The following is a 57,098-nucleotide window of genomic DNA, read 5'->3' on the forward strand; positions in this document are numbered from 1 at the left end:
TTTTTGAGGAAGCCATCCCAGCTGGGGTGGCTTTCTCTATTTCCGGGGCCATTTCGAGGGCTTTGCCGTCCAGGGTCGGAAGCGCCACCACGGCAATGTGCCCGTACGCTGATGACGTGGAATATCGAGCCGTCGAACAAGCGATCATGGCCAGGGGAGTGGAGTGGGACTTCGATCCCACCCTCGACCGGATCAGCGCGTTGCTGGAGCTCCTCGGCGACCCTCAGAAGGCTTTCCCTGTCATCCATATCGCGGGGACGAACGGCAAGACGAGCACCGCGCGGATGGCGGAGTCGCTTCTGAAGGAGCGCAATCTGCGCGTCGGCCGTTACACGAGCCCGCACCTGACCTCCATGCGCGAGCGCATCTCGGTCGACGGAGAGCCGCTGTCGGAGGAGCGCTTCACCGAGGTCTACAAGGACATCGAGCCGTACCTGGGGATGATCGACGCCAAGGCCGGCAGGCTGAGCTTCTTCGAGGTGCTGACCGCGATGGCTTTCGCGGCCTTCGCGGACACGCCCGTCGACGTGGCGGTCATCGAGACCGGCATGGGCGGGTCGTGGGACGCCACCAACGTCGCGGACGGCACGGTGGCCGTCATCACGCCGATCTCCCTCGACCACACGGACTATCTGGGCCCGGATGTCGAGACGATCTCCAAGGAGAAGGCCGGCATCATCAAGCCCGGGGCGACGGCCGTCCTGGCGCAGCAGCCTCTCGAGGCGGCGGAGGTGCTGATGCGCCGCGCGGCCGAGGTCGGCGCGGTCGTCGCGCGCGAGGGGCTGGAGTTCGGCGTCCTCCACCGCGAGCTCGGGATGGGCGGGCAGCTGCTCCAGCTCAGGGGCCTCAAGGGGGTCTACGAGGACGTCTTCCTTCCCCTGTACGGCGCGCACCAGGCGGGCAACGCCGCCGCGGCGCTGGCCGCCGTCGAGGCGCTCACGGCCGGCGACGACCCCCTTGGTGACGATCTCGTACGGCAGGCGTTCGCGCAGGCTTCCAGCCCGGGAAGACTGGAGATCGTCCGACGTGGGCCGACGGTGGTCCTGGACGCGGCGCACAACCCCGGCGGCATGGAGGCCACGGTTGACGCGCTGACCGAGTCTTTCGGCTTCACGCGGCTCATCGCCGTGGTGGCCGCGATGGGGGACAAGGACGTCGACGCGATCCTCGAGCTCCTGGAGCCCATCGTGGAAGAGGTCGTGGTGACACGGAACTCCTCACCGCGGTCCATGGACCCGGACGAGTTGGCGGAGCGCGCGGGCAGCGTGTTCGGCCAGGATCGGGTCCACCAGGCCGACCGGCTCGACGACGCCATCGACATCGCGATCGGGCTGGCCGACCAGGGCGACGAGTTCGGCTCCGGAGTGCTGATCACCGGTTCCGTGGTCACCGTGGGCGACGCCCGCATCCTGTTGAAGGCCGACAAGTGACCGCGGATCGCCCGGAAGCCGGGAGCGGCGTGTTCGAGGTGACTCCCGGCATGCGACGGCTCTGCGCGAGCGTGCTGGGCATGGAGGCCATCGTCATCGGCCTGACGACCCCGGTCGCGATCGCGATCAACCACGTCCGGCCGGCGCTCGCGGTGACGGTCGGGATCGGGCTGGCCGTCCTGTGCGTGATCGTGGTGGGGCTGCTCAAACGGCCGTCCGGGTACATCGCGGGAAGCGTCATCCAGGTCCTCGCGATCGCCACCGGATTCCTCGTTCCGGCGATGTTCTTCCTTGGAGTGATCTTCGCCGCGTTGTGGATAACGGCCATATTCGTCGCTCGCCGTGTCGAAGGGGCGACGAAGCGCTAAAGTCGGCAACCATGGCCGTCCCTCCCGTCCCGCAGGCCCGGACCGCCGTGGCGGTTCGCGCCGTCCGCGTCCCCCTGCTGCTCGACATCGTGATCGGGCTGCTCACCGCGGTCGCCCTGCCCCTCGCGGTCGTCGCCATCCCCAACACCATCTCGGTGGTGGCCGCCCTGCTGCCGCCCGGCGTCTCGCAGATCTCGATGATGCGGGCCCATGGCCTGGCGCTGCCGGCGATGCTGCTGACCGTCCCGCTGGCCGCGGTCGCCGTCCGCCGGTTCCGCGCCGCGCCGATCCTCGTGGCCGGGCTCACGCTGCTGGCCCTGGCCGACGTCGCCGGAGGCTACGCGGGATCGACCGCGCTGGTGGCGCTGCTGCGCGTGATCCACGGAATCGGCGCGGGAGTGCTGGTGCCGGCCACCCTCGTGGCCGTCTCCGAGCGGCCGCGCCGGGGCATCCTGCTGCCGATCTGGGCGGGCATGCTGGCGGTGAGCCTGCTGTCGGCCCAGGCGCTGGCGCTGTGGCCGCTGGACGAGGTGGACTCCTGGCAGGTCACCCTCCAGCCCTATCCGTTGCTCACCGGGATCGCCCTCGGGCTCGCCGCCGCCTATCTCGTCCTCTGGCTCGTCGCCGGAGACGGGGCGGCCGTGATCCGGGGGACCGGCGCGATGGGCGAAAAGCCGATGATCGACAACCCGGAGGGCGAGCCGTACGGGGATGACGTCGTAACCGTGAGCCCGGTGCCGCCGGCCTTGAGCCCGCCGACCGCTGCCGAGCGGGGGAGGCTCACACTGGCGGCCGTGCCGGCCGCGGGCATCGCCGTGCTGGCCGTCGGCACGACCTACGACTGGCCGCCGGCCCTGGTCATCGCCGTGGCGGGCCTCGCGGTGATCGCGATGCTGGCCCTCGGCGCGGTCGGCACATCCGAGCAGCCCGGCGGGCGCGCGGTGGCCTTCACCAACGTCGCGGTGGGTCTGGTGGTCCTGCCGACGGCCGCGCAGGCCACCTACGTGGAGCTGGGCGGCCTCGGCGGTCCGGGCCTCTCGGGGCTGTGGCTGCCGTTCCTGCTGGCCGCGGTGGCGGCTCTCGGCGCCGCCGTCGTGGCCGGGCTCGTCCCGGAGGCGATGACGGCGAAGCTCACGGGCGGGGGCCTGGCGGCCGTCGTGATCGGGCTGTGCGCGATCCGGTTGCTCGTGCCCGCGCCGTACGGCCCGCCGCTCGTGGTGCCGTTCGTGCTCCTGGCGGCGGGCTCGGCGGTGGCGCTGGTGGGCGCGCTCCGGGAGGCGGGTGTCGGCGCGGCGCTGCTCGGCCTGTCGCTGTGCTTTCCCGCCGTGCTCGCGGGCTTCCTCCTGGGAACGGGCATCCAGGTGAACCTTCTGCGGGGGGTCAGCCAGTCCGGAGACGCCACCAAGCAGGCGCTCGTCGACGGGTTCATCGGCGCCCTGCACGCGTGGGCGCTGGCCGGCGGATTCGCGGTGGTCGGGATCATCGTCTTCGCGGCGGTCCTCGCCCGCCGTGACGCCGGGACGTCCCCGTCCGGTGCGGCCGCCGCGTCAGGGCAGGCCCGAGCCGCGCGGGACGGGCATGTGGTGATCCCGGCCCCCACGCCGTCGCCCGAGGACGACGGCGGCGCGACCGGAGAGCCGCTGTCGGACCGGTAAGCTGCCGTTGCGCCGGAGCTCCCGGCCCCGGGCCGGCACCGGGTCATTCCGGCACCGGTTCCCAGGGATCGGGTTCCAGGGCCGGTTCCAGGGACCGGGTCATCCAGCACCGCGCGCCACCGCAGCACCATCACCTGAGCACCAAATCACCTGAGCATCGAAGCAAGGAGAGAACCCGTGTCCGAGCGCACGCTTGTCCTGATCAAGCCGGACGGTGTCCGGCGAGGCCTCATCGGCGACGTCATCGGCCGCATCGAGCGCAAGGGCCTCAAGGTCGTGGCGATGGACCTGCGCACGCTCGACGCCGAGACCGCCAAGGCGCACTACGCCGAGCACTCCGAGCGCCCGTTCTTCGGCGAGCTGGTGGAGTTCATCACCTCCGCCCCGCTGGTCGCGCTCGTCGTCGAGGGCCCCCGCGCGGTCGAGGCGTTCCGCGCCCTGGCCGGCCTCACCGACCCGGTGAAGTCGCCCCCCGGGACCATCCGGGGCGACCACGCCCTGGAGATCGGTGAGAACGTCGTGCACGGCTCTGACTCGCCCGAGTCCGCGGCCCGCGAGATCAAGATCTTCTTCCCGGACCGTTTCTAGCGCTTGCCACACGTACGGCCCCGGCCTAAACCGGGGCCTTTCGTGTTTTTCCAGGCGGTGACGCTTCTCTGGTCAGGGGTGCGCAGATTTTCCCCGTGCCTGATAGCTCGATGTGCCCAGTCATGAGCACATCGCGTTACGATTCGAGTGCGATGCGTTATCCCGCTAACCACCTGAAGGAAGGCTTCCTTCCGCATGGGCAGCAAGCTGACATTCCTGGGCCGTGACATGGCGGTTGACCTTGGCACGGCGAACACTCTGGTCTACGTGCGAGGGCGCGGAATCGTGCTGAACGAGCCATCCGTCGTCGCCCTCAACGTCACGACGGGCAAGATCGTGGCGGTCGGAATCGAAGCGAAGCGGATGATCGGGCGAACGCCCGGCAATATCGTGGCCATCCGCCCTCTCAGGGACGGGGTCATCGCGGACTTCGACGTCACAGAACGCATGCTGCGATATTTCCTCCAGAAGGTCCACAAGCGCCGGCACTTCGTACGGCCTCGCATCATCGTGGCGGTTCCCAGTGGGATCACGGGAGTCGAGCAGCGTGCCGTGAAGGAAGCGGGCTACCAGGCCGGCGCCCGGCGGGTCTACATCGTCGAGGAGCCCATGGCGGCCGCCATCGGCGCAGGCCTGCCGGTTCACGAGCCGACCGGCAACATGGTGGTGGACATCGGAGGCGGCACCACCGAGGTGGCGATCATCTCGATGGGCGGCATCGTGACGAGCCAGTCGATCCGCGTGGCCGGCGACGAGCTGGACCAGGCGGTCATGACCTTCGCCAAGAAAGAATACTCCCTGATGCTGGGGGAGCGCACAGCGGAGGAAGTGAAGATCGCCATTGGGTCGGCGCACACCACGGGGGAGGACTTCCACGCCGAGATCCGCGGCAGGGATCTCGTCACCGGCCTGCCGAAGACGATCGTCGTCTCGGCCGAGGAGATCCGCAGGGCCACGGCGGAGCCGGTCAATGTGATCGTCGACGCGGTGAAGTCCACGCTGGACAAGTGCCCGCCGGAGCTGTCCGGCGACCTCATGGACCGCGGCATCGCGCTGACGGGCGGGGGCGCGCTGCTCAAAGGCATGGTCGACCGGCTGAGGGATGAGACCGGCATGCCCGTCCATCTCGCGGACAACGCTCTCGACTCGGTCGCGCTGGGGTCCGGGAAGTGCGTGGAGGACTTCGAGGCGCTCCAGCAGGTTCTCGTGCAGGAGCCCCGCAGCTAAGGAGCCGTCATGAGAGACACCCGCCGCACCCGTCTCACACTCGGCATCCTCATCGGGACCGCGCTGATCCTGATCACCGTGGACCACCGTGCCGCGCACGGGTCGCTACTGGCGCCGGTGCGCGACGTGGCCTCCACGGTGTTCGGGAAGTTCGAAGGGGCGACCTCGGCCGTCACGGCGCCGATCGCCGGTTTCTTCAAGACCCTCCACGACGCTCCGGGGGCGGAGCGGGTCATCACCGACCTCCGCAAGGAGAACGCGAGCCTGAAGACCCAGCTGTCCGCGCAGCGCCTCGACAAGGCCCGGGTGGCGAAGCTCGACCGGATGCTCGGGCTGGCGGGGCTCGGCCGCTACCGCGTCGTCCCGGCCCAGGTCGTGGCCCGTCGCGCCACGCCTGGATTCGAGGACGCCGTCGAGATCGACGCGGGCACCAACGACGGGGTGCGGACCGACATGACGGTGCTGAGCGGTGAGGGCCTGATCGGCCGCGTCGTCTACGCGGGCCCCAGCACCTCGACCGTCGTCCTGCTCACCGATCCCGCGCTGTCCGCGGGCGCCCGACTCGAAGGCGGCAACGAGCTGGGTGTCGTCAGTGGTCTCGGGGAGGCCGGGGGCAGCGACAATCTGATCAAGTTCCGGCTGCTGGACGACGCCGTCCCCGTGGCGGTGGGCCGCCGGATCGTGTCCTTCGGCTCCCAGCGGAACACGCCGTACGTGGCGGGAGTGCCGATCGGCGTGATCGAGCGGGTGGAGCACACGCCGGGCGAGCTGACCCGGATCGCGTACGCCAGGCCGTTCGCCGACTTCTCCTCGATCGACGTCGTCGGGGTCGTGACCCAGGCGCCCAAGCGTGATCCGCGTGACTCCGTACTGCCACCGGTGCCCCAGCCGGCCAAGCCGCCCGCGCCGCGGCCCGCGAAGCCGTCGACGGAGGTCTGGCCGCCCGTCGAGGCCCGTCCGCTGGACCCGGGCAGGGGACCCGGCAGAGAGCTTGGCAGGGAGACGGGCAGAGGCGCGACGGACAGGGAACGGGAAAGGGCGCGGCACGAGCCGGGTCCGGAAGCCTCTCCCGCGGTCGCGCGCACCGCTCCTCCGGCGAACCCTCAGCGGCACGCGCGGGAGCATCCGACGGTGGCCGCGCGTGAGCATCCGCTCGCCGACGCCCGGCAGCCGAACGCGTCCCCCGACGCCCGGAAGAACGCGCGGGACAACCCCCGGCCCAACGCGGCCGCGAACGCGCGGCGAAACGCGGCCGCCGACGTCCGGAAGAACGCGCTCGCGAACGCCCGGGACGACACGGCGGACGGGAAGCACCGGCGGCAGGACAGGAGGGCCTGATCCCGATGCTTCGCAACCTGACCGCCGCGCTGCTCGTCTTCGCGGCTCTGGTGATCCAGGCCGGATTCGTGAACCGGCTGTCCCCCAGGATCGCGCCGGATCTGGTGCTGCTGGTCGTTCTCTCTCTGGCGGCACTGCGCGGGCCGCTTCCCGGAGCGGTGATCGGATTCTGTGGTGGCCTGGCCTACGACCTGCTGCCCCCCGCCGACCACCCGCTGGGGCAGTACGCGCTGGTGATGTGCGCCCTCGGCTGGCTGGCCGGGCGGCTCGGTGATCAGCTGCCGCTGCTGGCCGTGATGTCCTGTGCGGTAGTCGCGCCCGGCCTGGCGGCAGGACTCGGAGCGCTGCTCGGAGATCCCGGCGTGAGCTGGGCCGTCCTCCGCGCGGCCTGGCCGCCGATCGCGCTGTGCAACCTCCTCGCGGCGCCCGTGGTGCTGTGGGCGGTGTCCGCCCCGCATCGCAGGAGGCGCCCCGGTGAGACGGAGTCGATGAGGGGCTGGAGACGGGGGATGGCATGAATCGGTTGAGGGTGCGGCTGTTCGTCCTGCAATTGCTCGTCGTGGCGATGCTCGCTGTGCTGGGCGTGCGGCTCTGGCAGGTGCAGATGGTCCAGGGGGCGCAGTTCGTCGCGGTGGCGACCGAGACCCGCACCCGGGAGGTCCGCGTGCCGGCCCTCCGGGGCCCGATCCTCGACGCCTCCGGCCGCCCGCTGGTCCGCAACCGCACCAGCCTGGTGGTCTCGATCGACCGGTCCAGGTTCGAGCGGATGCCGGACGGCGGTGACGCTGTGCTGAAGCGGCTGTCGTCCGTGCTGGGGCTCAAGTTCGACCAGCTCAAACAGCGCATACGTCCATGCGGCCCGGGTATTTCGCGGCCCTGCTGGCCTGGCTCGCCGTACACGCCGACTCCGGTCGACGACCACGTGAACCCCCGTGTGGCGCTGCAGATCCTGGAGCGGCAGGAGGACTTCCCCGGCGTGACCGCCGAGATCCAGGCGGTGCGCTCCTACCCTGGCGGCAAGGACGCCGCGCAGCTTCTGGGTTACCTCCAGCCGGTCACGAAGGAGGAGCTGGAGCGGCGTGAGGGGCTGAAGGCCAGCTACTCGGGCGTCGACCTGGTGGGCCGCGACGGCCTGGAGTACTCCTATGACTCGGCTCTGCGCGGCAAGCCGGGGCTTCGCCGCGTGCAGGTGGACCGGATGGGCAAGGTCATCGCGGTGGAGCAGCAGGCAGCGCCGACACCGGGCGACACGCTGATCACGAGCATCGACGCGAACGTGCAGTCCATCGTGGAGAAGTCCCTGGACCAGGCGATGAGGGAGTCTCCGAACTCCGACAGCGCCGCCGGCGTCGTCCTCGACGTGAAGACCGGCCGGGTCATCGCGATGGCCAGCCGGCCGACCTATGACCCCGCGGTGTGGACGGGCGGCATCGCGGAGAAGGACTACCAGCGGCTGCTGTCCGGCAAGTCGGGCAAGCCGCTCGTGTCCCGGGTCATCAACGGCACCTACGCGCCCGGATCGACCTTCAAGATCAGCTCGGTCTCGGCGATGGTCGCGGACGGCTCCCCGCTGAACGGCACCTACGAGTGTCCGAGCGCGTACAACGTCGGCGGCCGGGCGTTCGGCAACGCCGGCGGCATGGCCCTGGGCTCCATATCCCTGCACACGGCGCTGGTGAAGTCGTGTGACACGGTCTTCTACCGGGCGGGGTACGAGGAGTGGCAGCGCGACGGCGGCAACACCCCCAAGGCCAAGATCAAGGAGCCGATGCCCAACATGGCCCGCGCCTACGGGTTCGGCGAGCTGACGGGCGTCGACCTGCCGGGCGAGTCTCCCGGCCTCATCCCCACCCGCGCCTGGAAGCGGAACCTGTGGAACGCCTCCAAGGACCACATGTGCAAGCGGGCCAAGACCGGCTATCCGGAGATGAAGGACGAGGGCCGCGCGGCGTTCGCCAAGCGGCTCGCCAACGAGAACTGCCTGGAGGGCTTCATCTACCACGCCTACGAGGCGGCCAACTTCTCCATCGGCCAGGGTGACGTGCAGGTCACCCCCCTTCAGCTCGCCAGGGCGTACGCCGCTCTGGTCGGCGACGGCAACGTGCGCAGCCCGCGTGTCGGCTGGGCGGTCGTCCGGCCTGACGGCAGCGTCGTCAAGGAGATCCCGGTGCCGGTGGTCCGCCACCTGCCGATCAGCGACGAGACGCGCGACTACATCCGTAAGGCGCTCAGCGAGGTGCCGTCCGACGGCACGGCGGCGGGCGCGTTCCGCGGGTTCCCGATGGACCAGGTGAAGATCGGCGGCAAGACCGGTACGGCCGAGGTCTGGGGCAAGGCGGACACCTCGTGGTTCGCGTCGTTCGCTCCGGCGGACAACCCGCGCTTCGTGGCCGTCGTGCTGGTGTCCCAGGGCGGCTTCGGCGCCGAGACGGCGGCGCCCGCCGTGCGGCGCATCTGGGAGGGCATCTACGGGATCGGCAAGAGCGAGGACGGCAAGCCGGTCAAGCCGGCGCTCCCCGACGGACGGCCGGCGAGCCGCCTGCCTGTGATCAAGCAGGACGGGACGGTCACCCAATGAGGCGGCGCCATGCCTGACGCGGTGCGGGTACGGAGACGGTCCCTCGCCAGGCGGGCGGTGGGCCAGGGGGCTCCGGTATGGCGGATGGACGGCCTGCTCCTCGCGGCGGTGATCGCGCTGAGCGTCATCGGCACGCTGCTGGTCTGGTCGTCCACCCGGACCTGGGTGTCCAACGAGCCGACGGGGCTGGTCAAGAAGCACGTTCTGAACCTGTGCATCGGCCTGGCGCTCTACAGCGTCGTGGCGGTGAGCGACTACCGCTGGCTGCGCAGGTACGCCCCCTTCCTGTACGGCGTGGCCATCATGGGGCTCCTGCTGGTCATCACCCCGATGGGATCGACCATCAACGGGCACCACTCGTGGATCATGCTCGGGGGCGGCTTCGCCGTACAGCCCGCTGAGCTGGCCAAACCGGCTCTGATCGTATTCATGGCGCGGCTGCTCGTGCGTTCCGCAGAGGGGAAGGACCGCCCCCGGGTCGTCGACCTGGCGCTCTGCCTCGCCGCGGCGGGGGTCGCGGCGTCGCTGGTCATGCTTGAGCCCGACCTCGGCACCACGATGGTGCTCGTGGTCATCACGGGCGGGATCATCGTCTTCGCCGGTGTGCGCAAGCGGTGGATCGTGGCGTCGGTGCTGCTGGCCGCGGCCGGCGGGCTGGCCGTGTGGTCCCTCGGGCTGATGAAGCCCTACCAGGTGGCCCGGTTCACCGCGCTGATCAACCCCGCCAGTGACCCGCGCGGCGTCGGATACAACAGCACGCAGGCGCTGGTGGCGATCGGATCGGGTGAGCTGTTCGGGAAGGGCCTGTTCCACGGCGGGCAGACCACCGGGCGTTTCGTGCCGGAGCAGCACACCGACTTCATCTTCACGGTGGCGGGCGAGGAGTTCGGCTTCGTGGGGACCGTCACGGTCGTGGCGCTGCTCGGGGTCGTGCTGCTGCGCGGCCTGCGCATCGCCCGGATGTGCGAGGATCGCTTCGGCGCACTGGTCGCCGCCGGGATCGTCACCTGGATGGCCTTCCAGACCCTGGTCAACGTCGGGATGACCATCGGCATCATGCCGATCACGGGCGTGCCCCTGCCGTTCGTCTCGTACGGTGGCACGGCGACGTTCGCCAACATGATCGCGGTCGGCATCCTCCAGGCGATCCATGTCCGGGAGCGCGCCCTCTCCGCATGAGAGCACGCATGAGAGCACGCATGAGAGCGCGCATGAGAGCGCGCCGCAGGGAACCGGGTCCCGGCTCTCACTGGCGTCAGGTCCGTCAAGCGAACACCATGGGAACGGAACTGGTTCGGGGGCTGAACGGACCATTACGGAGGAACGGTGACTCCGGACGATGAGGCGCGGGAGCGCGAGCGGGCCCTTGAGCTGCTGCGCACCGCCTTCCCGGACTATCGGATCGTGTACGGCGGCGGCCGCTGGGCCGCCGCGGCAGCGGGCGACCCGCCGACGGTGTGGTTCGCCCAGACCCCCAGCAGCCTCTGTGGCCAGCTCTTCCTGGCCCAGCTGCGCAACGGCGGCACCATCGCCCCTCTCCACGGGAAGGAGAGCAACTCGCAGTGCGCAGGGTGACCGTTTTGTGACGATCGCGACGCTAGCGTGACTGGGGTCACCACCTGGAGAGCCGATGACACAACCCTCACGCGGCGGCGATCGGTCCGCCATCCAGTGCGCCGCGATCATCCGCGAGCGGACGCTGGCCAGCTTCGGCGAACCGCCGACGGCGGCCGTCATCCACCAGATCGCCGAGGAGATCCACGTCTGCTGCCCGCAGGCGTCCCGGTTCAAGTGCCTGCGCCTCGCCCACGGATGGACGGTGGAGGAGGCGATCGAGCGCTTCCACGCGATGTGCGACCGAGAGCAGGTCAAGCGCCGCGGGCTCACGGAGCGCTCCTGGCGCGAATGGGAGGCCGGGGCGCGTCCCGACCGCGACTACACGGACCTGCTGTGCCGGCTGTTCGAGACCGGCCCGGTGCAGCTCGGCTTCGCCCGCGACTACACCCCGGAGGACCTCCGGCGGCCGCGCGCGGCCGGGCCGGACCCGATCTCCGCGGCCGCGATGGAGGCGAGCGAGCACGCAGAGCGGGTCGAGACGAGCGAGATCGGCGACAGCACGCTCGAACGGCTCCGCACCCAGGTGATCTGGGTGGCCAGGCGGTACGTCTGGGAGGCGCCGCTGCCGCTCTTCGTCGAGATGCGGGCGCTCCAGGAGCAGACCCGGCGGGCGCTGGAGCGGCGGATCCACCCGATCCAGTCGGGCGAGCTGTACTTCCTGACCGGGGCGCTGTGCGGGCTGATGGCCAACGCGAGCATGGACATGGGCCGCCGGGTCCCCGCCGATACGCTGGCCAGGGCCGCGTGGACCTACGGCAGGATCGCCGGGCACCAGTCGCTCATGGGCTGGGCGCGCGGCATGCAGGCGTCGGTGGCGCTGTGGGACAGGCGCTACGAGGACGCCGCGGGCTACGCCCAGGACGGTCTCACCCACCTGGCGCGGGGCCAGGGCGGAGCGCGCCTGCACATGCTCCGCGCCCGCGCCACCGCGATGCTCGGCCGTACGGCGGAGGCGGAGCGGGAGCTGGCACTGGCCCTGGAGGCCCGCGAGGCGGAACCGGGCGACGAGCTCCATGACGGCTTCGCCGGCGAGTTCGCGTTCCGGCCGGCCAAGCACGCCTACTACGCGGCCGTGACACGCCTGCATCTCGGCCAGTCGGCTCCGGCCATCCAGGAGGCGAGGACGGCCCTCGACCTGTACGCCACGGGCGACCCCCAGCACCGGTCGTACGGCTGCGAGGCGATGGCGGGCGCCCACCTCGCCGTCGCCCACCTCATGGAGGACGACCCCGACGGCGCGGAGGAGGCGCTGACCCCGCTGCTCGACCTCCCGCCCGAACGCCGCATCGACAGCCTCGCAGAGACGCTGGGATCGACCCGCAAGCTGCTCGGCGGCAGCTTCGCGAGCCGGCTTGAGGGGTTCTGCGCGGTCGGCCTGCCGCAGTCCGCCGCCCGCGCCCTGCCCGAGGGGAGCGGCTGATGTCGGTCTTCACCGTCGCGGGCACCCCGCCCGCGCTCGCCGAGGCGTGCCGCCAGGCCGGGCTCAGCGCCGCCGGAGCGCGGCTGCTGCGGAGCTTCGCCAACGTGGTGTACCACCTTCCGGGCGAGGGGGTGATCGTCCGCCTGGCGGAGGCCACCACCCCGGGCAAGTTCGAGCGGCTCGTCACCTCGCTCAAGGTCACCCGCTGGCTCGACGCGCAGGGCTTCCCCGTGACCCGGCCGCTGGACGTCCGGCAGCCGCTCGCCGTCGAAGGGTGCCTCGCGACCTTCTGGCACTACGAGAACGAGGGGCCGGACGCCGGCCGCGCTGAGGACCCGGCGGCGCTCGGCGTCATGCTGCGGTGGCTGCACACGCTGCCGCCCGTGCCGTTCGAGCTGCCGACCTACGACCCGTTCGGCCGCGTACGGCGGGCCGTGACGGCCAGCCGCGTCCTCAGCGACGAGGAGCGCGCCTGGCTGCTGGAACGGTGTTCCACGCTCATGGAGGCCTACTACGAGCAGGTCGAGTTCGCCCTGCCGTACGGGCTGGTGCACGGGGACGCGCACCGGGGCAACCTGATCCGCACGCCGGAGCGGCTCCTGCTGTGCGACTGGGACTCGGTGAGCGCCGGGCCGCGCGAGATCGACCTCGTCCCGACGCTGCAGGGTGCGCGGTTCGGGCTGTCGGACACGCAGCGGGCCGGATTCGCCGGAGCTTACGGCTACGACGTCAGGGACTGGGCGGGTTATGCGGTGCTCCGCGACATCCGGGAGCTCCAGACGCTGACGGCTGTGCTGCGCAATGCCCACCGCGATCCCGCAGGTCATGAGGAGCTCCGGCACCGGCTCTCCTCGCTCCGCGCGGGCGACGATCGGATCTGGCACGCTTTCTGAAGCGGCTACGCTGGGACCCATGTCTGTGTCCCGCAATCTCATGCCGACTTCTGAGATCGCAGCGTCCCGCAATCTCATGCCGACTTCTGAGATCGCAGTCGAGTCATTGTTCCCCCGCCTGGAACCGCTTCTGCCCAAGGTGCAGAAGCCGATCCAGTACGTCGGGGGTGAGCTGAACTCGACGATCAAGGACTGGGACGAGGCGACGGTCCGGTGGGCTCTCATGTACCCGGACGCCTACGAGGTCGGCCTGCCCAACCAGGGCGTGCAGATCCTCTACGAGATCCTCAACGAGTTGCCCGAGACGCTGGCCGAGCGAACCTACGCCGTCTGGCCAGACCTCGAGGCGCTGATGCGGTCCGAGGGCGTCCCGCAGTTCACGGTCGACGCCCACCGGCCGGTGCGCGCCTTCGACGTCCTCGGGGTCTCGTTCTCCACCGAGCTGGGTTACACCAACCTGCTGACCGCGCTCGACCTGGCGGGGATCCCGCTGGACGCGGTCGAGCGGACCGGTGAGGACCCGATCGTGCTGGCCGGCGGCCACGCCGCGTTCAACCCCGAGCCGATCGCCGACTTCCTCGACGCCGCCGTCCTCGGCGACGGAGAGCAGATCGCCATCGCGATCTCCGAGGTCGTCCGCGAGTGGAAGGGCGAGGGCCGCCCCGGCGGCCGCGACGAGCTGCTCATGCGGCTCGCCTCCACCGGAGGGGTGTACGTCCCCAAGTTCTACGACGTCGAGTACCACCCGGACGGCCGCATCAAGCGGGTCGTCCCCAACCGCCCGGGCGTTCCGTCGCGGGTCTTCAAGCACACGGTCATGGACCTGGACGAGTGGCCCTACCCGAAGAAGCCGCTCGTCCCGCTCGCCGAGACGGTCCACGAGCGGTTCAGCGTGGAGATCTTCCGCGGCTGCACCCGCGGCTGCCGCTTCTGCCAGGCCGGGATGATCACCCGTCCGGTGCGGGAGCGGTCGATCACCACCATCGGCGACATGGTCGAGGTGGGCCTCAAGGAGTCCGGCTTCAGCGAGGTCGGCCTGCTCTCGCTGTCGAGCGCCGACCACTCCGAGATCGCCGAGGTCGCCAAGGGCCTCGCCGACCGTTACGAGGGCACGCAGACCGGTCTCTCGCTGCCCTCCACGCGGGTCGACGCGTTCAACATCGACCTGGCCAATGAGTTCTCCCGCAACGGGCGCCGTTCCGGGCTGACCTTCGCACCCGAGGGCGGCTCCGAGCGGATGCGCAAGGTGATCAACAAGATGGTCACCGAGGAGGACCTGATCCGCACCGTCACCACGGCGTACAGCCAGGGCTGGCGGCAGGTGAAGCTCTATTTCATGTGCGGGCTGCCGACCGAGGAGGATGTGGACGTTCTCGGCATCGCCGACCTGGCCAAGAAGGTCATCAAGGCGGGCCGCGAGGCGACCGGCTCCCGGGACGTCCGCTGCACGGTCTCCATCGGCGGGTTCGTGCCCAAGCCGCACACGCCGTTCCAGTGGGCCGCCCAGTGCGACCACGAGACGGTGGACCGCCGGCTGCGCGAGCTCCGCGACGCCCTCCGCGGCGACAAGGAGTACGGCAGGGCCATCGGCTACCGCTACCACGACGGCAAGCCGTCGATCGTGGAGGGGCTGCTGTCGCGCGGCGACCGCCGCGTGGGCAGGGTCATCCGGGCGGTGTGGGAGGACGGTGGCCGCTTCGACGGCTGGAGCGAGCACTTCTCCTACGACCGGTGGATGGCCGCCGCCGAGCGGGCGCTCTCCGGCGAGCCTGTCGACGTCGACTGGTACACCACCCGCGAGCGGGAGGAGCACGAGGTGCTCCCCTGGGATCACCTCGACGCCGGCCTGGACCGGGAGTGGCTCTGGCAGGACTGGCAGGACGCGACGGGCGACGTGGAGGTCGAGGACTGCCGCTGGACTCCCTGCTACGACTGCGGCGTCTGCCCGACCATGGGGACGGAGATCCAGATCGGCCCCACGGGCAAGAAGCTGCTGCCGCTCACCGTGGTCTGACCGTAGCTCAACGATCATCTGACAGGCTCCCCCGGGCGGGGGGCCTATCCTGAAAGACACCGAACCGACCTCGGAAGGACGACGGAACTCTGAAACCCGTTCCCGATGGACCCGCCCCCGCGCCCGCGGTGCAGCGCCTCCGCGTGCGCTACGCCAAGCGGGGCCGCCTGCGCTTCACCAGCCACCGTGACATCTCCCGCGCCGTCGAAAGGGCGGTGCGGCGGGCTGACATCCCGGTGGCGTTCAGCGCGGGGTTCAGCCCCCACCCGAAGATCTCCTACGCCGGCGCCGCCCCGACCGGGGTGGCGAGCGAGGCCGAATATCTGGAGATCGGCGTGAGCCGGCACTGCGACCCGCAGCGGCTCCGCGCCGACCTCGACGCCTCGCTGCCGCCCGGCCTCGACGTGCTCGACGTGGTCGAGGCGCGCGCCGGGAGCCTGGCCGACCGGCTGGAGGGCTCGACGTGGGAGTTGCGGCTGCCCGGGGCCGATCCGGAGGAGGCCGCGGGTGCGGTGGAGAAGTTCCTGGCGGCCGGCCACGTCGAGGTCGAGCGGCTGACCAAGAAGGGAATGCGGCGCTTCGACGCCCGTCAGGCGGTCCGTTCGGTGGCCGTCACGGACGGGAACGAGAGAACGGCAGGTCAGGAGCCCGGGCCGCCGTGTGTCATACTTCGTATGGTTGTTCGGCACGAAACACCTGCCGTCCGGCCCGATGACGTACTCATGGGTCTGCGTCTCGTGGCAGGCTTCGCGCCGCCGTCACCTCCCGAGGTGACCAGGCTGGCGCAGGGGCCGCTCGACGCAACGACCGGTGAGCCCGCCGACCCGTTCGAGCTCGATCGGGCAGGCGGAGACCTATAAGACTTGCCGCCGCGGCACCGACAGGAGGCCCGGCGGACCGCGAGAGACGAGAGCCTCCGCGCGGCGCGGAAACGTGCCCGGGGGCTGACGGGAGAACGCCCGCATGCTCGAGAACGAGCCGACCGACAGGGCTGCGAGCCTTGACGGTGATACGACAACGCGCAATTCGGTGCACGGTTCCGACGTGAACGACGCCCCACGGGAGACGGGTGGCGTGACGACCACGCCGCGCCGCCGTTCGGCCAGCCGTCCGGCCGGGCCCCCGCCCGAGCCCGACGAGCCCGCGCCCGCCGCCGTGGTCCCCGCCCCGGCGGTCGCGGAGCCGCCGCCGCCGGTCCATGAGACCCCGGTGGTTCAGGAGACCCCGGTGGTTCAGGAGACCTCGGCGGCCGCCGAGCCGCCTGTGGCGGACAAGCCCAAGCGGGTCACCCGCCGCCGCGCTTCGGCCAAGACCGCGCCGGAGGCCGAGACGGCCCCCGTGCCCGATCTCACGCCGGACGCCGTGGCGGAGGTGGCGCCGGAGGCCGTCACGGACGACGCCGAGCCCTCGGCGCCCCCGGCGCCCCGGACCGTACGGCGGAGCCGCACCCGCAAGACCGTCCAGGAACCCGCGGACGAGGCCGTCGCCGAGGCCGGTCATGTGGCCGGTCACGTGCCGGGTCATGTGGCCCCCGAGGAGGAGGAGCCGGCCCCCGCGAGGCGTCGCCGTACGCGCAAGAAGGACGACGTCGCCCCGGAACGATCCAGGGCGATGAGCGCGGCCGAGGCCGAGGTCGCGACGGCGCTCCAGCTCGGGCTGCCCGCCGAGGAGCCCCTCGACGACGAGCCCGCCGGTGAGGACCTGATCGAGGACGAGGAGCTCGAAGACGCCACGGAGGAGGCCGCCGGGGAGGCATCGCAGCCGCGCGTGCTGGCCGATCCCTTCGGCCTGTCCGCGCCGCAGGCGGCCGTGCCGTCGGTGACGTTCCAGGCTCCGGCGGCCGTCTTCCAGCCGCTGTTCCAGGCTCCGGACCCCTTCGCCGCCCGCCCCGTGTCGCCCCCGCCTGCCGTACCGGCCGAGAAGGCGGCGGAGGACGCCGACATCGACGACGCCGACGAGGCGAACGAAACCGGCGAGGACGAGGGCGAGAGCGACGGCGAGGGCGGCACCCGCAGGCGCCGGCGCCGCCGGGGCGGCCGCGGCCGTGGCGCCAGGATCCGCGGGGACGCCGACGAGTCCGAGGATTCCGACGAGGAGTCCCAGGCCGTGACGGCCGAGGACGAGGAGGGCGAGGAGCCGGCGGAGGAGCCCGAGGGTGAGCAGGCCGGCTCGCGCCGCCGTCGCCGTCGCCGCCGCCGGGGGACCGAGGAGGCCGAGCTCACCGTCGACGACCCGCCGAACACGGTCGTCCGCATCCGGGCGCCACGCGCCACGCGGTCCACGTCGGTGGACGAGGTGCAGGGCGTGCGCGGCTCCACGCGGCTGGAGGCGAAGAAGCAGCGCCGCCGTGAGGGCCGCGAGCTGGGCCGCCGCAGGCCGCCGATCATCACCGAGTCGGAGTTCCTGGCCCGGCGCGAGTCGGTCGAGCGTGTCATGGTCGTGCGCCGCCATGGCGGCCGCACCCAGATCGCGGTGCTCGAGGACGGCGTGCTCGTCGAGCACTACGTCGACCGGGAGTCGAGCCAGTCCTACGTCGGCAACGTGTACCTCGGCAAGGTGCAGAACGTGCTGCCCTCGATGGAGGCGGCGTTCGTCGACATCGGCAAGGGCCGCAACGCCGTGCTGTACGCCGGTGAGGTCAACTTCGACACCGCCGGTCTGGAGGGCCAGCCAAGGCGGATCGAGGTGGCGCTCAAGTCCGGCCAGGCCGTGCTCGTCCAGGTCACCAAGGACCCGATCGGGCACAAGGGCGCCCGCCTGACCTCGCAGGTCAGCCTGCCCGGCCGGTATCTGGTCTACGTGCCGGACGGCTCGATGACCGGCATCTCCCGCAAGCTCCCGGACAAGGAGCGGACGCGGCTCAAGCAGATCCTCCGCAAGGTCATGCCGGAGAACGCCGGCGTGATCGTGCGCACCGCGGCGGAGGGCGCCTCGGAGGAGGAGCTCAGCCGCGACGTGGCCCGGCTGTCGGCGCAGTGGGAGAACATCCAGCGCAAGGCCAAGTCGGCCAGCCCGCCCGAGCTGCTGTCCGGCGAGCCCGACCTGACGGTCCGGGTGGTCCGCGACGTGTTCAACGAGGACTTCACCTCGCTGGTGGTCGAGGGAGACGAGGCGTGGCAGACGGTGGACGAGTACGTCCGCTACGTCGCGCCGCATCTCGCCGACCGCCTGTCGAAGTGGGAGGAGAACGGCGACGTCTTCTCCGCTTACCGGGTGGACGAGCAGATCGCCAAGGCGATGGAGCGCAAGGTGTGGCTGCCCTCGGGCGGCTCCCTCGTGATCGACCGCACCGAGGCGATGACCGTCGTCGACGTCAACACCGGCAAGTTCACCGGGCAGGGCGGCAACCTGGAGGAGACCGTCACCCGCAACAACCTGGAGGCGGCGGAGGAGATCGTCCGCCAGCTCCGGCTGCGGGACATCGGCGGCATCATCGTCATCGACTTCATCGACATGGTGCTGGAAGGCAACCGTGACCTGGTGCTCCGGCGGCTGCTGGAGTGCCTGGCCAGGGACCGGACCAAGCACCAGGTCGCGGAGGTCACCTCCCTCGGCCTGGTTCAGATGACCCGCAAGCGGGTCGGCCAGGGCCTCCTGGAGGCGTTCTCCACGCCCTGTGACTGCTGTCACGGCCGCGGCATCGTCATCTCGACCGAGCCGGTCGAGGGGAAGCCCGAGCCGCGCGGCACGCAGGGCAAGATGGCCATCGAGAAGGCCGTGGCCGAGAAGGTCGCGGCCGGAAGTGAGGGTACGGCTGTCGCCGCGTCCGGCAACGGACGTGACAGCGTCACCGACGCCCTCGACCCGGACGAGGACGACGCGCCGGCCGCGCATTCCCGGGGACGGCGACGTTCCCGCAGGAAGACGGCCGATTAGCGACTTCGTCTCCCCGGTGTTCCGCCCGGTTCGACCTGGGTGCCGCTAATCCGGTACCCTAGTCAACCGGTGCGCCCGCTGGCGCGCCTGGCTTCGCGCGCCTGCCCGGAACGCCGGTCGTGTTATCGACAGCAGCCGGATGCGGGGCGCGGCATCTACGCATTTAGCCAGAAGAAGGGTTCCGCGGTGTACGCGATCGTTCGTTGCGGCGGCAGGCAGCAGAAGGTCTCCGTCGGGGACGTCCTCGAGGTGGACAAGGTCGCCGGTGAGGTTGGGTCCTCGGTGTCGCTGCCGGCGGTGCTCGTCGTCAACGACGGCGATGTCACCTCCGACGCTGCCACGCTTGGCAGGTTCCAGGTGACCGCCGAGATTCTCGGCGAGACCAAGGGCCCCAAGATTCGCATTCTGAAGTACAAGAACAAGACCGGCTACAAGAAGCGCCAGGGTCACCGCCAGCGGTACACCCAGGTCAAGGTCACCGGCATCAACCCCGGCCAGTAATTTCCGGGGGACGACCCCCGAAAGGGAGTGAAACATGGCACACAAGAAGGGCGCCTCGTCCACCCGGAACGGCCGTGACTCGAACGCTCAGCGGCTCGGCGTCAAGCGCTTCGGTGGTCAGCTCGTCAACGCGGGCGAGATCATCGTCCGTCAGCGCGGCACGCACTTCCACCCCGGCGACAACGTCGGGCGTGGCGGCGACGACACGCTGTTCGCGCTGGCCGCGGGCCACGTGCAGTTCGGCACCAAGCGCGGTCGGCGCGCGGTGAGCATCATCCCGATCGCGGAGTAGATCCGCTCGGGAGAAACGTTGCAGATGAGGCGGATCGAGCATTCGGTCCGCCTCATCTCATTTATTGGGGAGGGAAGCGGCTGATGGCTGACTTCGTGGACAACGTCATCCTGCACATCAAGGCGGGTGACGGCGGCAACGGCTGCGCCTCCGTCCACCGGGAGAAGTTCAAGCCGCTCGGAGGCCCCGACGGCGGCAACGGCGGCCGAGGCGGCGATGTGATCCTGGAAGTGGATCCCAACACCGCCACTCTGCTGGAATATCACCACCGTCCCCATCGCAAGGCGGCCAACGGCAAGCAGGGCATGGGCTCCAACCGTGACGGCGCCAACGGCGACGACGTCGTCCTGCCGGTGCCCAACGGGACGGTGGTGAAGGACGCGAAGACCGGCGAGGTGCTGGTCGATCTCGTCGGCGCGGGCACCCGGTACGTCGCGGCCCAGGGTGGCTTCGGCGGCCTCGGTAACGCCGCGCTGGCCAACGCCAAGCGCAAGGCCCCCGGCTTCGCGCTGCTCGGCGAGCCCGGCGACGAGGCCGAGATCACGCTGGAGCTGAAGACCGTCGCCGACGTGGCGCTGGTCGGCTTCCCCAACGCCGGCAAGTCGTCTCTGGTCGCGGCGCTCTCGGCCGCCCGGCCGAAGATCGCGGACTATCCGTTCACCACGCTGATTCCCAATCTCGGTGTCGTGACGGCGGGGGAGACCGTGTTCACGGTCGCCGACGTGCCCGGCCTCATCCCGGGGGCGTCCGAGGGCAAGGGACTCGGCCACGAGTTCCTGCGGCACGTCGAGCGCTGCTCGACCATCGTGCACGTCCTCGACTGCGCCACGATCGAGCCCGGCCGCGACCCGATCACGGACTTCGACGTCATCGAGGGCGAGCTGGCGGCCTACGGCTCGCTGCAGGACCGGCCCCGGCTGGTCGTGCTCAACAAGGTCGACGTGCCGGACGGGCGGGAGCTCGCGGACATCGTCAGGCCCCTCCTGGAGGAGCGCGGCCTGCGGGTCTTCGAGATCTCCGCCGCCACCCACGAGGGCCTCAAGCCCCTGGCGTACGCCATGGGCGAGATGGTCGCGCGGGCCCGGGCCGACGCACCGGTCGAGGAGCCGACGCGCCTGGTGATCCGGCCCAAGCAGCTCGGCGAGGCGGGCTTCGCCGTCCGGCGGATCGACGACAAGATCTTCCAGGTGACCGGCGAGAAGCCGGAGCGCTGGATCCGCCAGACCGACTTCAGCAACGACGAGGCCGTGGGCTACCTGGCCGACCGCCTGGAGCGGCTGGGCGTCGAGGAGGCCCTGATCGCGGCGGGGGCGCAGGTGGGCGCCGAGGTCGTCATCGGCCCGATGCAGGGCGGCTACGTCTTCGACTGGCAGCCGTCCGAGGGCACGCGGACCCGGGTCGGCGGCCCTCGCGGCACCGACAGCAGAATCGGTTAGGAAGTCTCGGCCGAGAAGGGCCGGCTGGGCAGGGTCGTTGATGGGATCGTCGGACGGGATCGGTTGGACAGGGGCGGCGGCGTGGCGGACATGGCAGGCGCGGCGGGCACAGTAGGCACGGCGGGCGCCACAGGTGCGCCGGGCGCCCGCGGTACGGCCGGCTCGGCGGGCAGGGACCGGATCCGTACGGCGTCGCGGCTGGTCGTCAAGGTGGGCTCCTCCTCCCTTACGACCCCGCAGGGCATGATCGACGTGGACCGGGTCGACGCGCTCGTCGACGTGCTCGGCGCGCGACGGCAGGCGGGCACGCAGATCGTGCTGGTCTCGTCGGGAGCCATCGCGGCCGGTCTGGGCCCGCTGGGCCTGCGGGCGCGGCCCAAGGACCTCGCCACCCAGCAGGCCGCGGCGTCCGTGGGCCAGGGCGTGCTCGTCGCCCGCTACACCTCCTCCTTCGCCCGGTATGGCCTGCGCGTCGGCCAGGTGCTGCTGACCGCCGACGACATGATGCGGCGGTCGCACCACCGCAACGCTCAGCGGACGCTGGCGCGGCTGCTTGAGCTCGGCATCGTGCCGGTGGTCAACGAGAACGACACGGTGGCCACCGACGAGATCCGTTTCGGCGACAACGACCGGCTGGCCGCGCTGGTGGCCCACCTGATCCACGCCGACGCGATGGTGCTGCTGTCCGACGTGGACGCCCTCTACGACGGCGACCCGCGGCGGGAGGGGACCACGAGGATCGCCGAGGTCCGCGGGCCCGGGGACCTCGAAGGCGTCGAGCTCGGCACCTCCGGACGGGTCGGCACCGGCGGCATGGTGACCAAGGTGCAGGCGGCCCGGATCGCCACCGGGGCCGGCGTGCCCGTCGTCCTCACGGCGGCGGCCCACGCGGCGCAGGCGCTGGCCGGCGCGGACGTCGGCACCTACTTCCACCCCGGGGGCCGTCATCCCGGCACCCGGCTGCTCTGGCTCGCCCACGCCGCGACCGGCAGAGGGCGGCTGCATCTGGACGCGGGCGCGGTCGAGGCCGTCGTCGGGCGGCGCATGTCGCTGCTCCCCGCGGGCGTCGTCAACGTCGAGGGCGACTTCGCTGCGGGCGACCCCGTCGACCTGTGCGGCCCCCTCGGCGTCCCGGTCGCCCGAGGGCTCGTCAACTACGACGCGACGGAGATCCCCGAGCTGCTCGGGCGTTCCACCCGGGAGCTGGCCAGCGCGCTCGGCCCGGAGTACGAGCGTGAGCTGATCCACCGCGACGACATCGTCATACTGGAAGCCGACCACCAAACAAACGGAGCGCGAGGCAATGTCTGAGGCAGAGGACTTTCTGAAGGTCGCCCGCGCGGCCAAGGACGCCGCGACGGTGCTCGCGCCGCTGCCGCGCGCGCCGAAGGACGCCGCGCTGCGCGCCGTGGCGGACGCCCTGGTGGCCCGCGCGGACGAGATCGTCGAGGCCAACTCCGTCGACGTCGCGAAGGCCAGGGAAGGCGGCACCTCCGAAGCCATGATCGACCGGCTCCGCCTCGACGCCGGCCGCGTCGAGAAGATCGCGGCAGCCGTACGGCAGGTGGCCGACCTGCCCGACCCGGTCGGCGAGGTCGTCAGGGGGAGCACGCTCCCGAACGGGCTGGAGCTGCGCCAGGTCCGGGTGCCGCTGGGCGTCATCGGGATCATCTACGAGGGCCGTCCGAACGTGACCGTCGACGCGGCCGCCCTGTGCCTCAAGAGCGGCAACGCCGTACTCCTGCGCGGCTCGTCCAGCGCGTACTCGTCGAACACGGTGCTCGTCCAGATCATGCAGGACGCACTGGCGGAGACGGAGGTGCCCGCGGCGGCCGTGCAGCTCGTCCCCGGCCTGACCCGCGAGTCGGTCAAGCACCTGATGCGCGCCCGTGGGCTGGTCGACGTGCTGATTCCGCGCGGCGGCGCGTCGCTGATCAACAGCGTCGTGGAGGAGTCGACCGTACCGGTGATCGAGACCGGCGTGGGCAACTGCCACGTCTACGTCGACGCCGACGCCGACATCGACACGGCCCTCACGATCCTGGTGAACGCCAAGGCGCAGCGGCCCTCGGTTTGCAACGCCGCCGAGACGTTCCTCGTGCATTCCGGCATCGCCGCGGAGTTCGTCCCGAGGGCGCTCGCGGCGCTCAAGGACGCGGGCGTGACCGTCCACGGGGACGAGCGCGTGCGAGCCCACAGCGCCGACGTCGTGCCCGCCACCGAAGAGGACTTCACCTCCGAGTACCTCTCGCTCGACATCGCCGCCGCGGTCGTCGACTCGCTGGAGGACGCGGTCGCGCACATCAGGAGGTACGGCTCGGCCCACACCGACGCGATCGTCACCCGCTCCCAGCAGGCCGCCCGGCGGTTCGTGGCCACCGTGGACTCGGCCGCCGTGGCGGTGAACGCATCCACCCGGTTCACGGACGGCGGGGAGTTCGGCTTCGGCGCGGAGATCGGCATCTCCACCCAGAAGCTGCACGCGCGCGGCCCGATGGGCCTGCCCGAGCTCACGTCCACCAAGTGGATCTACACCGGAGACGGCCACATCCGGGTCTGACGCCTCGCCTGACGCCCCGCCGCCGGTCACCGCTCGTCCATGAACCGCCGAGCCTGGTCGATCATGACGATAGTGCTGTCAAAAACGCCGTTTGACAGCACTATCGTCATGATCGATTGTGTCTGTCTCGGTATGTGAGATCGTCCGGTGTGAGGGGCGCGTGCAGCTTCTCCACCCGGTGCACCACACGCGGCGCGGTCAGCGGCACTCCGGTAGCGACCGACGAGGGCAGCAGGGTCAGGCCATGCCCGGCGGCGGCGAGATTCACGACGGTATGCAGGTCTGCGCCGTCGTAACGGAATCCGACGCGGAACCCGCCCGTGCCGGCGATCTCGCGCAGCCGCTCCACCGACACGGCGGCAGGAGCCTGCAGCCACAGCGCGTCGGCCAGGTCGGCCAGTGCCAGCCCACGCCGCCGTGACAGTGGGTGGCCGCCGGGCAGGACCACCACCAGCCCCTCCTCGGCCACGCCGACCGAGGTCAGCGGTCCCGCGTCCGGCAGGCGCAGGGGGTCGCTGGGCGCGGCGATCCCGTCGACGAACCCGAGGTCGGCGCTGCCGGAGGCGACCTCCTCGGCGACTTTTTCACGATCGGCCATGCGGAGTGTCACTGCCGACCGTGCCCGAGCCAGGCTCTGGGCCACCGCCGGGGAGCACGCGAGTGGGGAGGCCACCACGGTGAGTCGCCCGATCGGTCCCGCCGTGGCGCGCAGGACGTCGGCCCGCGCGGCCCGGTGGCGCAGCAGCAGTGGACCCGCGTGTTCCATCAGGCGCGCACCGGCCGGGGTAAGCGTCACCGGGCGGCGGTGGAGCAGGGCCGCCCCGACGTCCGCCTCCAGCGCGGCGATCTGCTGCGACACCGCCGACTGGGTGTAGCCGAGCTCCTCGGCGGCCGCCGAGAAGGACCGCCGGCGGACAACGGTCACGAACGTGCGCAGCAGGTGCGGATCCACAGCGCATCAGTATCGCTTATCAAGAGAGTAGGAATCATCGTTGGCGCTTACCACGCTGCCCCGGACACCATGAAGGGCATGACCATCGCGAGAGTCGCCCTGGTAGGCGACAGATCCCCCAGTGTCCAGGCCCACGCGCGCATCCCCTCACTCTTGGGGGCGCTGTACGAGCGTGACGGGCTGACGCTGGACGCCTACTGGATCCCCACGACCGAAGCTGAGGACTTGGAGGGGTTCGACGGCATCTGGATGGTGCCCGGCAGTCCTTATCGGAGCGAGGCGGGTGCGGTGAACGCCGCTCGCGCCGCCCGTGAGCACGGCATCCCGTTCCTGGGCACCTGTGGCGGCTTCCAGCACACCCTCCTGGAGTACGCGCGCAACGTTCTCGGACTGTCGGTCGCGCATGCCGAGAATGACCCGGACGCCGCCGACTTCCTGCTGCTGCCGTTGGCGTGTTCACTCGCCGGCCACGAGGAAGCGGTGCGGCTGGCGCCCGGCTCGCTGGCCGAGAAGGTCATCGGTGCGGAGAGGACCCTTGAGAAGTATTCCTGCTCCTTCGGCCTCAACCCGGACTACCTCTCCGTGTTGGAGGAGGGTGGCCTGCGCTTCACCGGCCGCGACGACGCCGGCGCCGTCCGGGTGCTCGAACTGCCCGGTCATCCGTTCTTCCTGGCCGCGCTCTTCCAGCCTGAGCTTGCGGGAGACGGCACCCGCCCACACCCGATCATCACCGCGTTCGCCTCGGCCTCTGTGGCGATGGCCGCCTCGAAGGTCGCGCCCTAAACGCGGGCGAGGACCGGTCGGGAGCCGAGGCCGGCGTCCCTTGCCCGGAGCGCCGCGTCGACCCGGCTCGGCGCTTCGAGCTTGGTCAGCACGTTGCTGACGTGGTTGCGCACGGTCTTGGTGGCGAGGTGCAGCTCGCGGGCGATCTCCGCGTTGGAGCGGCCGTCGGCCAGCCGTTCCAGCACCTCGTGCTCCCGCTGCGTCAGGCCCGGGAACGGGCTCTGGGCGGACGGCGTGGTCAGCCGGGCCACGAGTCGCGGTGCCAGCCCGCGGCCGAAGACCATGTGCCCGAGGGCCACTGAGCGGACCGCCGCCGCGATCTCAGACGGGCGCGCCCCCTTCAGGAGGTAGCCGCACGCCCCGGCGCGCAGCGCCGCCAGGAGGCCCGGCTCGCCGTCGTCCGCCCCCAGAGCGAGCACCCGTACGGCAGGGCACCGGCGGCGCAGGCGGTCGAGGGGATCCAGCATCGCGAGATCGACGAGGACCACGTCGGGGCAGAGCCGTACGGCGATCCGCAGGGCGTCGAGGCCGTCGCACGCGGTCCCGACGATGGAGATGTCGGCCACGTCGTCGAGGGCGAACCGGATCCCGTCGATGAACAACGGGTGCTCATCGGCCACCACCACGGTGATCGCGGCGGCGGAGGAGCCGGTCGTGGCGGTCGTCGTGGCGGTCGTCATCGCGGTGGGCATCGCGGTGGGCATCGCGGTCGTCATCTGGGTCATCATCGCGGTCGTCATCGTGCCGGGGATCGCGGTCGTCATCGGTATCGTCATCGCCTGCGTCTCTTGCTCGCTCGTGAGTCGTCACGTACGTCCGGTCAAGCCGGGCCGGTTCGGCGCCGGGCAGTTTGAGCATGTCGGGCCCCTCTTGTGGCCGGGTTGGCGCTGGCTTGTACGGCGCTGGCCTGTACAGCTGTACGGCGCCGGCTTGTGCGGCGTCGGCTGAGCAAGGGACGGGATCGCTCAAGCGGCGCGCCTCCGCGGTTTTGTCGGAGGTGGCCGCTATGGTTGGCGCTCCTATGGCTGGACGTCTTGGGCGGGTCGGCCCGTACGCGCTGCTGGAGCGCCTGGGGCGGGGCGGCATGGGCGAGGTCTACCTCGCCGCCAACCGCCGGGGCGAGCATGTCGCCGTCAAGATGCTCCGTGACCCCATCGAGGGCGACCCCGAGGCCCGATTACGCCTGGACCGCGAGGTGCGCGCGCTGCGCAGGGTCGAGAGCCCCTACGTCGCCCAGGTCTTCGACGCCGACCTGTCCGCCGACCGGCCCTATCTCGTCATGGAGTACATCGAGGGCGAGACCCTGCTCGATGCCGTGCGGCGGGGCGGCGCCCTCCCGGAGCCCGAGCTGATCTCCCTCGCCCACGGCCTCGCGACCGCTCTGGCGATCATCCACGCGGGTGGAGTGGTGCATCGCGACGTGAAACCGGCCAACGTGCTGCTGAGGGACGACGGACCCGTGCTGATCGACTTCGGGATCGCCCAGGTGCTGGACGCCACCCGCCTGACGCTGACCGGAACCTTCCTCGGCACCCCCGGCTACGCCGCGCCGGAGCTCTTCGCCGACGAGGCGGTCGGGGAGCCCGCCGACGTACACGCCTGGGCCGCCACCGTGTCCTTCGCCGCGACCGGGCGGCCGACCTTCGGCCGGGGGACCGTTGAGTCCCAGATGTACGCCATCCTGCACGGAAAGGCCGACCTCGCGGGGGTGCCCGCCGCCCTGCTGCCTCTCGTCCGCGCCGCACTCCATCGCGACCCGGCCCGCCGCCCGACGGCCGCGCTTCTCGCCGACAGGCTGGCCCGCCTCGCCCGCGCCTCCGGCGAACCGGCCGGCCGTACGGCTTCGCCGGCCCGGCGCACCGCGCGGAAGGCGGCCGACAAGCCGGCAAGCACTGACGGCGCGGGAGCCGAGACCCCGGCGGCGCCGGATGGGGCCGGCAGCAGGTCTGGCGCCAAGCCCCGGAGCCGGACGAAGAAGGCGCCGGCTTCTTCGACGCCGGCCCGGCGGTCCAAGGCCCGCGACAGCCGTGCCGAATCGGCGCTCGCGGTCGAGGCGCCTCCGGAGGAGGGCGTGACCGACGCCGCCCCTGGCATCCCCACCGGCAACGCCGCGCTGATCGTCCTGTCGCTACTCGCCGTGCCTTGCGTGGTGACGGCGGTGGTGTACCCCTGGGCCACGTTCGCGATCACGGGAGTATTCGGGGTGGTGACCAGGGCGGTCTGGACGGGGCACTGGCTCGTGCGCAACCGCAGATCCCAGCGTGCGCGTGGCCTGCTGCGGGTGCTCACGTTCCCCGTCGCACTGGTCGGCTCAATCGTGTCCGCGGTCGCCTGGCCCGGCCTGCCCGCCGCCGCCGCGGCCTTCGTGGCGCTCTGGGTGACCGCCGGGGCACGCCTGGACCCCGAGTGGTGGACCCAGGCGGTCCCCGTCACGGTCGCCGGGGTCGCGTTCGGAGTCGTCAGCGGCGGGATCATCGGGCGGGAGGTCGAACGCGTCGGCGCGACCATGCCCGGCCTGCGGAGGGAGGGGCTCCGGGCGCTCGCCGTGCTCGGCGGCTTCGTCGCCCTCTGCGCGGCAGCCGTACGCGCCGTCTCGCTGTTCGTCTAGCTTTCCCTGCGGTCGATCTGCAGCCGTACCCGCCCGGCGGATGGCTCCGGACCCTTGTTCACCCGGGGATGACCCCTGGACCCGTGTTCACCCGGGGGATGACCCCCGGACCCGTGTTCACCCGGGGGATGACCCCCGGACCCCCGGGCGTCTAGTTTTCCCTGCGGGCGAATCTGTTGAAGATGCGCTCGCCGGCGTTGACGGCGCCTTCGGCGACGTCGCGGAGGACGCCGATGAACGGGTCCTGTGACTGGGCCCACGACTCGCGGTAGGAGTTGGCCGCGGCCTTGATCTCCTCGGAGAGCTTCGCGTTGGCGTCGTCCGTCCGGCGCGGGTAGTTGCCCGCGAGGATGGCGTCGTACTCACCCGTCCGCCGCCAGCGGTCCAGCTCCGCGACGCGGGTCACGGCGAAGGGGTGGGTGGTGCCGAGCAGGTTGAGGATCTTGAGCAGGCCGTCGCGGACGTCGCCCGCCGTGTCGTACTCCCTGGCCTGGTCGAGGAACGCCTCGATGTTCATCTCGTGGAGGCGCGAGCCGCCCGCGAGCTTCATGAGGGCGCGCAGCGCCGCGTCGGGATCCTGCCCGGCGAGCAGGCCACCGCGGTCGGCGGACATCTCCGCCTTGCGCTGCCATTCCTCCAGCGCCGCGACGATCACCCGCAGGCCGATGTAGCCGAGCGGGATCCAGGCCACCCGGGTGGCGAGGCGGGTGAGGATCGCCAGCATCGTGCCGTACACCGCGTGGCCGGACAGGATGTGCGACGTCTCGTGGCCGACGACGAAGCGCAGCTCCTCCTCGTCCATCAGGTCGAGCAGCCCCGTCGACACGACGATGAACGGCTCGTCGAAGCCGATCGCCATGGCGTACACAGTCGGGTCCTGCTGCACGTAGATCTCCGGGATCCGGTGCAGGTCCAGAATGTACGCGCTGTCGCGGCCCATGTCGTAGAGCGCGCGGAACTGGGTGTCGGTGGTGCGCACCGCGGAGGCCAGGAACATCAGGCGCAGGCGGCGCTCGCTGAACAGCCCCGACATGCGCTTCAGAACCGAGTCGAACCCGCTGAGCGAGCGCATCGCGACCAGCGCGGAGCGGTCGGCGGGGTGTTCGTAGGCTCGGGAGCTGATGCCAGGCAGCTGCACGCGATTGCGATCCGGAGTGGTCATGCTCCGCATGCTATGTCTCACCGGCGGGGCGCGCGCGAGACTGAGGGCGGTGGGAGAAACCGTGACCAACGAGGGGTGCTTGCCGGTTGCTCCAGGTATGCGCGTTATGGTCCCTCCCATGAGGAATGGGGCCGTGACCAGGCGGCTGGGCATCATGGGCGGCACCTTCGACCCGATCCATCACGGTCACCTGGTGGCCGCGAGCGAGGTGGCCCATCACTTCGATCTGGACGAGGTGGTCTTCGTCCCGACCGGCCAGCCGTGGCAGAAGGCGGAGAAGACGGTGTCCGCCACCGAGGACCGTTACCTGATGACGGTGATCGCCACCGCGTCGAACCCGCGGTTCTCCGTCAGCAGGGTGGACATCGACCGCCCCGGCCCCACCTACACCATCGACACCCTCCGGGACATCGCGGCGGCGTACGGACCGGATGTGGAGCTGTACTTCATCACCGGCGCCGACGCCCTCGCCCAGATCCTCAGCTGGCGCGACGTCGACGAGCTGTTCATGATCGCCCATTTCGTCGGCTGCACCCGGCCGGGCCACACCCTGCAGGATCCCGGCCTTCCGGACGGAAAGGTGAGCCTCATCGAGATCCCGGCGCTCTCGATCTCCTCGTCGGAGTGCCGCCAGCGTGTCGCCGACGGCGAGCCGATCTGGTATCTCGTGCCCGACGGCATCGTGCAGTACATAAACAAACGCGGCCTCTACCGCGACCCCGCCCACTGACCAGCGGTCATCTCATGTGCCCCGTTCCGCAGGGCAACGGCCGTTCGGGGCTCGCTTGGTGGCTGTTCTCCTTATTTTCTCGGGCCTATTGCGACCGGTCTCGGGCCTTATGGTGCCAACTGACCCCATACATCACGGGCTGTTTTTGTTTGCTCCGGTTGGCGGGGGTCTGACGACGTGCCACAGCGGGTGGCGGAGCGCTATACCACCGCTATGCGCTAATGTCCGCCATTATGCTCGGACTTTTAGCCAACACGGCCATCCCACCGATCGCCATCTCGCTTGTGGCCTTCTCGTGCGTCTGGCTCGTCGTGGCCAACCTTCCGCACCGTTCCGAGGCTCAGCGGAGGTCCGGCACTCGTACGGCGGTAACGATGTTCGTGGTCGCTTGCCTGCTGTTCGTCATACCCGGCTTCGTCTATACCGGCATGACTGCCATGTAGATGGCAGCAGTAACCGCGTGAGCGTCATGGGAAAGGGATCAATCGGGAAAACCGGGAAGGAGGGTGGCGAGGAGGTAGAGGGCGCCGAAAAGGACGACAGGCAGCGCGCGCCACGGCCGGGGGAGGCGTGGCGTGGCGACCAGGGCGGCGAACGGGTACGCGATCACGCCGCTGAGCAGGATGAGAGTCAGGGTCGCATCGATGTCAACGGCCCAGAGCGCGTCGGCGAGCCGCCAGATCGCCATCAGGAACAAGGCGGCCAGGATGGCGACGGGCCAGGCCGGCCGTACTCGCAGGAGGAACAACAGTGGCCAGGCGACGGCGATCGCGACCCAGCGCCCTGCCACCCACGCGGCGACCAGATAGCCGAGACATCCGGTGTACTCCCCGCATTGGGCGGACTCTGGAAAGAGGGTGACCATCAGGAGCGCCCATGCCAGGAGGCTGACGGGAAGGATGATCCCGACCACGCCTGCGAGTAACATCCGCTTGGCGGGTTTAGCGCCCAGCGAGGGCACGTTTGCCTGCGACTGGATCATCTACGAATGGTGACACATTACTGAGTGAAACGCTCCTGGATACCCTCGGAAATCAGCATTTATCGCGACCGGGACCATCCGTGCTCAGTGTCATAAGCAGCGGATCCAGACGACCATGGAGTAGGCTCCGCCGCCCGGAATGTCGAACTCCCGATAGCCCGCTTCGACTCGGGCGCCCGTATTCTGCGGGTCGCCGTTTTCATTCCACAGGCAGGCGGGGCGTCCTCCCACATGATCGGTCCCGTTGCGGTCACTCCACCAAACCTCAGCGGGCAGAAGGATGGCAGACCCGCTGTCGGGCTGGAACGAGCCGCCGGTGCCTCGAGCGTCCAGTTGCGCGTGTCCCCGGGCGACGATCAAAGGGACGCTGAGGCATGGCCGAACTCTAGGTTGTTCGAGATCGGTCAGCCGGGCAATTGCCCCTTTTCTAGATTCGGGCGTCACCCGCGGGTGCTTCCGGGCAGCCCGTGGGCGGTGGCCAGGTGGCCGAGCGCCTCACGGAGCGTCGCCGTCTGGCCCGCGTCGAGCGTGCCGAGCAGTTCGGCATCCGCACGGCGGGCGAGCGCCGCGGCCTGGCGGCCGAGCTCCCGTCCCTCGGGCGTGAGCTCGATGAGCTGGCGGCGCCGGTCGGCCGTGTCGCGGATCCGCCGGATGGCGCCCAGAGCCTCCAGTTCGTCGAGCATGTCGACGATCACGCTGGGCGTCACGCCCAGACTCCTGGAGAGGTCGAGCTGAGCGACCGGCCCGCCGGCCAGCAACTCCAGCACGCCGCAGTGCCGGGGACGCAACCCGAGAGGCGCCAGGGCGTCGGCGAATCGGGTCGTCGCGGCCTGCCCCAGCTTGCCCAGCAGGAACACCACTGTCTCGGTCACCGACTCTTGCACCGCCATGCCTCCACACGTTAGCGTCTCCCTATGATTCGGACACCGAACGATAAGGCTGCCAAAGTTTTTGCCGTGGTGGTAACCGTCGCCACCGTTGTCACGTCGGGATACTTCGCCGTCTCCGGGCTGGTCGATCCCGGAGGGCTGGTGCCCGGTGGCGACGCGCCCGCCGCCCGGACCTACGCGGGCTACATGGCCGCGCGAGGTGTGGTCCTTCTCGGCGCCGCGCTGTGGTTCGCCGTGGCCCGCGCCTGGCGTCCCCTGCGTCTGGTGCTGGCGCTCAACGCGGTGGTGCAGTCGCTCGACGCGGGGCTGGGCGCGGCCCGTCAGGAGGTCGCCCAGACGGTCGGGCCGGCCGTGTTCGCGGCCGCCCTCTTCGCTGCCGCCGTCGCGCTCGGGCGCGCGACGGAATCACGCGATGCGGTTCTGGCCGCGGAATCGGCGCACCTCGGCGAGCGTTGACATTGCGGGTCCGGGGGACAACCCGGATTGTCGGCGTGTCCCGATAGGGTCACATCGGAAACTGGGTTGTACCGCACATCATGGAATGGGCACCCTGGAAGAGCCCGTCAATGGAGGACAGAACCGAATCGTGACCGCATCTGAGAGATCGATCCAGCTCGTGAGGATCGCGGCCGAGGCCGCCGCCGAGAAGCTGGCAGACGACATCATCGCCTACGACGTGAGCGACCAGCTCGTCATCACCGACGCCTTCCTGTTGTGCTCGGCGTCAAACGACCGTCAGGTCCGTGCCGTTGTCGACGAGATCGAGGACCGTCTCCGCATCGAGGCCGACGCGAAGCCGGTCCGTCGCGAGGGTGAGCGGGAGGGCCGCTGGGTGCTCCTCGACTACCTCGACATCGTCGTACACGTTCAGCACGAGGAGGACCGCACCTTCTACGCCCTGGAGCGGCTGTGGAAGGACTGCCCCTCGATCCCGCTGCCCGAGAGCGTGAGCCAGGTGGCCGCCCAGCGCTCGCACGGCGCCGGATGAGCCGCCGGGTCGTCTGCCTCCGCCACGGCCAGACGCTGTGGAACGTCGAGCAGCGGTTTCAGGGGCACACTGACATCGCGCTGGACGAGACGGGCGCGGCCCAGGCCGCCCGGGCGGCGTCCCTCCTCGCGGCCCTTCAGCCGACGATGATCGTCTCTTCCGACCTGCGTCGAGCGTTCGACACCGCGTCGGCACTCGGGCGGCTCGCCGGCCTTGATGTCTCCGTGGACAAGGACCTTCGGGAACGCGGCGGCGGCGAGTGGGAGGGCCTCACCCGTGCGGAGATCAGGGCGGGGTGGCCGGCCGAGTTCGAGGCCTGGGAGGCGCCGGGCGGGGAGCTCGTCACCGACGTCGCCGACCGGGTCGCCGAGGCGATCCTCCGCTGGTCCGCCAAGCTCGGAGACAACGGCCTGCTGGTCGTGGCGTCGCACGGCGCCGCCATCCGCCTGGGCATCGCCCGCCTGATGGGCCTTCCCCAGGAGCTGTGGTCCGTGCTTGGCGGTCTCGGCAACTGCTCGTGGTCGGTGCTGGAGGAGGGCCGCAAGGGCTGGCGCCTCCTGGAGCACAACGCCGGCACCCTGCCGGAGCCGGTGAGCAGTGACGACAGGCCCGAGGCGGCCACCGCCGACGGCTGATAGAGCCGGGACCGGTGTTACAGGGTGACAATTAGGTAAACAGCTGGTCATCCCGATATGCTCTCCGAGCGCCGCGCCGAGAGGACTCGGAGCGGTGGCCAGGGGCTATAGCGCAGCTGGTAGCGCACCTCCATGGCATGGAGGGGGTCTGGGGTTCGAGTCCCCATAGCTCCACCGCGATTCCGCGCGTGAGGTAGCAGGGTCTGTGGATCTAGCCCCAGACCCGCCACTTACGGCAACCTGTAGAGGCTCGGCACTGAGCTTCCAGGGTGAAAGCGGAGATCGGCGGCGTCTTGACTCGCATCCACATGCGCCTGCTTCTGGCGGTTGCCGTGGTTATCGTCTCCATCGCATCGACCGCGCTCATCGCGGTCAGCGTCGTACGGGTCCGGGAACGCGAAGCGGGGCGTGCCGGGCTGGCCCACGGGCTGGCCCTTCAAGGCGCGGAACTCCGCGACGTCGACCTGCTGACCGCGCGACAACTCGGCGCGGCAGCGGTGACCATCCACGCCGATGACGAGACTCGGGCCGCCCTGGCGGACACCCTGGTCGCCGGACGCCGAGCCGATCTGCCGGACACCCGTAATGTGCAGGTGCTGGCGTTGAGCATCGACGGGCGGACCGCCCTGACCGCCGACCTCGACCGAGGGGTGGTCGTGTGGGGTCTGGAGGGCCGGATGAACGCGGAGGGCCGCCCCAGGGTAAAGCGACTGGCTGATTTGCAAGGTCACGGCGCGGATGTGTCCGCGATCGCGTTGACCCCGGACGGGCGGACCGCCCTGATCGGCAGTGAAGACGGCTCGGCGACCGTTTGGGGCCTGGCCCGTCGCGCTCATCCGGTAAGGCTGGCCACCTTGGAGGGCGACGACACCGAGGACACCGAGGACACCGACGGCACCGAGGACATCGACGACGTGGAGGCGGTGGCTTTGACCCCGGATGGCAGGACGGCGCTGACCGCCTACTTCAACGGCCGGGTAGTGGTGTGGAACCTGAGCGACGCATCTCGTCCGGTCCGCCTGGCCGCGTTCCGCGCCGGCGCCTCCTGGGTGGGGGGATTAGGGCTGAGCGCTGACGGGCGGACCGTGGTGAGCGCGAGCGATGGTACGGCGGTCGTGTGGGATCTCACCGATCGATCTCATCCGGTACGGCTGGGCGAGATGAATCTCGGCGAGAACTACTCGGCGGGCCTGGCACTGAGTGCCGATGGACGCACAGCCGTCACCGGCAACTGGCGCGTCGCGGATGTATGGGATCTTTCCGACCGAGCTCATCCGGCGCACGTGGCCTCTCTACCGGGGGCTTCCAACGATGTGTTCGGGGTGGCCTTGACCCCCGACGGACGCACCGCGCTGACCGGAGGGCATGACGGCTCGGCGATCGTCTGGAACCTGAACGTCCGATCTCGCCCGGTCCGGTTGGCGGCCCTCAAAGGGTATGCCAAGGGGACGGAGGCGGTGGCGTTGAGCGGGGACGGGGAGACCGCGCTGACCGGCAGCTTCGACAGGGGCGCGTCTGTGTGGAGCCTCGCCGACGTCAGAGATGATCTGCTGCACGCCGCGTGCGCCTACCCCGGTAACTTGCGAATGGAGCTCGACCGGCAGGAGTGGGACCGCTTCGCCGACGATGCCGAATGGTCCACTTACGCCGACGGCCAGGACTACTTCTGGCCCTGCTGAGCGGTGAGGAGGGGCGCCCGCGCTCCGGGAGCGCCCCTCCTCGGTGTCACAGGCTCTTGAGGTAGGCGAGGGAGGGCATGAAGAAGTACTCCCCGCCCTTCATGGTGACGGTCTGGGGGATCTGGGCTTGCGGTGTGCTGAGCTTGTCGCCGCCCCAGGCCTTGGGGAACCGGACCTTGATGTCCCGCTTGCCCTGGCCGATCACCGCGTCGTGGCCGGTGCCGCTCGCCGGGAAGTCGGCGTTGTCGGCCCATGTCTGCTGGGTGAACTCGAACTGGTTCTGCAGGCTCGAGTTGAACGCCATGAAGAGCAGGCCCACTCCGCCGGTCGGCCGGGTCTCGGGGGGCGCGTCGTCCCAGGGCCGGTCGGCGCGCGTGCCGTACGTCTGGCCGCGCCTGGCCATCATCACACCGAGGACGCGTTCGAGGCCGCCGTCACGGGAGTCGCGCGGGTTGGTCTTGCGGATGTGCGCGCTCACTGGGCATTTGGAGCCGGGGTCGTCGCGGTAGCTGAAGTCGTTCTGCACCGGGAAATCGTCAGAGCTGGGCTTGCCGTGCAGGCGCAGCGGCGTGCCGTTGCGGAACCTGCCGACCAGCATGGCGCCCGCGAGTTGGCGGTCCGCGCCCGTCAGCCCGAGGCTGTCGGCCAGATGCTCCTCGGCCTGCCGGAAGGCGCGGACGTTCTGCTCCAGTTTGCGGAAGACGAGGTAACTGCCGAAGTGCTGGGCGGGCTTCGGGGCGAGGGGGTCGGCGACGAGGATGTGGCTCAGCGGGAAGAACGGCGTCCAGTTCGTCCCGGACTCCTTCGCGACCTGGTCGGCCAGGAACAGCGGTTGACTGCGGCCGTCGATGTAGCCGAAGTGCTCGATTCCCCGGCCCTGGGCGTTGCGCAGGCCGAGGCCCGTCTCCTCGCCGACCTTCTCGGCGGTCTTCGGCAGCAGCGCCAGAACGCGCTTGCGGGTGGCCGCGACCGGCTCGGCCGTGGCGTCGCCGATGAGCACGACCGCGTGGATCTCCTTCTGGTACGGCGCCTCCCAGCCGCTGACCGGCGGGTCGCTGAGGGTCGTCTGGCGTCTCTTCAGGCCCGACTTGAACGCGTTGTCGTCGAACTTCGTGGTCGCGTGGCCCAGCTTGAGGTAGCCGGCCTTGCTGATCCCCACCCCAACGTACGGCGTGCCGCCCGTCCCCGACTTGTCGAACGCGCGGATCTCCTCCAGGTGCTTCCTGGCCGACTTCATCAGCGGGACCAGGGCGTGGAGGAAGCGCCTGCCGTCCGGCCCGTCCGTGAAGTGGAAGAACAGCACCGAAAGGTGCTCCCGGACGTGCGCCTGCAGGATGTTGGGCTGCAGGTTGTCCAGCATCGCCTTGGTGTCGGCGTCCAGGCCGGCCGAGTCCCATGCGAGCGGTGTGCTGTTGGCCAGATTCACCGGCATTTCGATCCTTCCCCGTTGTCAGTGTCGTGCGGGCCCCCAACCCATAAGAGTCTTCTTTCACGGCAAAGGTTGCGTTGACTAGAGCAATGCCAACAAAACAAGCGGAATGGAAAGCGCCCGCCCCCTGTTGGGAGCGGGCACTCACTTTGTGCGGTGTCAGCCGACGGTGAGCTTGTCGGCGTTCGGGCCACCGTTGACGGTGGTCGCGGTTGCCCGGATCTTGTTGACGCCCGCGACGAGGTTCACCGTCACGGACTTGGTCGCCCACGTGTCCCAGTCGGTCGTGGAGTTGTAGGCGACGTTCGTGGCGACCGCCGTCCCGTTGACCGACCAGTCCATCGGCCGGTTGGTGGTCGTGCCGTTCGAGTAGCGGAGCGTGACCGTCGCCGGTCCCGCCGTCGCCGCGTTGACGGTCCACTCGACGTAGCTGCCGACCAGGTTGTCGTAGTTCACGAAACCGGTGCCGGTGAAGCCGAGGTGGTTGGACTCGACCACGCCTTGCGAGATGGTCGCGTCCTCCGCCTGGTAGTCAGCCGCCGGAGCCTGCGGGACGACGGTCAGCTTGTCGACGTTCGGCCCGCCGTTCACGCTCGTGGCGGTGGCCCTGACCGTGTTGTTGCCGGCGTTGAGCGTGGCGGTGATCGTCTTGTCGACCCAGGTGTCCCAGTTGGTGGTGCTGTCGAACGCGACCCCGGAGGCCACGACCGTGCCGTTGACGGAGATGTCCATCGGACGGCTTGTCGTGGTCCCGTTGGCGACCCTCAGCGTGAGGGCGTTCGGGCCGGCCGAGGCGGCGTTCACGTTCCACTCGATGTACGACCCGGTCGTGTTGACGTAGTCGACGAAACCGGTGCCGGTGTAGTTGAGGTGGTTGGTGAACACGCCCGCCTGCGACAGCGTGGCGTCCTCCGCCTGGTACACGTTGGAGGTGGAGCCTGACGACGTGGTGCCGGTGACGGGCGAGCTGTTGCCCGACTCGTTCCCGGCGGCGTCGACCGCGGTCACCGTGTAGGTGTGGGAGGAGGAGGCCGCGAGCCCGCTGATGGTGGCGGTGGTCCCGGTCGGGCTGGCCACCACGGTGGTGCCCTCGTAGACCTTGTAGCCGGTCACGCCGACGTTGTCGGTGGAGGCGTCCCAGGCGAGGCTGATGCTGCTCGACGTCGTCGAGCTGACCCGCGGGTTGGCCGGAACCGACGGCGCCTGCGTGTCGGTGCCCGACGACGTGGTGCCGGTGACGGCCGCGCTGTTGCCCGACTCGTTCCCGGCGGCGTCGACCGCGGTCACCGTGTAGGTGTGGGAGGAGGAGGCCGCGAGCCCGCTGATGGTGGCGGTGGTCCCGGTCGGGCTGGCCACCACGGTGGTGCCCTCGTAGACCTTGTAGCCGGTCACGCCGACGTTGTCGGTGGAGGCGTCCCAGGCGAGGCTGATGCTGCTCGCGGTGGTCCCGGTGACCCGGGGGTTCGCCGGAACCGACGGCGCCTGGGTGTCCGGCCCGCCGCCGCCGATCGCGACGGTGGAGGTGGCCGAGTTCCAGCCGGTGACCCGGACGGACGCCGCGGTGCCCCGGTAGGTGACCGTGAGCGTCTTGGACTCACCGGGCCAGAGGCTGATCGCGTTGTCCGACCAGAAGGCCGGCAGGACGGGCTTGCCCGCCGCGTCGAGCACGTGGGCGTCGAGGTAGAACGCGGGGATCGAGCCCGAGCCCGTGTTCTTGATCGTGACGGTGGCCGTGCCCGCGGACGACGAGGTCGCGGTGACGGAGATCGGAGCCTGAGCCAGGCTCGTCAGACCCTTGAGGTTGGCGTACGACGTGGTCGGCGTGAAGTACCAGTCGCTGTTGGCGTAGTCGAGGCCGTCGCTGGCGGTGGACAGCCAGTACACGTTCCGGTCGATCTCGCCGCTCGCGTTGCTCAGCGTCAGCCGCACCAGGTAGGTGGTGTTGAGGCCGGTGATCGACGGGATCGTCACCGCGGTGGTCCGGCCGCCGTCGGCGGCGACGGACACCGTGGAGGTGTTGGTGTACTTGTTCGTGCCGTCGAGGTTGTAGACGTCGGTCTTGACGGTCAGCCCCGAGGCGGCCGTGGGGGTCGAGTTGACGACGACCACGGACTTGTTGTCGTAGGAGTACTGCACGTGCAGCGGCTTCATGGCCTCCTTGGTGCCGTAGTACGACCCGCCCTGGTCCAGGTAGGTGTCGAAGAGCTGCCAGTGGAGAGAGCTCCAGCCGCTGTTGAGCATCCAGTAGATGACGCCGGTCGCCGGGTTGGACGAGTCCTTGAAGTTACGCCCGAACGACTCGAACTGGGCGCGCACGTTCTCGTACTGGGCGAGCTGCGACTTGCGGACGTAGTCGTCCAGGCTGGTCGGCGAGCCGTACCGGCCGACGAGCGCGTTGTTGAACAGCGTGAGGTTGTTGAACGTGCTGGACGGCGAGCGGTGGTACTGGACGGCGCTCAGGTTCTGCCACAGCGTGTTCTGCTCGGTGCTGGACAGCATCCGCTTGACCGAGTCGAGCGTCGGGATGTCCGGCCCCGCGCTGACCTCGGAGGCGAAGCCGAAGGCGCCGCCGACCTGCTTGTTGTACCAGTAGTTCGGCGGGATCCACTCGTACGGCCCGTCCATCTTCATGCCGGAGCTGCCGAGCTGGGGCGTCGACTTGGCGGACGCGGCGGAGACGATCGGGACCTTGAACTCGGCCGCGTTGATCGCGTTGAGGTAGTCGGTCTCCTGCGTCCCGGTCGGGGCGAAGTCGCTGCCGATCAGGAAGGTGAAGACGCTCGGGTGGTCGCGCAGCCGCGCGGCCTCGGCCGCCATCGCCGCCTTGGCGATCGGGTAGTCGGAGGAGCTCCAGGTGTCGCCCGGCTCGCTGCCGTTCGACTGGCCCTCCCACTTGTTGCAGCACTCCCAGCCGGCCATCACGAGGATGCCCATCTGGTCGGCCCAGTCGAAGAACTCGTCCGGCTCCAGGTGGCCCTCCAGGCGGACCGTGTTGAGCCCCATGTCGCGGACGTACTTGAGCTTGTCCTGCACGTAGGTCGGGTCCCACCGGAGGAACAGGTCGGGGGACCAGCCGCCGCCACGGATCAGGATGTTCTTCCCGTTGACCTTGTAGAGCCGGTGGCCGCTGGCGTCGAGAGACGAGGAGACGCTGCGGATACCGAACTTGTCGGCCGCGCTGTCGGTCACGTTGCCGCCGACGGTGGCGTTCACGCTCAGGTCGTAGAGCGGCTGCCCGCCCATGCCGTACGGCCACCAGACCTGGGGGTTGTTGATGGTCACCGGGAAGGAGACCGTCTTGGTCTGGTGCGCGGTGAGCGCGACGTCCTGGGTGAAGGTCTGCGAGCCGACCGACCCCGCGATGGTCGCGGTGACCGAGGAGTTCGAGTCGTTGCGCGCGTCGACCTTGACCGTGAGGTCGGCCCGGTCGAGGGCCGCGGTCAGGGTCTGGACGACGTGGGCGTTCCGGAGGGCGACCGACCCGCTGCGCTTGACGAGGACATCACGGAAGATGCCCATGTTCTTGTCCGGCGGGTTCTGCGTCCAGTCGATCCAGCCGGTCGTCAGGTTCTTGGTCGGGTCGTTCGGGCTGATCTTGAACGCGACCGAGTTGGTGCCGGAGTGGACCAGCGAGGTCACGTCGATCTCGCTGTGGGTGTAGGCGCCCTGGATGCCGGTGGCCACCTGGGTGCCGTTGACCCAGACGTCGGTGCCGCCTGACATCAGGCCGCTGAAGTCCAGGAAGGTGCTCAGCCCGGTCTCCGAGCCGAGGGTGAAGTCCGACCGGTACCACCAGGGGACGGTGAAGTCCGCGGTCGGGATGTTCTTCATGTTGGTGCTGTAGAACGGGTCGGGGTAGACGTTGTTCTTCAGCAGGGCGGCCAGAACGGTGGAGCGGGGTCCGGCGGCGTACCAGCCGGACGCGGCGTAGCCGGGCGACGAGATCGCCCCTCCGCCGTCTGTGGTCTTGGACGATGACTGGATCTTGTAGCCGGGCAGCACGATGGGCTGCGTGGCGGCCTGAGATCCGGCGGCGGGAAGCACGGTCACGCCGGTCAGCGTCAGGGCAAATGTTGCGAGTAATCGGATCAGGGTCCGGGAGCGCACAGGGTCCTCCTGAGCTTTTGTTAATAAGGGTTATTAACAAATTGCCCAGATAGTAGGACGCCCGTCATGTCTGGTCAAGGGTAATCGGCGTCACGTGGGTAGTGACGGGCACATGACGAAGAAGAGATCCCTGGGTGTCGAGGAAGAGTTCCTGGTCGTCGACCTGGAGACCCGGCGGCTGACGCCGCTGGCGCAGGCGATGCTGGATCGGCTGCCGGAGGAGGGCTTCGCCGCGGAGTTGCAGCGCTCGGTCGTGGAGACCAACAGCACGCCGCTTGAGGACCTCGCCGATGTGCGGGCCGAGATCGTACGGCTGCGCCAGGCGCTCGTGGCCGCCGGGGAGCCGCTGGGCGTCGGCGTGATCGCCTCGGGGACGACCCCGCTGGCGGGCGTCGAGGGCTTCACCATCTCGCCGGGGGAGCGGTACCAATACTTGTCGGACTCCTACCAGTTCCTCGCGCAGGAGCAGCTCATCTGCGGGGCCCAGGTGCATGTGGAGATCGACGACCGCGACGTGGCCGTGCTGGCGGCCCAGCGCGTCGAGCCGTGGCTCCCGGTGCTGCTGGCGCTCAGCGCGAGCTCGCCGTACTGGCAGGACGCGGACACCGGGTATGCCAGCAGCCGGGCCCTGGCCTGGCAGCGCTGGCCGACCGCCGGGCCCGTCGGGCCCTTCAAGAACGCCGAGGAGTATGACCAGACCGCCGACGACCTGGTCGCCTCCGGCGTCATCGAGGACAGGGGCATGGTCTACTTCGACATCCGGCTCAGCGCCCACGTGCCCACGGTGGAGTTGCGCGTCTGCGACTCCTGCCCACTGGCGGACGACGTGGTGCTGCTCGCCGGGCTCTTCCGGGCGCTGATCACCCGGGAGAGCGAGGCCGTGCTGAACGGCGAGCCCCCGAAGGGCGAGGAACGCCTCGCGCTCCTGCGCGCCGCCAACTGGCGGGCCGCGCGCTCGGGCCTCGAAGACGACCTCCTGTCACCGATCACGAGCAGGCCGTCGTCGGCGCCTCAGGTGATCACGTGGATGCTCGACGACCTCCGGCCGGCGCTGGAGGAGATCGGCGACTGGGAGCTCGTGTCCGAGCTGGCCGACGAGGCGTTGCGCCGGGGCAGCTCGGCGTCGCGCCAGCGCGGAGCGCTCGCCCAGAATGGCCGGCCGCAGGACGCCGTCGACCTTCTGCTTCGGGAGACCCGCATGGCGTAGCACCGTCGGGCCTGCGGGCCGTCACCTCGGTCATGGACGGGCCGGTGGGGCCGATAGCCTACTGGCCATGCTCCCGGCGTTCCCGAAGCTCCCGGCGTCTCCTGTGTGCGGCGCGCGATGACAAGCGCGTATTCGAGCTGGCTGATCGGCGGCGCCCTGCTCGTCGCCCTCGTCGGCGTGGTCACCGCCATCCGCGACCGGCCCATGGGGCCCGTGCTGCTGGCCGCGCTCGCGCTGCTGGAGGTGGCGCTGCTCGTCCAGGCGGGCATGGCCGTCGCCGCGATCGGGCGCGTGGAGGAGAAGGCCACCTTCATCGGCTACCTGGCGGGCACGATCGTGATCCCGCCGGCCGCCGTCTGGTGGGGGCGGGCGGAGCGGACCCGCTGGGGCCCCGGCGTCATCGCCGTCGCCGCCTTCACCGTGGCCGTCATGACCGGGCGGCTCCTGCAGATCTGGAACGGGACGACCCCATGACGGACGGAGGCCCGGCGCGCGGCGACGCCGCGGTCAGGTCGGGGCCGGGGCGCGTCCTGGTGGCGGTCTACGGCGTGTTCGCCCTCGCGGCGACCTCGCGCGCCGGTGTCCAGATCGCCACGAAGTTCGCCGAGGCGCCCCTGGCGTACCTCCTGTCGGCCTTCGCCGCCGTGGTCTATATCGTGCTGACCCTGGCGCTGGCCCGGGGCAGCCGCCGTGTCGCGCTGGTCGCCTGCGCGATCGAGCTGGCCGGCGTGCTGATCGTCGGCACCCTCAGCCTGGCGGACCCCGCCGCGTTCCCGCACGCCACCGTCTGGTCCCGGTACGGCAGCGGCTACGGCTTCGTGCCCCTCGTGCTGCCGGTCATCGGGCTGTTCTGGCTGATCCGCCACCGCAAGCCCGCCTCCTGAGGGGAGCCGGTCCCGGCCCTCGCCCGGAATAACTCCATTGGTATGGTTGTCGAATCGTGGGATGACTGGACAACCTATGGAGTTGAGGCCGGCGATGAGCGCCGTCGCACGCAGTGAAGGCAGCCCGTCCGTCGCGTGGCTGATCGCCGCCGGGATCACCCTGGCCGCGCTCAACCTGCGCACCGCCGTGACGAGTGTGGGGCCCGTCCTCGACCAGGTCACGGCCGGTCTCGGCATGTCGGGCGCGGCGATCGGGCTGCTGACGACGTTGCCGGTGCTCTGCTTCGCCGTCTTCGGGGCTGTGACGCCCGCGCTGGCCCGGAGGATGGGGGAGCACCGGCTGCTGCTGGGCGCGCTCATCCTGCTCGGCGCCGGTCTGGCGCTGCGGTCCCTCGTGGGGACCGCGGAGGTGTTCCTCGCGGCCAGCGTGGTGGCGCTGGCCGGCGGGGCGATCGGCAACGTGGTGATCCCGACGCTGATCAAGCGGCATTTCCCCCGCCGGGCGGGGACGATGACGACCGTCTACTCGACGGCTCTCGCTCTCGGGACCATGGTCGCGGCGGCCGCGACGGTGCCCATCGAGCGGGCGGCCGATGGGAACTGGCACGTGGCACTGGGGGTGTGGGCGGCTCTGGCCGCCGTCGCCGCCATTCCGTGGCTTGCGCTGTCGCGCAGTGAGCCGGAGCGGCGTAATACCCTCGTGCAGACGGGCCGCGGGGGACTGATGCGGAGCAGGCTGGCCTGGGCCATGGCCGGATACTTCGGCTCCCAGTCGATCATCGCCTACGTGATGTTCGGCTGGCTGCCCGAAGTGCTCCGGGACCACGGATACACCTCAGGGCAGGCCGGTCTGGTCCTCGCCGTGTTCACCGGCCTGGGCGTCCCGACCTCGCTGGTGGTGCCGGCGCTGTCGGCCCGCATGTCCGACCAGCGGCCGCTGGTGCTGGGCTTCGTCGCCCTCTACGCGGCCGGGTTCGCCGGGCTGCTCACCGGCCACGTGCTGTGGGTGTGGTCGGTCGCCGTCTCCCTCGGGATGGGCTCCTTCCCACTCGCGCTGTCACTGCTGGCGCTGCGCACCCGGACCTCCGAAGCCACCGCCGCCCTGTCGGCCTTCGGGCAGAGCACCGGATATCTCATCGCGGGCGCGGGCCCGCTCGTCTTCGGCCTGCTGTACCAGGTGAGCGGCGGCTGGGCGCTGCCGTTCGGCCTGCTGTTCGCCGCCGTGGCCGCGCAGGCCCTCACCGGCTGGTACGTGGGGGCCCCGCGAGCGCTGGAGGACGAGCATCACGGCCGTCGCCGGGGCGGCGGCCACCGGCGGGCCGTACAGGACCGCGGGTGGGCCGCCCTGGAATCCGAGGCGGGGCACGCGTCCCGCGGGGTTCGCGACCGGATCACCACGCCCATCACCGGGCGTACTCGTGCGCGTGCCATCGGCGCGAGGGCGTTGCGTGACGGCAAGGCCGACCCGGTTCCGTCGCCCCGGCCGCAGCCGGCCCGGCACGCCGTCCGGCGCGGGGACCGTCGCCGGCCCGCTCCTCGGTCCTGACTGGCCGCTGACTGGCCGCTGACTGGCCGATGAGTGGACACGGCAGGGACCGGGTTTAGACCCCGGCCTGCGGGCAGAGCTTGGGTGCAACCCACAACGGAAGGAGGAGGCATGAGCTCGATCGAACACTCCGTCGACGTGAATGTCCCGATCCGAACGGCGTACAACCAGTGGACCCAGTTCGAGAGCTTCCCGGAGTTCATGGAAGGCGTGGAGTCGGTCAAGCAGATCGATGACACGCGTACCGACTGGGTCGTCGAGATCGCCGGTGTCCGCCGGGAGTTCGAAGCCGAGATCACCGAGCAGCACCCGGACGAGAGGGTGGCGTGGCGTTCCCTGGACAGGCCGCGGCAGGCCGGTGTGGTGACGTTCCACCGGCTGAGCGACGACACGACGCGGGTGACGCTCCAGATGGAGTACGACCCCGAGGGCTTCGCGGAGAAGGCCGCCGACACGCTGCAGATCGTGCGCCTGCGGGTCAGGGGCGACCTCGAGAGGTTCAAGGACTTCATCGAGTCGCGGGGCGGCGAGACCGGCGCCTGGCGCGGGGAGGTCCCCGGGCCGCACCAGCGGGGTCCCGGCGGCTCCGAGACGGGGTCCGGGCGCGGAGCCGGAGGGGGGTCCGGCACGGGTTACGACATCGGCGAGCCCATGCCGCCGCAGCCGGTGAACCCCGAGTATCCGCGTGAGACGCCGCTGCCTCCGCCCGGCACCGGCCCGATCCCGCCGGCCCCCGGGACCGGCCCCGTTCCGCCCGGCGCCGGCCCGGTGCCGCCGCGTGACACTCCCGGACCGGTCATCTAGCCGGGTCGGTGGGGACCGGCGCACGAGCCGGAGAATTGGAGCCCATCCCCCCAAAAGGGAGGATGGGCTCCTTTCTGCTATATTCATACGTCGGTTCATCCCATGAATACGGCTTGCGCCTCCGCGGGGGCGGCGCAAGCCGTATGGGAGGCCCGTCATGCCGGGCTCGCTCCTGGCTCACTCCTGGCTCAGCTTCCTGGGGGCGGCGCGGGCCGAGGACGACGGTGGTCTGCCGCTCGACGGCCACCTGGAGCGCCCTGAGCTGGAGAAGCCCGGGGTGCTCCTCGATCAGCCGCGCGGTAGCGGGCAGCGAACGCGGCGCGACCGCATCCCCTCAACGGTAGCGGCCGGCAGGCCCGGTGATCGATCCGTTGCCCCGAGGACGCAGGGCGGCCCTTCCGGGCTCCCCGGCAGGCCACATGAGGCAGCCCGGGACGACCTGACCTCGTCCCGGACTGCCAGCATCCAAGAGTAGGGCGTCGCCTCCCGGCGCCCGGAAACGGGGGTGCGGGGAGCCCCCGCCCCGCGCTACCGTGCCCGCATGCGATTGATCGTCTCTCCGCCGCCCGCCCGATAGCGGGCGCGCTCTCCGGTGAACCGGGCCTGACCGGCCCGGTCGATGGCCGCCGCCCGCATTAGGGGACCTGCCGGCCATCAACCGATGAGAGGCGTCGATGACGCATGCTTCCGCCCTGCCTGTTCGGCGGGGCCTTGTCCACCTGTCCATCGCCGCGGCCGCCTGGGGGACCGGCGGCGCAGCGGGCGCACTGCTCCACCGCACCGGCGATCTCAGTCCCGTCGCCGTGTCCTTCTGGCGGTTCGCCTGCGGAGCGGCGTTTCTGCTGATCGCCGCCCGCGTCGGCCGCCGCCCGGCGAGTCGTCCGTCATGGAGGACGATCGCGGTCATCGGCCCCGCCATGGCGGTGTGCCAGGCCGCGTACTTCGCCGCGATCGCCGACACGGGCGTGGCCGTCGCCACGATGGTGACGATGGGGGCCAACCCCGTGCTCGTCGCGGTCGGTGGGCGGGTCTTCCTGCGTGAGCCGTTTAGCCGTACACGCCTGGCCTGCGTCGGGCTGGCCGTCGCGGGCCTCGCCATGCTCGTCGGGGGAGCCGGTCGGTTCACCCCGGCGGGCGTGGGTTACGCCCTGCTGTCGGCGGCGGGCTATTCCGCCGTCACGCTGTTCGCCCGATCGGCGGGGGACGATCGGGGCCGTGCTCTGTGGGGGTTCGTGGCCGGAGCCGTCTGCCTGCTGCCCCTGGCGGCGGCTCACGGCCTGTTTCCGGCGCCCGGTGACGCGGGGGCCACGGTGCTGTTGCTCGCCTATTTGGGGGCCGTTCCGACGGCGCTGGCGTACGGCCTGTTCTTCGCGGGCCTCAGGACGGTGAGCGGCACGACCGCCGCCGTCATCGCGCTGCTGGAACCGCTGGTCGCCGCCGCGATCGGGGTCTTCCTGCTGCGCGAGCACCTCGCCGCGGCCCAGCTCGCGGGAGGGATCACCCTGCTGGCCGCCGTCGCCTGCCTCGCGCGGTCAGAGCTGAACGCCGCCGGTTGAAACGCCCCCGGTTGAACCTGCCGGTTGAAGGCCGCCGGTTGGAGGCCGCCGGTTGGAGGCCGCCGGTTGGAGGCCGCCGGTTGGAGGCTGCGGACTGAACACGGCGGTGCCGTCCGCGCCGCCGTACGGCTTGCCCGCCGTGGAACGGGCCGGGCGGCCGTACGGCGGGCTCGCCGTGGAGCGGGTCCGCCGCGATCTCGGCGCGGGGTGCGACATCCTTTCGCCGGTTACCCGCCAGCGCGCGGTGTCCTATACACTGGCTGGCGTCGCAAGGGGCTATAGCGCAGCTGGTAGCGCACCTCCATGGCATGGAGGGGGTCTGGGGTTCGAGTCCCCATAGCTCCACACAGACGGGCAACCAAAGGCCACCCTCCGGGGTGGCCTTTTTCGTTTCCCGGTGTTTCCTTCCTATGTGCGCGGCACAACTCCCGTGAGAGTGCATAACGGGCTCATCGCATTTGGGGGTGTAGGTCGGGTCTGAAGCCTCCGGCTTCGAGCAGCGATCTGGCGATGTAGTTCGTCAGGTTGCGGAACCCGAGGGCGGAGCCACGGAGGTGCTCGAGCCGGCCGTTTATCGCCTCGGTCGGGCCGTTGCTGGTGCCGGGGCGGTCAAAGAACGCGAGCACGTCGGCGGCGCGCAGCTTCAGCGTCCGGCCGAGCTTGCGGATCTCCTTCAGAGCGGCCGGGACGCCGCTGGCGTCGCCGATCACCCGCACGCCGTTGAACCGGCCAGGGTCGCCGATGAGCACCTGCTTCCCCTCGGCCAGGACCGTGCTGTTGGCGGTATGCCACGATACCCCGAGCCCGGCCGCGACGCGGGCGACGGTGAGGTGGTCGATGACGATGCTCTCCAGCGCCCACCGCAACCCGCCGCGCGACAGCTTCGCCTTCGGCGGTGCGGCCTTCGCGGTGTTCTGCCGCCATCGAGGCGGCAGAACGCGGTCAGGTCAGGGGGCGTCGAAGATAGCGTGGGGCACGTCGAGGTCTTCCGTCGGACGGTGACCGTAGGAACTCCTATCCTGGAGGACCTCGACCCCCGCCCCCGCGACCGCCGCGCGCATCCCGGCTCCACCCTCAACTGTGAAGAGCCGCTTCCCTGCCCACACTTCAGGAGCCGACGATGGATAACGAGATTCAGCTGATCAGTGACGGCGATGGACTGGCGGTCATCGGGAATCCGACGGCTGTCGAACGCTTCCTGGTCTCTGAGGGACTGCCGTCGAAGGACCTCGGACTGCAACGGCTTGGATCTGTTCTCAGTACCGGGGCTGGAGCCGCACGGGCAGGTTCCGAGATTGCCGCCAACTCAGGTCGCTGGGTGAAGCTGACCAGGGAGTCCGCGCAGCTTGTCGACAAGTACGGGCTGAGGGAAAGTTCCAAGACGGGTCTCAGCTCAGGTGTGCTGAAGGGGAACAACGGCCAGATCAAGGGATTCGTCGAATTCGTGAAGGGGCCCGGATCGCTTCTGACCAACCCGGCGATTCTGGCTGGTGCCGCGGGGATCATGGCACAGCTTGCGATGCAACAGACCATGGACGAGATCACCGACTATCTCGCCACGATCGACGAGAAGGTCGACGACGTGCTCCGCGCCCAGAAAGACGCTGTGTTGGCGGACATGATCGGAGTGGACCTCGTGATCGAGGAGGCCATGACCATCCGAGAGCAGGTGGGCCGGGTCTCCGAGGTCACGTGGTCGAAGGTGCAGGCCACGCCGGTGACGATCGCACGAACCCAGGCGTACGCGCTGCGTCAACTCGACGCGCTCGCGGAGAAGATAGAGCACAAGACCAAGATCGGTGATCTCGCCAAGACGTCCAAGGAAGCCGAGTCCAAGGTACAGGAGTGGCTCGCCGTTCTGGCTCGCTGCTTCCAACTGCAGGACGCGATCGCCGTGCTCGAACTCGACCGGGTGTTGGACGCGGCTCCGGAGGAGCTGGACCGGCATCGCCTCGCACTTCGGGCTGCACGGCAGAACCGGCTGGAACTCATCTCACGGAGCACCGAGCGTCTGATGGCCCGCATGGAGGCGGCCGCTGACACGGCCAACACGAAGGTGCTGCTGCACCCCACCACGTCGCGGGCTGTGGTGCATTCGAGCAACCATGTCGAGATCACCGTCGTTGACTTCCACGGGCGGCTCGGGATCGAGCGCGGTCGACAGTCATTGGAGGCGAGACGATGGGTGGACGCGGCCGCGGAGGCGAGGGACAAGGTGCTCGAGACAGGAGCAGAGAGCGTCGATGCCGCCCGGCGCCTCGGTAACGAGACCCTCGACCGGGCCAGATCGGTGACGGGCAAGATCTCCAGCGGGATTGCCGAGCGAGCGCTCCGTCGGCGCGGGGACGACGAGGAAGGCTGAGAGAGCGGCGACCGTCAGCCACGTGGGCTCCCGTTGGACTGGACCATTGAGCCTCTCGGCTCGATATACCTCGACAGGCTTCACTCGAGTTGTTCTGTCCACGTCAGCGGCCCGTCTGAGGTCCTTCCGGTGCTCTATCTGTCACGCCTAAGGTCGTCGAGCAGGGTGGCCGCCTCGGCGAAGGCGTCGTTCACGGTCGCGACGCGGAGGCGAAGCGTTCGGCAAGGTCTCGGCAGTCTCGGACGCTTCGGGGACCGCTCGCTTCCGCCGCGTACGGCCGGGCCACAGTCCAAGCCGCTGCGGCAGCGCCTGCTCTTCTTCGGTCTTGGCGGACTCGGAATCGTCGGACTGCCTTATCGGCCATCCGTCCAAATGGCGCCTGCCGGCCGGGTGGCACACGGGTCATACCGACTGGTCGGTCCGTGTGGCAGGATCGGGCCCATGGTCGATCCTCAAATCGCTCGTCAGGGATGGCGCCGTCTCGAACCCGTGCACGGCATGATCTACTTCGTGCCCGAGGCCAGGGAGCGGTACGCCGCGTTGGGCCTCACCGACTGGCAGAGCGGCTACTTCGCCTCGCGGGCCGCGGCCTTCGGGGCCGCCTCGCCGGAACTGGTCATCGCGACCTTCTACAACTTCTCGCCTCGTCTCATCCGGAAGGCGCTCCCGGCGGCCTGGGGCGTGGTGAGCCCGGACAAGCTGCTGGCCGCCCGGCTCGACGCGGCCGACGCGGCCCTTCGCCGGGCGGACATCCACGCCCGTCCCGATCTGGAGGAGACGCTGGCGCTGGCACGCCGCGCGGCCCTCGCCGCGTGCGAGCGGCTCCCCGGACGTCCGCTGTTCGCCGCCCACGCGGCGCTGAAGTGGCCCGAGGACCCCGTTCTCGCCCTGTGGCACGCCCAGACCCTGCTGCGCGAGTATCGCGGCGACGGCCACATCGCGGTCCTGGCGGCCGAGGAGCTGAGTGGTCTGGAGGCGCTGATCCTCCACGCCGCCGCCGGGGACATTCCCGTCTCCTTTCTGAAGAAGACCCGGGGATGGAGCAGGGAGGAATGGGCCGCCGGGGAGGACGCGCTGCGGTCGCGCGGACTCCTCGGAGAGGGGCCCACGGTCAGCGAGCGGGGCCAGGCGCTCCGACGGCGGATCGAGGAGCGGACCGACGAGCTCGCGCTGCCCGCCTACGCCGCTCTCGGTGAGGAGGGCTGCGAGCGCCTCGCCGTACTGGCGAGAGGGTTCGGCCGGGCGGTGGTCGACGCCGGCCTGCTCACCCTCCCGGCTGATCTGGCCTGACGGGGCTTCCGGCCTGACGGGCGTCAGGTGCGGAACGCATTGTGCCCGCCCCGGCGCGCGGAGCGGGCACGACTGCTGTGACGGATCCTGCCTACACAGGGATCTGCCTGATCAGTTGTTGTTGATGAACTGCTGGGCCAGCTGGTTGCCGAGGGTCACGGCCTGGCTGTGGTTCTCCTCCTGAGCGACCTTGGTGCCGGAGCCGGTGAAGACGATGTACGTCACGCCGGAGTCGGTGCCGCCGTTGCTCGGGTCGGGGTTGATGCCCAGGTCGGAGGCCGTCTTGTAGGACGCCTCACCGATGATTCCGGTGGGGCCGGTGTCGCCCATCACCGCGTATTCGACCTTCCCGTTGTAGATCACCGCGATGACGGTGCCACAGCCGATGCCCTTGGTCGTGTAGTTCCAGATGCTGCTGGAGCTCGGGACCACGACGTACGGCAGGGTCGCGGCGTTGAGCGGGGAGCCGCCGCTGGTGTGGCAGGCGGTGTCGTTCTGGTAGCAGCAGTCGGTGTTCTCGTTGCACTGCGTGGTGCGGACGCCGTCACAGTCGATGTCCATGTCGGCCTGCCAGTACACCGCGCCGGTCTTGTTGCACACCGGCACGGTGGCGCTGCCGGAGTCGCTGTCGGTCTTGTACTTGCCGTTGGAGATCTGCTGGCAAGTCGTGATCTTGGCGAGCAGCTGGTCGGCGGTCACGGTGCCGCCACTGCCGCTGGTGGTGGTGCCGGTCACGCTGGAGCTGTGGCCCGACTCGTTACCGGCCGCGTCGACGGCGGTGACGTTGTAGGTGTGCGACGTCGAGGCGGACAGGCCCGAGATCGTCGCCGTGGTGCCGCTGGGCGACGCCACGACGGTGCCGCCCTCGTAGACCCGGTAGCCGGTGACGCCCACGTTGTCGGTGGACGCGCTCCAGGAGAGCGAGATGCTCGACGACGTGGTGCCGGTGACCTGGAGGCCGCCGGGCACGGTGGGCGCCTGGGTGTCCCCGCCGCCTCCGCCGCCGCCGGTGACGTCGATCTTGTCGACGTTCGGGCCGCCGTTCGCGGTGGTGGCGGTGGCCCGGATGGTGTTGGCGCCCGCGTTGAGGTTCGCGGTGACCGAGCTGGTGGCCCAGGTGTCCCAGTTGGTCGTGCTGTTGAACGCCTTGTTCGCGGAGACGACCGTGCCGTTGACGGCGATGTCCATCGGCCGGTTGACGGTCGTGCCGTTGGCGTACCGGAACGTGATGGTGGAGCTTCCGGCGGCCGCGGCGTTGACCGTCCACTGGATGTAGCTTCCGGCCACGTTCGTGTAGTCCACGAAGCCGGTGCCGGTGAAGCCGAGATGGTTGCTGAACACGCCGGCCTGCGACAGGGTCGCGTCCTCGGCCTGGTACGCCGTCACCGGGGCGTCGGGGGTGGTGGCGTCGATGTAGTCGAGGTTGGGGTTGCCGTTCACGCTCGTGGACGTGATCCGGACCTTGTTCGCCCCGGCGTTGAGGTTCGTCGTGAGCGTGTAGGTGGCCCACGTGTCCCAGTTGGTCGTGCTGTTGAACGACTGGTTCGCGGCGACGACCGTGCCGTTCACCGCGATGTCCGCGGGCCGGTCGATGGTGGTGCCGTTGGCGTACCGGAACGCCAGCGTGGCGCTTCCGGCGAACGAGGAGTTCACGGTCCACTCGGTGTAGCTGCCCGTCACGTTGTCGCCGTTGACGAAGCCGGTGCCGGAGAAGTTGAGATGGTTGGACTCCACCACTCCCTGGGAGATAGTGGCGTTCTCCGCCTCCAAACGGGTGGTCGCCGCGCTCGCGGAGCCTGTGACGAACAGACCCGCGGCTGCGACGCTCAGCGTCAGCAGCGCTGATGCGAAGCGGGGGGCTCTTCGCATCGCTCACCTCCTGAAAATTAGGAAGCCTTCCTAACAATTGGCCGCTACGCTAGGCCCGAGTCAGAACCAGGTCAAGAGGAGACAAAGACCGGAAAGGACTTTCCCGTCAGGACATGTACGGCTATGCCGGTGCGGTCAGGGGAAAGCCGGGGTTGTGGCAGACGCGACGCTCGCGGCGGCACGGTTGTGCCGGTAGCCCGATCGGCGCCTTCGGGCGCAGCGCATGATCACGGTGGTCGTTCCCGCACGTCAGCGGCCGGGGCGGGAACATGTGCATGATCACGGCGCTTGGTTTCGCACGTCAGTGGCCATGCGGGGGAACCTGTGCATGATCACGGCGAGAAGTGGGGGGCGTGGGCGAAAACGTTTGCATGATCTCCTCATAACGACCGGAGATATCTTGATATATCAAGGCGAGCTGGCTAACTTCGAGCAAGTGACACCGGAAGAGCTGCGCAGCCATCGCTGGTACGGAACCGACAGCCTCAGATCGTTCAGCCACCGGGCACGGACACGGCAGCTCGGTCTGTCGGCTGAGGAGCATCTCGGCAAACCGGTCATCGGCATCCTCAATACCTGGAGCGAGCTCAACCCCTGCCACATGCATCTGCGCGACCGCGCGGAGGACGTCAAGCGCGGCGTGTGGCAGGCGGGCGGCTACCCGGTGGAGCTGCCGGTCATGGCGGTGGGGGAGACCTTCCAGAAGCCGACGGCCATGCTGTACCGGAACCTTCTCGCGATGGAGACCGAGGAGGTGCTGCGCTCCTACCCGCTGGACGCCGCCGTGCTGATGGGCGGCTGCGACAAGACGACCCCGGCCCTGATCATGGGCGCGATCAGCGCGGACCTGCCGGTGATCTTCGTGCCCTGCGGGCCGATGGTGCCGGGCGACTGGCAGGGCCGCAGGCTCGGCAGCGGCAGCGACATGTGGAAGTACTGGGCCGACAAGCGCGCCGGGCTCATCACGGACGAGCAGTGGGCGGAGATCGAGGAGGGCATCGCCCGCTCGCCCGGCCACTGCATGACGATGGGCACGGCCTCGACGATGACGTCGGTGGCCGAGGTGCTCGGGCTGACCCTGCCGGGCGCGGCGTCCATCCCCGCGGTGCTCTCCGCGCACACCCGCATGGCGGCCGCGAGCGGGCGCCTGGCCGTCAAGCTGGCCTGGGACGACGTGCGGCCCTCCACCCTGCTCGACGAGCGGGCCTACCGCGACGCGCTGACCACAGTCCTCGCCCTCGGCGGATCGACCAACTCGGTCATCCACCTCATCGCGATGGCCCGCCGCAGCGGCGTGGACCTGACGCTCGACGACTTCGACGCCGCCGCCCGCGAGGTGCCGGTCCTCGCCGACGTACGGCCCAGCGGGGCGTTCCTGATGGAGGACTTCTACCGGGCGGGCGGCCTGCCCGCGCTGCTCCACCGCGTCGCGGACCTCCTCCACCTCGACCGGCCCACGGTCAACGGCCAGGGCATCGCCACGCGGGAGCCGTACGACGAGAAGGTCATCAGGCGCCGGGACGATCCGCTGTCGCCCGAGGGCGGCCTCGCCGTCCTGCGGGGGAACCTCGCACCCGGCGGCGCGGTGATCAAGCACATCGCGGCGGACCCCCGGCTCCTCAAGCACACCGGCCCGGCGGTGGTGTTCGAGAGCCACCGCGACCTGTTGCGCCGGATCAACGAGGTGCCGGCCACTCCGGACAGTGTGCTCGTGCTGCGCGGCTCGGGCCCCAGGGGCGGCCCCGGCATGCCGGAGCACGGGATGCTGCCGATCCCCGACCACCTGCTCAAGCAGGGCGTGCGCGACATGGTGCGGATCTCGGACGCCCGGATGAGCGGGACCAGCTACGGCGCGTGCGTGCTGCACGTGGCCCCCGAGTCGCACGTCGGAGGCCCGCTCGCGCTGGTCAGGGACGGCGACCTGATCACGCTCGACGTCGAGGCGCGCAGGCTCACACTGGAGGTCCCGGAGGAGGAGCTGGCCAGAAGACGCGCCGAGTGGACGCCGCCCGAGCCGTACTATTCGCGTGGGTACGGCGCGATCTACGACAGGCACATCCTCCAGGCGGACGAGGGCTGCGACTTCGACTTCCTGGCGGGCACGAAGGGAGCGCCGGAACCCGAGGTCGACTGAGAACGTTTGTCAGGACCCGCGCCGGGCACCCGAGGCGCGCGGCGTCGCACCACCATGGACTGAGCACGGCGGAGTATTGGTATATCCATATACATGACCGCTGAGCACGTCCTGCAGCCGGTGGCGCGTTCGACCACGCGCACCGACCTTGTCGCCGACTCCATCCGCGCCGCCATCCTGTCCGGCCGGATCAAGCAGGGGGAGACGCTGGTCGAGCGCCGTCTCGCCGACCAGCTCGGGGTCTCGAAGACTCCCGTCCGAGAGGCGCTCATCGGCCTGGCCTCCACCGGCCTCGTCGTCATCAGTCCCAACCGCGGCGTGACCGTTAGGGTCGTCGGGCCCGACGACGTCCGGAAGGCGTACGAGGTGCGGCTCCTCACCGAACCATGGGCGATCGGCCGCACGGCCAGGGCGGCCGATCCTGCCGTCGTAGCGGACGCCAGGAAGGCCCTCGACGAGGCCAGGGAGCTGCTGGCCGGGGCCGACATGACCGCGATGAGCCTCGCCAACCGGCGGTTCCACCGCGAGCTCTACTCGGGCTGCGGCAACGAGCTGGTCGTCACCCAGCTCGACAACCTCCAGGACCTCGCCGCGCTCGGCACCGTCACCGTGCTGTGGAAGCACTGGCCCACCTGGCGGGAGGAGTACGAGGAGCACGAGGCCATCCTCGCCGCCGTGGAGGCGGGCGACGGCCCGCTGGCCGAGCGTCTGACGCGCAAGCACATCAAACGCTCGGTCCTCCATCTCTCAAGGGCGCGTTGACGCCGGGGCTCGGCGACCGGCACCGAGCCCCCTGCGCGGTCAGAGCTGGGACAGGGAGAACGACCAGATCCCGCGGCCGTGGGTCGCGGCGTAGACCTTCTGGTCGGAGGGGGAGTATTCCACGTCCGTCACCGCGGTCGTGGGCAGGTTGCCGCCCAGGCGCGTCCAGCCGGTGGCGGCGGCGGGGCGGTAGACGGCGCCGAGGTCGGTGGCGAGGACCAGCCCGCCGGGCACGATGGACAGCGCGTTGGCCGGCACGTCGGGCAGGTTGGCGGAGATGTCCTTCCACGTCGTCCCGCCGTCGGTGGACTCGTAGACGTGGCCGACCCCCGCGCCCGGACCCTCCGTCCAGCGGCGGGAGAAGCCGTTGATCGCCACGATCACGTGCCGCGGGTCGGCGGGGTCGGCGGCGAACCCTGAGATATAGCGGTTCGGCAGGACCGAGCCGTCCGAAGGGAGCGTGAGCTGGCGCCAGCTCGCCGGGTCGTCGAAGCGGCCCACCGCTATGCCGCGGCCGAAGCCGGCGTTGTTGCAGGGACCGCACCACCCGACGTACGCGGTGCCCTGGGACATCGCGACCGCGGTGGCGACGTGGCCGGCGCCGAGGTCGAAGAGGTTCTTCCACTGCTTGCCGTCGCTGATCGCGAAGCCCGCGGTGTTGATCCACACGTGCTGCCCGCCCGCAATCCAGCGGTTGACGTCGCTGACGTCCCTGCCGAAGGGGGCGATGAACCGGGCCGGCTCGTCGCCGGCGCTGCTGGTGTACGGCTGGATGTCCTTGGAGGAGGAGTGTTCCTCGTCGAGCGCGCCGGGGTTGACGTTGCAGTTGAGCGTGACCCGCATGGCGAGGTAGACGTACTCCTGCACCTGGCGGCAGCCGTTGGCCGGGTCGGCCATCGAGTCGCCGCCGTCGCCGCCGAAGTTGGAGCCCATGACGGTGTCGCCGGGCCGCAGCACGGACGCGCCGTTGTCCTGCAGGCCGCCGGAGACCGCGACGCCGGCGCCGTCCTTGCCGACCGCCACGGCGTAGTACTGCAGGGCGTCCATGGTGCCGTCGGACAGGCTCTGCCAGTCAGTGGCGTTGCCGTGGGCGTTGGTCACGCCGCGCAGTGGCCGCCGGTAGACGCCTCCGTCGTTGCCGACGTAGACGTAGCTCTTGCCCTGGTAGGAGCCGATGGCGACAGAGTGCTGGTCGGGGTGGGTGCTCTTCGGGCACGTGTTGGAAGCGTCGTCGATCGCCCAGCAGTCGAAGCCGAAGTTCCAGTACGGCCCGACGGTCTTCCAGGTGGCCCCGCCGTTGGTGGTCTCGTACACCTCTTCCAGGCCGGCGTAGACGTGCCGGGCGTCCGTCGGGTCGACGATGAGGAACTGGTTGTACCAGGCCTGGACGCCGGGGCCGTATCCCTTGCCGCTCTCGGCCTGCTTCAGCGCGGAGCCGGAGTTGGCCAGCTTCGTGGAGTCGGCGATCTTGTTCCAGGGTCCGGCGGGGGAGCCGCTGGGCGAGACGTAGATGCCGTCCAGGTAGCTGTTCACCGTGCCCACGGCCTTGTTGAGCAGCTTCGGCGACTGGTTGATCGCATACAGCGTGCGGGCGTCGGAGCTGTAGGCGAAGGTGACGTAACCGACGTCGTCGGCGGGCATGGCGCCGCCCGGGTTGACCTTCTGCCAGCTCGCCGGGCCGCGCGTGTAGTCGGCCGTCTCGTAGAACCCGTTGTAGGTGTCGCCGCTGCGCCAGCCGATCGCCGCGATCACGTGCTTGGGGTTGAGCGGGTCGATCGCGATGTCGTTGGCGATGTTCTTGTAGGGGGCGTTCGGGTCACCGGCCTTGGACCCGCCGGCGAGGTAGTCGGGGTTGGGCGTGAACTCCATGTGCCAGGCGCCGGCGGCCGTCGAGGCGTCGTGGCTCCACACGCCCGCGCTCGTCGCCACCCACACTTTGCCGCCGC

At 70.2% G+C, this 57,098-nt stretch carries 49 protein-coding genes, 2 tRNA genes and 1 pseudogene (1 of these 52 running past the window's edge); 42 read left to right on the plus strand and 10 right to left on the minus strand.

Annotated elements, in window-relative coordinates:
* The first annotated feature begins 95 nt into the window (after positions 1-95).
* From N5079_RS12255 to N5079_RS12350, 20 genes are all read left to right on the plus strand, one after another.
* Positions 96-1,430, plus strand: a complete 1,335-nt coding sequence (locus N5079_RS12255; protein ID WP_261583767.1) for a bifunctional folylpolyglutamate synthase/dihydrofolate synthase — start codon at positions 96-98, stop codon at positions 1,428-1,430.
* Complete coding sequence (locus tag N5079_RS12260) at positions 1,427-1,798, plus strand: DUF4233 domain-containing protein (protein ID WP_261583768.1); 372 nt, start codon at positions 1,427-1,429, stop codon at positions 1,796-1,798. The genes N5079_RS12255 and N5079_RS12260 overlap by 4 nt, the downstream gene beginning before the upstream one ends.
* 11 nt (positions 1,799-1,809) lie before the next feature.
* Entirely contained in the window at positions 1,810-3,453 is a 1,644-nt protein-coding gene (locus N5079_RS12265) for a hypothetical protein (protein ID WP_261583769.1), read from the plus strand.
* 177 nt (positions 3,454-3,630) lie between these two features.
* Positions 3,631-4,041: a nucleoside-diphosphate kinase gene (ndk, locus tag N5079_RS12270; protein ID WP_261583770.1), complete on the plus strand. Its 411-nt coding sequence runs from the start codon at positions 3,631-3,633 to the stop codon at positions 4,039-4,041.
* Positions 4,042-4,236: 195 nt separating this feature from the next.
* On the plus strand, positions 4,237-5,268 hold the full coding sequence (locus N5079_RS12275; RefSeq protein ID WP_261583771.1) for a rod shape-determining protein: 1,032 nt from the start codon (positions 4,237-4,239) through the stop codon (positions 5,266-5,268).
* A 9-nt stretch (positions 5,269-5,277) separates the two neighbouring features.
* Positions 5,278-6,606, plus strand: a complete 1,329-nt coding sequence (mreC, locus tag N5079_RS12280; protein ID WP_261583772.1) for a rod shape-determining protein MreC — start codon at positions 5,278-5,280, stop codon at positions 6,604-6,606.
* A gap of 5 nt (positions 6,607-6,611) precedes the next feature.
* A complete protein-coding gene (mreD, locus tag N5079_RS12285) occupies positions 6,612-7,124 on the plus strand; it encodes a rod shape-determining protein MreD (RefSeq protein ID WP_261583773.1) in 513 nt (170 codons plus the stop codon).
* On the plus strand, positions 7,121-9,184 hold the full coding sequence (mrdA, locus tag N5079_RS12290; RefSeq protein WP_261583774.1) for a penicillin-binding protein 2: 2,064 nt from the start codon (positions 7,121-7,123) through the stop codon (positions 9,182-9,184). The genes mreD and mrdA overlap by 4 nt, the downstream gene beginning before the upstream one ends.
* A gap of 9 nt (positions 9,185-9,193) precedes the next feature.
* Positions 9,194-10,363: a rod shape-determining protein RodA gene (gene rodA, locus N5079_RS12295; protein WP_261583775.1), complete on the plus strand. Its 1,170-nt coding sequence runs from the start codon at positions 9,194-9,196 to the stop codon at positions 10,361-10,363.
* Positions 10,364-10,510: 147 nt separating this feature from the next.
* On the plus strand, positions 10,511-10,759 hold the full coding sequence (locus N5079_RS12300) for a hypothetical protein (RefSeq protein ID WP_261583776.1): 249 nt from the start codon (positions 10,511-10,513) through the stop codon (positions 10,757-10,759).
* Positions 10,760-10,814: 55 nt separating this feature from the next.
* Positions 10,815-12,221, plus strand: a complete 1,407-nt coding sequence (locus N5079_RS12305) for a hypothetical protein (RefSeq protein WP_261583777.1) — start codon at positions 10,815-10,817, stop codon at positions 12,219-12,221.
* Positions 12,221-13,114 (plus strand): phosphotransferase family protein, encoded by an 894-nt coding sequence (locus N5079_RS12310; protein ID WP_261583778.1) that lies wholly within the window; start codon positions 12,221-12,223, stop codon positions 13,112-13,114. The genes N5079_RS12305 and N5079_RS12310 overlap by 1 nt, the downstream gene beginning before the upstream one ends.
* A 91-nt stretch (positions 13,115-13,205) precedes the next feature.
* Positions 13,206-15,128 (plus strand): TIGR03960 family B12-binding radical SAM protein, encoded by a 1,923-nt coding sequence (locus N5079_RS12315; protein ID WP_261583980.1) that lies wholly within the window; start codon positions 13,206-13,208, stop codon positions 15,126-15,128.
* Positions 15,129-15,256: 128 nt separating this feature from the next.
* Complete coding sequence (locus N5079_RS12320; protein ID WP_261583779.1) at positions 15,257-15,988, plus strand: TIGR03936 family radical SAM-associated protein; 732 nt, start codon at positions 15,257-15,259, stop codon at positions 15,986-15,988.
* A gap of 184 nt (positions 15,989-16,172) precedes the next feature.
* The gene (locus tag N5079_RS12325; RefSeq protein ID WP_410007777.1) at positions 16,173-19,004 is read left to right on the plus strand and encodes an Rne/Rng family ribonuclease; all 2,832 of its coding nucleotides are present in this window, start codon (positions 16,173-16,175) and stop codon (positions 19,002-19,004) included.
* A gap of 186 nt (positions 19,005-19,190) precedes the next feature.
* Positions 19,191-19,505: a 50S ribosomal protein L21 gene (gene rplU, locus N5079_RS12330; protein ID WP_261583982.1), complete on the plus strand. Its 315-nt coding sequence runs from the start codon at positions 19,191-19,193 to the stop codon at positions 19,503-19,505.
* Positions 19,506-19,539: 34 nt separating this feature from the next.
* Positions 19,540-19,797: a 50S ribosomal protein L27 gene (rpmA, locus tag N5079_RS12335; RefSeq protein ID WP_203884155.1), complete on the plus strand. Its 258-nt coding sequence runs from the start codon at positions 19,540-19,542 to the stop codon at positions 19,795-19,797.
* A gap of 83 nt (positions 19,798-19,880) precedes the next feature.
* Positions 19,881-21,233 (plus strand): GTPase ObgE, encoded by a 1,353-nt coding sequence (obgE, locus tag N5079_RS12340; protein WP_261583780.1) that lies wholly within the window; start codon positions 19,881-19,883, stop codon positions 21,231-21,233.
* A gap of 90 nt (positions 21,234-21,323) precedes the next feature.
* A complete protein-coding gene (proB, locus tag N5079_RS12345) occupies positions 21,324-22,544 on the plus strand; it encodes a glutamate 5-kinase (RefSeq protein ID WP_410007782.1) in 1,221 nt (406 codons plus the stop codon).
* Positions 22,537-23,793 carry a glutamate-5-semialdehyde dehydrogenase gene (locus tag N5079_RS12350; protein ID WP_261583782.1) on the plus strand — a complete coding sequence of 419 codons (1,257 nt, stop codon included), beginning with the start codon at positions 22,537-22,539 and terminating at the stop codon, positions 23,791-23,793. The genes proB and N5079_RS12350 overlap by 8 nt, the downstream gene beginning before the upstream one ends.
* Before the next feature lie 106 nt (positions 23,794-23,899).
* Here N5079_RS12350 and N5079_RS12355 read toward each other — a convergent pair whose 3' ends face one another.
* A complete protein-coding gene (locus N5079_RS12355; protein ID WP_261583783.1) occupies positions 23,900-24,745 on the minus strand; it encodes a LysR family transcriptional regulator in 846 nt (281 codons plus the stop codon).
* 78 nt (positions 24,746-24,823) lie between these two features.
* On the opposite strand from N5079_RS12355, the gene N5079_RS12360 reads away from it, so the two are divergent.
* The gene (locus N5079_RS12360) at positions 24,824-25,528 is read left to right on the plus strand and encodes a glutamine amidotransferase-related protein (RefSeq protein ID WP_261583784.1); all 705 of its coding nucleotides are present in this window, start codon (positions 24,824-24,826) and stop codon (positions 25,526-25,528) included.
* Here N5079_RS12360 and N5079_RS12365 read toward each other — a convergent pair.
* Positions 25,525-26,208 (minus strand): LuxR C-terminal-related transcriptional regulator, encoded by a 684-nt coding sequence (locus N5079_RS12365; RefSeq protein WP_261583785.1) that lies wholly within the window; start codon positions 26,206-26,208, stop codon positions 25,525-25,527. The genes N5079_RS12360 and N5079_RS12365 overlap by 4 nt on opposite strands.
* Here N5079_RS12365 and N5079_RS12370 point away from each other — a divergent pair.
* Entirely contained in the window at positions 26,183-26,476 is a 294-nt protein-coding gene (locus N5079_RS12370) for a hypothetical protein (RefSeq protein WP_261583786.1), read from the plus strand. The genes N5079_RS12365 and N5079_RS12370 overlap by 26 nt on opposite strands.
* Before the next feature lie 73 nt (positions 26,477-26,549).
* Positions 26,550-28,136: a serine/threonine protein kinase gene (locus tag N5079_RS12375; RefSeq protein ID WP_261583787.1), complete on the plus strand. Its 1,587-nt coding sequence runs from the start codon at positions 26,550-26,552 to the stop codon at positions 28,134-28,136.
* 151 nt (positions 28,137-28,287) lie between these two features.
* Here N5079_RS12375 and N5079_RS12380 read toward each other — a convergent pair whose 3' ends face one another.
* Positions 28,288-29,298 (minus strand): M48 family metallopeptidase, encoded by a 1,011-nt coding sequence (locus N5079_RS12380; RefSeq protein ID WP_261583788.1) that lies wholly within the window; start codon positions 29,296-29,298, stop codon positions 28,288-28,290.
* A gap of 118 nt (positions 29,299-29,416) precedes the next feature.
* On the opposite strand from N5079_RS12380, the gene nadD reads away from it, so the two are divergent.
* Together nadD and N5079_RS12390 are read left to right on the plus strand one after the other, a co-directional pair.
* On the plus strand, positions 29,417-30,028 hold the full coding sequence (gene nadD, locus N5079_RS12385) for a nicotinate-nucleotide adenylyltransferase (RefSeq protein WP_261583789.1): 612 nt from the start codon (positions 29,417-29,419) through the stop codon (positions 30,026-30,028).
* Between the two features lie 233 nt (positions 30,029-30,261).
* Positions 30,262-30,471 carry a hypothetical protein gene (locus N5079_RS12390; protein ID WP_261583790.1) on the plus strand — a complete coding sequence of 70 codons (210 nt, stop codon included), beginning with the start codon at positions 30,262-30,264 and terminating at the stop codon, positions 30,469-30,471.
* A 38-nt stretch (positions 30,472-30,509) separates the two neighbouring features.
* Here the strand turns inward: N5079_RS12390 and N5079_RS12395 are convergent, their stop codons facing one another.
* Both N5079_RS12395 and N5079_RS12400 read right to left on the minus strand, forming a co-directional pair.
* Positions 30,510-31,010, minus strand: a complete 501-nt coding sequence (locus tag N5079_RS12395; RefSeq protein WP_261583791.1) for a hypothetical protein — start codon at positions 31,008-31,010, stop codon at positions 30,510-30,512.
* Positions 31,011-31,450: 440 nt separating this feature from the next.
* Entirely contained in the window at positions 31,451-31,900 is a 450-nt protein-coding gene (locus N5079_RS12400; RefSeq protein ID WP_261583792.1) for a MarR family winged helix-turn-helix transcriptional regulator, read from the minus strand.
* A 66-nt stretch (positions 31,901-31,966) separates the two neighbouring features.
* On the opposite strand from N5079_RS12400, the gene N5079_RS12405 reads away from it, so the two are divergent.
* The 5 genes from N5079_RS12405 (at position 31,967) to N5079_RS12425 (ending at position 35,202) form a co-directional block, all read left to right on the plus strand.
* Entirely contained in the window at positions 31,967-32,356 is a 390-nt protein-coding gene (locus N5079_RS12405) for a hypothetical protein (RefSeq protein WP_261583793.1), read from the plus strand.
* A gap of 130 nt (positions 32,357-32,486) precedes the next feature.
* On the plus strand, positions 32,487-32,888 hold the full coding sequence (gene rsfS, locus N5079_RS12410) for a ribosome silencing factor (protein WP_261583794.1): 402 nt from the start codon (positions 32,487-32,489) through the stop codon (positions 32,886-32,888).
* On the plus strand, positions 32,885-33,523 hold the full coding sequence (locus tag N5079_RS12415) for a histidine phosphatase family protein (RefSeq protein WP_261583795.1): 639 nt from the start codon (positions 32,885-32,887) through the stop codon (positions 33,521-33,523). The genes rsfS and N5079_RS12415 overlap by 4 nt, the downstream gene beginning before the upstream one ends.
* A gap of 101 nt (positions 33,524-33,624) precedes the next feature.
* A tRNA-Ala gene (locus N5079_RS12420) sits at positions 33,625-33,697 on the plus strand.
* 134 nt (positions 33,698-33,831) lie between these two features.
* Positions 33,832-35,202: a WD40 repeat domain-containing protein gene (locus tag N5079_RS12425; protein ID WP_261583796.1), complete on the plus strand. Its 1,371-nt coding sequence runs from the start codon at positions 33,832-33,834 to the stop codon at positions 35,200-35,202.
* 46 nt (positions 35,203-35,248) lie between these two features.
* Here N5079_RS12425 and N5079_RS12430 read toward each other — a convergent pair whose 3' ends face one another.
* Positions 35,249-36,634, minus strand: a complete 1,386-nt coding sequence (locus N5079_RS12430; protein ID WP_261583797.1) for a Dyp-type peroxidase — start codon at positions 36,632-36,634, stop codon at positions 35,249-35,251.
* A 156-nt stretch (positions 36,635-36,790) separates the two neighbouring features.
* A complete protein-coding gene (locus tag N5079_RS12435; RefSeq protein ID WP_261583798.1) occupies positions 36,791-40,681 on the minus strand; it encodes a glycosyl hydrolase 2 galactose-binding domain-containing protein in 3,891 nt (1,296 codons plus the stop codon).
* A gap of 169 nt (positions 40,682-40,850) precedes the next feature.
* Between N5079_RS12435 and N5079_RS12440 the strand changes: the two genes are divergently transcribed.
* From N5079_RS12440 to N5079_RS12475, 8 genes are all read left to right on the plus strand, one after another.
* Entirely contained in the window at positions 40,851-41,945 is a 1,095-nt protein-coding gene (locus tag N5079_RS12440) for a glutamate--cysteine ligase (protein ID WP_261583799.1), read from the plus strand.
* Positions 41,946-42,062: 117 nt separating this feature from the next.
* Positions 42,063-42,419, plus strand: a complete 357-nt coding sequence (locus tag N5079_RS12445) for a hypothetical protein (RefSeq protein ID WP_261583800.1) — start codon at positions 42,063-42,065, stop codon at positions 42,417-42,419.
* The gene (locus N5079_RS12450; protein ID WP_261583801.1) at positions 42,416-42,829 is read left to right on the plus strand and encodes a hypothetical protein; all 414 of its coding nucleotides are present in this window, start codon (positions 42,416-42,418) and stop codon (positions 42,827-42,829) included. Before N5079_RS12445 ends, N5079_RS12450 begins: the two co-directional genes overlap by 4 nt.
* 94 nt (positions 42,830-42,923) lie before the next feature.
* Entirely contained in the window at positions 42,924-44,375 is a 1,452-nt protein-coding gene (locus N5079_RS12455; RefSeq protein ID WP_261583802.1) for a CynX/NimT family MFS transporter, read from the plus strand.
* Positions 44,376-44,486: 111 nt separating this feature from the next.
* Positions 44,487-45,179 carry an SRPBCC family protein gene (locus tag N5079_RS12460; RefSeq protein ID WP_261583803.1) on the plus strand — a complete coding sequence of 231 codons (693 nt, stop codon included), beginning with the start codon at positions 44,487-44,489 and terminating at the stop codon, positions 45,177-45,179.
* Positions 45,180-45,336: 157 nt separating this feature from the next.
* Positions 45,337-45,654 carry a hypothetical protein gene (locus N5079_RS12465; RefSeq protein ID WP_261583804.1) on the plus strand — a complete coding sequence of 106 codons (318 nt, stop codon included), beginning with the start codon at positions 45,337-45,339 and terminating at the stop codon, positions 45,652-45,654.
* A gap of 199 nt (positions 45,655-45,853) precedes the next feature.
* Entirely contained in the window at positions 45,854-46,735 is an 882-nt protein-coding gene (locus N5079_RS12470) for an EamA family transporter (protein ID WP_261583805.1), read from the plus strand.
* Between the two features lie 272 nt (positions 46,736-47,007).
* Positions 47,008-47,080 (plus strand) — tRNA-Ala (locus tag N5079_RS12475).
* A gap of 104 nt (positions 47,081-47,184) precedes the next feature.
* Here the strand turns inward: N5079_RS12475 and N5079_RS12480 are convergent.
* Positions 47,185-47,658, minus strand: a pseudogene (locus N5079_RS12480) (transposase); the annotation flags it as partial.
* Between the two features lie 197 nt (positions 47,659-47,855).
* Here N5079_RS12480 and N5079_RS12485 point away from each other — a divergent pair.
* Positions 47,856-49,097, plus strand: a complete 1,242-nt coding sequence (locus tag N5079_RS12485; RefSeq protein WP_261583806.1) for a hypothetical protein — start codon at positions 47,856-47,858, stop codon at positions 49,095-49,097.
* Between the two features lie 441 nt (positions 49,098-49,538).
* On the plus strand, positions 49,539-50,387 hold the full coding sequence (locus N5079_RS12490) for an SCO6745 family protein (protein ID WP_261583807.1): 849 nt from the start codon (positions 49,539-49,541) through the stop codon (positions 50,385-50,387).
* A gap of 111 nt (positions 50,388-50,498) precedes the next feature.
* On the opposite strand, the gene N5079_RS12495 is transcribed toward N5079_RS12490, so the two are convergent.
* A complete protein-coding gene (locus tag N5079_RS12495) occupies positions 50,499-52,256 on the minus strand; it encodes a glycoside hydrolase family 75 protein (protein ID WP_261583808.1) in 1,758 nt (585 codons plus the stop codon).
* Positions 52,257-52,692: 436 nt separating this feature from the next.
* On the opposite strand from N5079_RS12495, the gene araD reads away from it, so the two are divergent.
* Together araD and N5079_RS12505 are read left to right on the plus strand one after the other, a co-directional pair.
* Positions 52,693-54,390, plus strand: a complete 1,698-nt coding sequence (gene araD, locus N5079_RS12500; RefSeq protein WP_261583809.1) for an L-arabinonate dehydratase — start codon at positions 52,693-52,695, stop codon at positions 54,388-54,390.
* Between the two features lie 93 nt (positions 54,391-54,483).
* On the plus strand, positions 54,484-55,152 hold the full coding sequence (locus N5079_RS12505) for a GntR family transcriptional regulator (protein WP_261583810.1): 669 nt from the start codon (positions 54,484-54,486) through the stop codon (positions 55,150-55,152).
* A gap of 39 nt (positions 55,153-55,191) precedes the next feature.
* Here N5079_RS12505 and N5079_RS12510 read toward each other — a convergent pair whose 3' ends face one another.
* Positions 55,192-57,098: the 3' portion of a WD40/YVTN/BNR-like repeat-containing protein gene (locus tag N5079_RS12510; RefSeq protein ID WP_261583811.1), read on the minus strand. The gene runs 10 nt beyond the window's last position; only the last 1,907 of its 1,917 coding nucleotides appear in the window; the start codon falls outside the window, past its right edge — the gene reads right to left on this strand; its stop codon occupies positions 55,192-55,194.

Source organism: Planotetraspora sp. A-T 1434, from assembly GCF_025420585.1.
Taxonomy (GTDB): domain Bacteria; phylum Actinomycetota; class Actinomycetes; order Streptosporangiales; family Streptosporangiaceae; genus JAOEGB01.

Excerpts from the sequence above, each read along its gene's own strand:
- N5079_RS12350 (WP_261583782.1), top strand. The coding sequence starts at position 22,537 with ATGTCTGAGGCAGAGGACTTTCTGAAGGTCGCCCGCGCGGCCAAGGAC.
- N5079_RS12490 (WP_261583807.1), top strand. The coding sequence starts at position 49,539 with ATGGTCGATCCTCAAATCGCTCGTCAGGGATGGCGCCGTCTCGAACCC.
- N5079_RS12310 (WP_261583778.1), top strand. The coding sequence starts at position 12,221 with ATGTCGGTCTTCACCGTCGCGGGCACCCCGCCCGCGCTCGCCGAGGCG.
- N5079_RS12360 (WP_261583784.1), top strand. The coding sequence starts at position 24,824 with ATGACCATCGCGAGAGTCGCCCTGGTAGGCGACAGATCCCCCAGTGTC.
- obgE (WP_261583780.1), top strand. The coding sequence starts at position 19,881 with ATGGCTGACTTCGTGGACAACGTCATCCTGCACATCAAGGCGGGTGAC.
- nadD (WP_261583789.1), top strand. The coding sequence starts at position 29,417 with ATGAGGAATGGGGCCGTGACCAGGCGGCTGGGCATCATGGGCGGCACC.
- N5079_RS12505 (WP_261583810.1), top strand. The coding sequence starts at position 54,484 with ATGACCGCTGAGCACGTCCTGCAGCCGGTGGCGCGTTCGACCACGCGC.
- N5079_RS12255 (WP_261583767.1), top strand. The coding sequence starts at position 96 with ATGTGCCCGTACGCTGATGACGTGGAATATCGAGCCGTCGAACAAGCG.
- rpmA (WP_203884155.1), top strand. The coding sequence starts at position 19,540 with ATGGCACACAAGAAGGGCGCCTCGTCCACCCGGAACGGCCGTGACTCG.
- N5079_RS12485 (WP_261583806.1), top strand. The coding sequence starts at position 47,856 with ATGGATAACGAGATTCAGCTGATCAGTGACGGCGATGGACTGGCGGTC.
- N5079_RS12460 (WP_261583803.1), top strand. The coding sequence starts at position 44,487 with ATGAGCTCGATCGAACACTCCGTCGACGTGAATGTCCCGATCCGAACG.
- mreC (WP_261583772.1), top strand. The coding sequence starts at position 5,278 with ATGAGAGACACCCGCCGCACCCGTCTCACACTCGGCATCCTCATCGGG.
- N5079_RS12445 (WP_261583800.1), top strand. The coding sequence starts at position 42,063 with ATGACAAGCGCGTATTCGAGCTGGCTGATCGGCGGCGCCCTGCTCGTC.
- N5079_RS12265 (WP_261583769.1), top strand. The coding sequence starts at position 1,810 with ATGGCCGTCCCTCCCGTCCCGCAGGCCCGGACCGCCGTGGCGGTTCGC.
- rodA (WP_261583775.1), top strand. The coding sequence starts at position 9,194 with ATGCCTGACGCGGTGCGGGTACGGAGACGGTCCCTCGCCAGGCGGGCG.
- N5079_RS12430 (WP_261583797.1), bottom strand. The coding sequence starts at position 36,634 with ATGCCGGTGAATCTGGCCAACAGCACACCGCTCGCATGGGACTCGGCC.
- N5079_RS12440 (WP_261583799.1), top strand. The coding sequence starts at position 40,851 with ATGACGAAGAAGAGATCCCTGGGTGTCGAGGAAGAGTTCCTGGTCGTC.
- N5079_RS12415 (WP_261583795.1), top strand. The coding sequence starts at position 32,885 with ATGAGCCGCCGGGTCGTCTGCCTCCGCCACGGCCAGACGCTGTGGAAC.
- mrdA (WP_261583774.1), top strand. The coding sequence starts at position 7,121 with ATGAATCGGTTGAGGGTGCGGCTGTTCGTCCTGCAATTGCTCGTCGTG.
- N5079_RS12425 (WP_261583796.1), top strand. The coding sequence starts at position 33,832 with ATGCGCCTGCTTCTGGCGGTTGCCGTGGTTATCGTCTCCATCGCATCG.
- N5079_RS12375 (WP_261583787.1), top strand. The coding sequence starts at position 26,550 with ATGGCTGGACGTCTTGGGCGGGTCGGCCCGTACGCGCTGCTGGAGCGC.
- mreD (WP_261583773.1), top strand. The coding sequence starts at position 6,612 with ATGCTTCGCAACCTGACCGCCGCGCTGCTCGTCTTCGCGGCTCTGGTG.
- N5079_RS12450 (WP_261583801.1), top strand. The coding sequence starts at position 42,416 with ATGACGGACGGAGGCCCGGCGCGCGGCGACGCCGCGGTCAGGTCGGGG.
- N5079_RS12470 (WP_261583805.1), top strand. The coding sequence starts at position 45,854 with ATGACGCATGCTTCCGCCCTGCCTGTTCGGCGGGGCCTTGTCCACCTG.
- N5079_RS12465 (WP_261583804.1), top strand. The coding sequence starts at position 45,337 with ATGCCGGGCTCGCTCCTGGCTCACTCCTGGCTCAGCTTCCTGGGGGCG.
- N5079_RS12380 (WP_261583788.1), bottom strand. The coding sequence starts at position 29,298 with ATGACCACTCCGGATCGCAATCGCGTGCAGCTGCCTGGCATCAGCTCC.
- proB (WP_410007782.1), top strand. The coding sequence starts at position 21,324 with ATGGCAGGCGCGGCGGGCACAGTAGGCACGGCGGGCGCCACAGGTGCG.
- N5079_RS12390 (WP_261583790.1), top strand. The coding sequence starts at position 30,262 with ATGCTCGGACTTTTAGCCAACACGGCCATCCCACCGATCGCCATCTCG.
- N5079_RS12365 (WP_261583785.1), bottom strand. The coding sequence starts at position 26,208 with ATGACGACCGCCACGACGACCGCCACGACCGGCTCCTCCGCCGCCGCG.
- N5079_RS12395 (WP_261583791.1), bottom strand. The coding sequence starts at position 31,010 with ATGATCCAGTCGCAGGCAAACGTGCCCTCGCTGGGCGCTAAACCCGCC.
- N5079_RS12275 (WP_261583771.1), top strand. The coding sequence starts at position 4,237 with ATGGGCAGCAAGCTGACATTCCTGGGCCGTGACATGGCGGTTGACCTT.
- N5079_RS12400 (WP_261583792.1), bottom strand. The coding sequence starts at position 31,900 with ATGGCGGTGCAAGAGTCGGTGACCGAGACAGTGGTGTTCCTGCTGGGC.
- N5079_RS12495 (WP_261583808.1), bottom strand. The coding sequence starts at position 52,256 with ATGCGAAGAGCCCCCCGCTTCGCATCAGCGCTGCTGACGCTGAGCGTC.
- N5079_RS12305 (WP_261583777.1), top strand. The coding sequence starts at position 10,815 with ATGACACAACCCTCACGCGGCGGCGATCGGTCCGCCATCCAGTGCGCC.
- N5079_RS12455 (WP_261583802.1), top strand. The coding sequence starts at position 42,924 with ATGAGCGCCGTCGCACGCAGTGAAGGCAGCCCGTCCGTCGCGTGGCTG.